The organism is Streptomyces sp. NPDC104581 (assembly GCF_055583685.1).
In genome coordinates, this window is record NZ_JBVJNN010000013.1 from 1 (window position 1) to 57,671 (window position 57,671).

The window sequence follows — 57,671 nt, forward strand, 5'->3', positions numbered from 1 at the left end:
GGGGGGGTCCTGACTGGGAGCCTACCGAGAAGGGGGGCCCGGAAACAACCAGTGGGTTGCCCGGGGGGGAACCGGAACAAGGGGGGGGGGGCGGGGCGGGGGTGCCCCCCCCCCCCCCCCCCGCTGCTTCATCGCCCGCACCGGGGTGACCGCACCCGGCACGGGCCGCTGTCACCGCAGCCTGGCCGCTCGCGCGGCCTCGAACCGGTCCACCCAGTGCCGCGTCCGGTCGAGATACGCCGTCTCGGCCTCGGCCCCGGTCTTCCCGTAGGCGCCGGAGAAGGTCTGGTAGCCGTGACCGGCCGGCGGGTTGCCCGACGCGGGTTCGATCGAGCTTCCCTCGTGCCATTCGTTGAAGGAGGTGACGGACACCCAGGTGGGTGATCCGCCGATGGCCGGGTCGAGCGCGTTGTTCCACTGCTTGTCGTACGCGGCGCCGTTGTCCCTGCCCAGGGTGGGCGTGGTGTTGCCGGGTACGGCGCGGTCGTCGATGTAGCCGGGTGCCACCGAAGGCGCCCAGACCAGATCGTTGGCCCGCGCGTAGTCCCCGGCGTTCTTCCAGCCGGGAGCGGTGGCGCCGGCGATGCCGTCGTAGGTGTAGATGCCGTTGAAGTGCTCGATCTTGGAGGTGTCGGTGGTCTGGGCCAGGACGATGTTGTTCCCGGTCACCTGGTCCAGCGCCGACCAGTCGGGCACGTCGAGGCTCTGGAAGACGTAGAAGGCGTTGCTGTTGTTCCGCTCCGCGTCCCTGAAGTACGCGGGGTGGTCGCCGTAGGTGTCGTTGATGTAGTTGATGTCGTCGACGGTCGACGCGCCGCTGCGGCCGCTGTAGGGCTCCAGGTGCCAGGCGACCTTGATGCCGTGACGCTGGGCCGCGTCCAGTACGCCGCCGGCCAGGCCGTCCTCGTAACTGCCCTGGCCCCACCAGCTGTAGACCAGGACGTTGGCGCCCGACTGCTTGATCCACTCCATGTGCTGTTCGACGGCGCCGGTGAAGTCACCGGAGTCGTACGCGCCGAGCTTCGGGTAGAGGTCGGCGCCGATGTCCTCGGGCGGGTTCTGGCCGCCCTGCTGCCAGTGCCGCCAGCTGCCGTTGATCTCGGGGCTGCCGTACCAGGGGTAGTAGAAGAGGTGCACGTTCGACGAGCCCTCGGCCCTGGGCTCCTCGGCGGCGCGGGAGAGGGTGAAGCTGTCGATGTCGAACAGCGCGCCCGCTCCCCCGGTGAAGCGCAGGAACAGCGCGCCCGTCCCGGTGGCGGTCAGCGTCGTGGAGACCTCGGTGAAGGTCTCCCAGCCGCCGGTCGGCTCGATGTCGACCGACCCGAGGAGCGTGCCGGTGGCCGATCCCGAGCGGATCTCGACGGTGCCGCCCGCGCCCGCCGACGAGACGTCGGCGGTGAACTTCGTGGCGCCGGCCGTCTCGACCTGGGAGTACCCGGCCCAGTCACCGTGCTCGATGTGGCCGAGGGTCCGGCCGCCGCTCGCCGGGCCGTGGCTCGCGCGCTCGACGCCGGAGCCCGAGGTGTACGCCTCGCCCTCCACGGTCGTGGGCTCCGGACCCGGGTCCTGTCCGCCGTCCGGTGAACAGTCGGCGTCGACCGCGCCGGCCGCGTACTGGATGCCGCCGAGCAGTACCTGCCGGAAGGCGGGATCGGCGTACGACTCCCGGGTGTGGCCGAGCCCGGTGTAGAAGGACCGGCCCGCGGCCTGCTCGTCGCACCAGGTGATCGGGTGGTCGTCGCCCATCTCCCCACCGCTGTAGGTGGATTCGTCCAGGCTCTGGAGCACGCGCACGTCATCGCGCGGATTGGTGCGGTAGTTGTACCACTCGTCGGTCCTGGTCCACGTCGGGTCCAGGTGCGAGGTGGCGGGGTGGCTGCGGTCCTCGTTCTCCAGCGTCGCCTGCTGGATCGCGGGGTGGCTCTTGAACCAGGCGCCGACCAGCCCCTCGTACTCGGGCCATTCGTACTCGGTGTCGGCCGCCGCGTGGACGCCGACATAGCCGCCGCCCCCGTCGACGTACGACTTCAGCGCCGCCTGCTGCGCGTCGTCGAGCACGTCGCCGGTGGTGCTGAGGAAGACGACCGCCTCGTAGTTCGCGAGGTTGGCCGTGGTGAAGGCGCCGCTGTCCTCGGTCGCCGTGACGGTGAACTCGTTGGCCTCGCCGAGGTCCCGGACCGTCTCGATGCCGACCGGGATCGAATCGTGCCGGAAGCCCGCCGTCTTGGAGAAGACGAGCACCTCGTAAGGATCGGCCGCGGGTTCGGCGGAGGCACCGGTGGGCGCCAGGAAGGCGGCGCCGAGCGCGACGGCCAGTGCGCAGGACACGTGCCGCGCACGCCGGGCGATGCGCTGTCTCATCGTCCCTCTCCCTTCACGGAGTCGGCCGCCCCGGCACCCCGGCCGGCCTTGGCCGCCGCACCCGTGGTGAAGGTGAAGGCGTCCAGGTCGAAGAGGTTGCCCTGCCCCGTCGGGCCCGTGAAGACGAGGAACAACTCCGTTGTCCCGCCGGGGGCGTCGGTGATGTCGGTCGTGACGTCCTCGAAGTTCTCCCAGCCGCCGGTCGGGGCGACCGCCACCGAGCCGAGCAGTGTCCCGGTCGCCGACCCGGCCCGTATTTCGAGCGTGCCGCCGACGCCGCCGGAGGCGACGCGCGCCGAGAAGCCGGTCGCGTTGTCCACCGCGTACGGCTTGAAGGAGACCCAGTCGCCGTTGTCGGTGAAGCCGACCGTGGCGCCGCCCTCGGCGTTGCCGTGGGCCGCCACCTCGATGCCGGACTGGGCGCCGAAGTGCTCGCCCTGCCGGTGCCGCGGCTGGAGGATGCTGTCGCTGTGCGTGGTCAGTCCGCCGGCGTCGGTGTACTCGGCGTCGAAGACCCCGTAGATGTTGGCGGCGGTGTCGTGCTCACCGTCGACGGGGACGTCGATGGTGCCGGTGCAGCCGTTCTTCGAGGTGATCTGGTGCCGGTGCTCGTCGTGGCCCAGCAGATACGTCACCTTGACCTTGGCGCAGTCGATGGTGCCGTCCTCGGGGTCGGTGACCGTCACGCTGAACGGGACGCTGTCACCCCAGGAGAAGAGTTCGCCGTCGGTGGGTGTCGTCAGTGTGACGGTGGGCGCGGTGTTGCCGGCCGTCACCACGAGGCTGGCGGAGCCGGTCAGGCCCTCCGGGTCGGTGACCGTGAGGGTGGGCCGGTAGGTGCCCGCCTCGGTGTAGGTGTGGCTCGGGTCGGCGTCGGTGGACTGCGTACCGTCGCCGAAGTCCCAGGCGTAGCTGAGCGCTCCGCCCTCGGGATCGGCGCTTCCCTCGGAGGAGAAGGAGACCGCGAGCGGTGTCGGTCCGGAGGTCTTGTCGGCGGCGGCCTTGGCGACCGGGCTGCGGTTGCTGCCGGCCAGGTACTCGACCCGGTACAGGGCCTGGTTGTTGGAGCCGGTGCCGTAGTCCAGCACGTACAGCGCCCCGTCGGGGCCGAACGCCTGGTCCATCACCTGGGTGCCCGTCCACGGGAAGTTCTCGATGACGCCGGGGGAACCGTCGGCCTTGACCTCGATGGCCTTGATCCACTTGCGGCCGTACTCACCGGCGAAGAAGCGGCCGTCGAGCGACTCGGGGAACTTCACGGCGGAGTCGAGACCGGCGTCGTAGTTGTAGACCGGTCCGCCCATGGGTGATTCGGAGCCGCTGCCGAACTCGGGCGGGGAGCCCTCGTCACCGGAGTAGCGGATCCAGGCGGCCTCGGCCGGCGGGAGTTCGCTGCGGCCGGTGTTGTGGAGGGAGTTGTTGGTGGCGCCGCCCGCGCAGTCGTACTTGCCGGCGGAGGGGCCGTCGGGGAACGCCCACTCGCCGTACGTCTCCGTGGCGGAGTTGGAGCCGGTGCAGTACGGCCAGCCGAAGTTGCCCGGTCCGGTGATGCGGTTGAACTCGACCTGGCCGCTGGGGCCCCGGTCGGCGCTCGTGGAGCCGGAGTCGGGGCCGTAGTCGCCGAGGTAGACGATGCCGGTGGCCTTGTCGACGGACATCCGGAACGGGTTGCGGAAGCCCATCGCGTAGATCTCGGGACGCGTCTGCGCCGTGCCCGGGGCGAAGAGGTTGCCGGACGGCACGGTGTAGCCGCCGTCGGCCGTGGGCTTGATCCGCAGCACCTTGCCGCGCAGGTCGTTGGTGTTGCCCGAGGAGCGCTGGGCGTCGAACTGCGGGTTGCGGTCGGCGCGTTCGTCGATCGGCGAGTAGCCGGCCGACTCGAAGGGGTTCGTGTCGTCGCCGGTGGTCAGATAGAGGTTGCCCTGCGCGTCGAAGTCGATGTCACCGCCGACGTGGCAGCACTGGCCGCGGTCGTTGGGGACTTCGAGCACGACCTTCTCGCTCGCGGTGTCGAGGGTGCCGTCGGCCTTGAGGGTGAAGCGGGAGAGGTTCAGATGCCCCTTCCACGGCTCGAAGTCGGCGGCGCTGCCGGTCACCGGGGCGTCGCCGCCCGGCGTGTCGAGCTTGGGCGAGTAGTAGAGGTACAGATACCGGTTGGTCGCGAAGTCCGGGTCCGCCGCGACTCCCTGGAGACCTTCCTCGTCGTGCGTGTAGACGTCGAGCTTGCCCGATGTCCTGGTGTTGCCGGCGGCGTCCGTGAGGCGGACCGTTCCGTCCCTCGCGGTGTGCACGACCGAGCGGTCGGGCAGGACGGCCAGCGACATGGCCTCGCCCAGTTCGGAACCACCGAGGGCGAGTTGTACCTGCTGGTAGTCCGATGCCGGGATGTCGGCGGCTTCGTGCTCCGGGTGGCCGGGGTGCGCGACGGCCGCGGGAGCGGCGGTGAGCCCGGCGGAGAGCACGAGGGCGAGCGCCGCGAAGATCCTGGACCACGCTGGTGGGCGTCGTCGTGACATGAAGTTCCCTTCCTGACCAGAGGTGGGGTGAGTCAGGCAAGGCGCGCGCCGTCGCGCTTTGCTGCCGTGCGGGGGGTGGGACTGGTGCGGGGGGTGGTGGCCGGGGGTGCGGGGATGACGCGGTTCGGTACGCGGGGTATGCCGTGCGTGCGGATGCCGTGCGTTCGACCGGGAGCCGTGTCCGCAGTCCGGGCGAGTTGCATGCTGGCAACGCCGAATTAATTTGTCAAGGTCGTGTCAAAATTGCCGTCGAGCGTCCCGGCGGAGTCCCGCGTACGCGCGTGGGACCCGACTCGCCCCGCGTAGACCGGCCTTGGCCTGCCCCGTTCCCCGACCGCTCCCGATATCCGACGCACCGGCAACTGCGCATGTTTCGGACAGTGTTGTGTGACTGAACAAATTCACCGAGGTTACGGAAACACCGCCGTGACGCACGACGGCGCCGCCCTCGGGCCGGCGAGGCCGGGTCCGCGGGAGTGGGGCGGGGAGGTTCAGCTCAGCAGCGCCCGCAGCGAGGCCGACGTCCGCGCGATGAAGGCGTCACGGGTGGGCTCGTCCAGCAGGCCCAGCGACAGGAAGGGGTTCAGGTCCTCCAGCTCCACCAGCAGCAGTTCGCCGTCCGGCGCCCGGCACGCGTCGACGCGCTGGATGCCGTGGTCGAGGGTGTTCCAGTCGATGAACCTCCGGGCGAAGTCCAGGTCCACGGCCTTCGCCTCGTACGGGACGAGCTCCCACCGCCGGTCCGGGTCGGGGGCGTGGAGCGCGTACTGGAAGTCGTGGTCGACGAAGTAGAAGGAGACCTCGTAACGGAACGGGATACGGGGCTGCACCAGGGCGTCCCGGAGCTCCCCGAGTTCGGGGAGCCGGTCGCGTGGCACGAGACGCATGCCGATGGAGTCCGCCCCGTCCTTCGGTTTGACGACGTATTCGTCCGCGTCCGGCAGCAGGCCCAGATCCTCGGTCCTGTCGACGGTGGGGATGACGGGCAGCCCCTCGGCGCTCAGCTCCACCAGGTACTGCTTGCCCGCCATGTCCCCGCGCCCGGTGAGCGGGTTGTAGACGCGCACACCGTCCGCCGCGGCCTGCTCGCGGAAGGCGTCGTAGACCTCGCGGTAGTGCAGCACGGGGCCGCTGTTGCGTACGACGACGGCGTCGAAGCCGCCCATGAGCCGGGCGGCGTCGGCCGGATGGCAGGTGGCGACGGTGAAGTCGCGCCGCAGCCGGGCGGAGAACAGGATGTCCTCGTCGCAGTAGCGGCGGCCCTTCGCCTCGTAGGCGAAATCGGTGACGTAGAGGATGCGCGGGTGCGGGGCGGCGGCGGACATCGTGCTCCTGGTGGCGACGGGGGTGCCCGCAGGCTACGCGGCGCGGACACCGGGCCGGCGGGCCGGTACGGCCTTCGGGGCGATCCGGTCGATCGGGGGCACGGGCCCCACCGGGCCGCCGGGCCGCACGGCCCCGTGGCGGTTCACAGCGCCACCACGGTCGCCTCGGTCGCCTTCACGCTCGTCCAGACCGGCACCCCGTCGGCCAGTCCGAGTTCGACGGCCGCCTGCGGGGTGATCTCGGCGACCAGGTCCGGGGCCCGCTCCGAGGTGATCAGTACCCGCAGCCGGCTGCCGCTGGCGGTGATCTCGCGTACGGTGCCCGGCCAGACGTTACGGGGGCTGCCGCCCGGCCGGTCGCGGTGCACGGAGACGGCCTCGGGCGCGATGATCGCCAGCGCGCGGGTGCCGGGACTCAGCGGCTCGGCGGCGACCAGCAGCCCACCGCCGCCGAGGGCGAGCCCGTCGGCGGTCGCGGTGCCGGGCCACGCGTTCCTGCCGAGCATCCGCGCCACCCACGGTGAGCGGGGATGGCGGGCGACATCGGCGGGCGGTGCGTCCTGCACGACGCGCCCCTCGTCCAGCACGAGGACGCGGTCGGCCAACGACACCGCCTCCACCGGGTCGTGAGTGACCATCAGACAGACGCCGCCGAAGCCTTCGAGATGGGTGCGCAGGGTGTGCCGGACCCGCGCGCGGGTCGTCTGGTCGAGCGCGGCCAGCGGCTCGTCGAGCAGCAGGAGCCGGGGGCGGGTGGCCAACGCCCTGGCCAGCGCGACCCGTTGGGCCTGCCCGCCGGAGACGTGGGCGGGCTTGCGGTGCGCGAGATGGCCCACGTCGAGGCGGTCGAGCCACAGTTGGGCGGTCCTGCGTGCCTCGGCGCGGGATACGCCATGGGCGCGCGGCCCGTACGCCGTGTTGCCCAGGGCGCTCAGATGCGGGAAGAGCGCGCCGTCCTGGGGCACCCAGGCGACGCCCCTGCGATGCGGCGGGAGCGCGGTGACGTCGAGCGCGCCGAGGCGCAGTTCGGCGTGGGCGCGGGTGGTCAGGCCGAGGAGGGCGCGCAGGAGGGTGGTCTTGCCGGCGCCGTTGGGGCCGACGACGGCGATGGTGGTGCCCGGGTCGGCGTCGAGCACGAGGCGGGTGAAGCCGGTGACGTCGGCGTGCAGCGCCCAGCGTTCGTCGGCGGCCGTCGGCTCCCGCTCCCGGCCGGCGCCCGCCGCTGCCCCCGCCGCTGCCCCCCGTCCAGGCCCCGGCCCCGGTCCCGGTCCCGGTCCCGGTTCGGTGTCGTCGTCCGGCAAAGTGGGCCGTTCCCGGCGCCTGTTCGGGTCGCCCGTGGTGTCGCGCGGGGTGCCGGTCCAGCGCCCGCGCAGCGCGATCAGCACGGCCATGGCGATGACGAGCAGCAGCAGCGAGACGGATGTCGCGGCTTCGGGCGAGTTCTGGAGCAGCAGATAGACCTGGAGCGGCAGCGTCTGGGTGGTGCCGGGCAGATTGCCCGCGAAGGTGATGGTCGCGCCGAACTCGCCGAGCGCCCGCGCCCAGGTCAGCGCGGCCCCGGCGAGCAGCCCGGGGGCGACCATCGGCAGCGTGACGGTGGCGAAGACCCGTACCGGCGAGGCGCCGAGCGAGGCCGCGGTCTCCTCGTAACGGGGGCGCAGTCCGCCGAGCGCGCCTTCGAGGCTGATCACGAGGAACGGCATCGCGACGAACGTCGCCGCCACGACCGCGCCCGAGGTGTGGAAGGGCAGTGTGATGCCGAACGTGTCCTCCAGCCAGGGGCCGAGCAGCCCGCGCCGCCCGAAGGCGAGGAGCAGCGCGACGCCGCCGACGGTGGGCGGCAGCACCATCGGCAGCAGGACCAGGGACCGTACGAACGCCTTGCCGGGGAAGTCGACCCTCGCCAGCAGCCAGGCCAGCGGCACCCCGAGGACGAGGGAGAGCGCGAGGGCCCAGAAGGAGACGAGGAGTGACAGCTCCAGCGCCTCGACGACTCCGGGGCTGGTCAGATGGTCGCCCACCTCCCCCCAGGAGGTCCGGGCGAGGATCCCGGCGAGCGGCAGGAACAGGAAGGCGACCGCGAGGAGCGCGGGGACGGCGAGCGCGACGGGGGTACGGGTACGGCCCGGGGCCCGGCGGGGGAAGCTGAGGCGGCTCATCGGGCTCCTGCGGTTCCTGGCGTCTGCCGCGCGAGGGGAAGACGGCGCGTGACACACGCGAGTTGACGGGTGGCGGAGGTGTCTGCCCGTCAACTCACGTGCTGATCGGCGGGGTTACGGCTGCTGGAAGCCCGCGTCCTGGAGGAGCTTCTGCGCCTCGGGGGTGCTGAGCCACGCGACGAACGCCGCCGCCGCTTCGGCGTGTTCGGACGTCTTGAGCGTGGCGGCCGGGTACTCGGCGACGGCGTTCTGCGCGTCAGGGATCTCGATCGCGTCCACCTTGTCCGTGGCGGTTGCCGCGTCCGTCCGGTACACGATCCCGGCGTCGGCCTCGCCGAGTTCGACCTTGCTGAGGACGGCCCGGACGTTCGGCTCCTGCGAGACCGGCTTGACGTCGATCTTCTGTGCGTCCAGGACCTGTTCGCTGTAGCGGCCGACCGGGACCTCGGGCGCCGCGAGGACGACCTTGAGCCTGGTGTCGGCGAGGTCCTTCAGGTTCCCGATCTTCTCCGGGTTGCCCTCGCCGGTGGCGATGACGAGTCGGTTCCTGGCGATGACGGTCGGTGTCCCGGTGTCGTCCCCCAGACCGTCCATGGTCTTGGTGTCGGCGGTGACCAACGCGTCGGCGGGAGCGCCCTGTTCGACCTGCGCGGCGAGTTCCTGGGAACCGGCGAAGGAGAACGTCACCTTGGTGCCCGGGTTCTCCTTCTCGTACGCGGCGCCCGCCGTCCTGAAGACATCGGTGAGCGACGAGGCGGCGAGAACGGTCAGTTCGGCCCCGGGGGCGCCGGTGGCGGACCCGGTCGGCTTGGCTCCGGCGTCGCTGTCACCGCTGTCACCGCCGCCGCACGCGGTCAGTGGCACGAGCAGGGCCGCGGTGAGCGCCGTGGCGGCGGCGCGGCGTACGGCGGCGGTGCTGAGGGTGAGGGACATGAGGGTCGGGACTCCCTGGAAGGCTCGGCGGAAGGCTGGCAGGAGGGCGGTACGGGTCAGACGCGGTCGATGTGCACGCTGGTCGACTTCACGCGGGCGGTGGCCCGCATGCCGACCTCCAGGCCCAGCTCCTCGACGGCCTCCCTGGTCAGGAGCGAGACCAGCCGGTGCGGGCCGGCCTGGATCTCGACCTGCGCCGCCACGTCGCCGAGCTTGACCGCGGTGACGATGCCCGGGAAGGCGTTGCGGGCGGAGGTGTACGAGACGTCCTCCTCACCGCTGCCGCTCTGGCCGACCTCGATCGAGAACGCGGCGAGGTCGCGGCCGTCGATGAGCCGTCGGCCGCCCTCGTCGCGATGGGTGGCGACACGGCCGGCGTCGGCCCAGCGGCGGGCGGTGTCGGTGCTGACGCCGAGCAGGCGCGCCGCCTGTCCGATTGTGTAGGACTGCATGCGCGGAAAGATAGGCCGCTCCCCTCGCATCTGCAAGGTTTCAGGTCTTCACCCATGGCAGATGCGGTACGCCTCGGAGGAACACACGAAGGCGGTGAGGGGGTGGCGGAAGTGACCGCGAGGGCGGCGGGCCGGCGGGCGGCTCACTCCCGCCGGTGGCGGCCGACGGCATGCGGGAGCGGTCGGTCAGAGGGCGTCCGGGTAGCTGCCGTCTCCCAGATCGGGGTCCGGGAGCACGCCCGAGGGGTCCCGGACGGCGACCCCGCGCCCGTCCAGCCGCAGTCGGCGCAGCCCTTCGAGCGACATGCGGCGGCCGAGATCGGAGAAGGAGTGCACCCTGGTGACGTCCAGAACCACGTCGGCCGGGCCGTCCGAGCCGGCCATCAGGTCCAAGAGCTCCGAGGCCGCGGTGAGTTGGACGTTGCCCCGGAGGGCGAAGGTGACCGTGTCCGGTGTCTCGCTCACGTCGACGGCGTCGAGCCTGCCCTGGTCGGAGGCGAACAGGTGCATCCCCATGTCGCGGGAGAGCCGCTCGAAGGCGCGGCGTCCTCGCTGGCTGTTTCCGTGGGAGTCCAGGCGCGGGGAGAAGGTTCCGATGCCGACCCGGTCGGGCAGGACGCCGACGATGCCGCCGGCGACGCCGCTCTTGGCGGGGATGCCGACACGGGTGAGCCAGTCGCCCGCCGCGTCGTACATCCCGGCCGCTGCCATCACGGCCATGACGTGCCGGGCGACGGCGGGGTCCATGATCCGTTCGCCGGTGACGGGCTGGATACCTCCGGTGGCGAGCGTCGCGGCCATCACGGAGAGGTCCCGGACGCTGACGAGGATCGAGCACTGGCGGGTGTATCCCTCGACGACGGCGGGCACGTCCCCGTCGATGATGCCGTAGGTGCGCAGCATGTAGGCGAGGGCGAGGTTACGGTGCGCGGAGGCGAGCTCCGATGAGCACACGCGCTCGTCGACCCGCAGATCCCGTCCGGCGAGGCGGGAGAAGAACGCCAGGGCACGGTCGACGCGCTCGTCCTGGCCGGCCTCCGCGCCGACCAGGAGCGAATGCGTGGTGATCGCTCCGGCGTTGATCATGGGGTTCTTGGGCCGGTGGGTGCCCCCTTCGAGGGAGAGCTCGTTGAACGCCTCGCCGGACGGCTCGACCCCGACGACGTCCAGGACGCGGTCGAGACCGCGGTCGATGACGGCCGCCGCGTAGGCGAACGGCTTGGAGATCGACTGGATGGAGAACTCCGTGTCGGCGTCGCCCGCGGCGTAGGTGCGGCCGAGCGTCGTGGTCAGCGCCATGCCGAAGGGTTCCGGGTCGGCCTCGGCGAGCTCGGGGATGTAGTCGGCGTTGGCACCGCTGGTGTCGTCACGCAGGCTGTCGAGCACTTCGTCCAGATAGTCGGGCACGGGGGTCTTCATGAGCGGGTTCCTCTGTCACTGGCGGGAGAGGCGTCACGGTCGGCGGGGTGCGTCGCGGCGGCGGGAGGAGCGGAGCCGCCACTCCTCCCCCACGTCGGCACGGGTTCACACCATCGGATGACCGCTGGCGGTTGATTCGGGGAGGGTGAGGTCCTGTACGACGTCCCAGTGTTCGACTATGCGGCCGTTCTCCAGCCGGAAGATGTCGACGATCACCACCGGCCCGGGCCCCCAGCCGTGGACGAGGCTGTGGGTGAAGACGAGGTCGCCCTGGGCCGCCGTACGCTGCGGCTCCCAGGAGAATCCCCGCAGTCCGGGCACCGCGGCGCGCAGCGTGCCGAGGCCGTCGGGCATCCGGGGGCTGTGCTGTGTGTACGGCTCGGCCCAGTAACGGTCCAGCGCGGTGAGGTCCTTCTCGACGAAGAGCTCCCGCATCGCGGTGACCACGATCTCGGTGTTGCGCTCGGCCTGATCGCCCTCGGCGACGGAGCCGGCGTTGTCGGTCATGGTCGTGCCTCCGTGATGGTTTCCAACAGGTTGTACAGGGCGCCGCCCGGTGCCGGGGGCATCCGGTGCGTTCCCGTCGCGTCCGTTCCCCTCGCCGCTTCGGCCGAGTCTCAGCCGAGGAAGGAGCGCAGAGCCGAATTGACCTCGTCCGCGTGCGTCCAGAGCAACCCGTGCGGGGCGCCCTCGATCTCCACGTACCGCGCGTCGGGCAGATCCCGCCGGAAGCGGCGGGCGGTGGCGTCGATGGGCAGGATCTTGTCGGCGGTGCCGTGCAGGATCAGAGCCGGCTTGCCGCTGTCGCGGACCGCCTCGACATCGGCGCGGAAGTCTTCGATCCAGGCGGGAACGACCGCGTGGGCCGCCACGGGGGCACTCGACGTCGCCACGTTCCAGCTCGCGGTGACGGCCTCCTGGCTGATCCGGCTGCCGAGGTTCTCCTCCAGATCGTAGAAGTCGGAGAAGAACTGCGTGTACCAGGCGTACCGATCGCCTTTCGCCGCCGCCTCGATTCCGTCGAAGACATTCCGCGGCACACCCTCGGGATTGTCGTCCCGGGCGACGAGGAAAGGCTCCGGTGAGGCCAGGAACGCCATCTTGGCGACCCTTCCATGGCCGAATCGCGATACGTAACGGGCGACTTCGCCGGTCCCCATCGAGAAGCCCACCAAGGCGACGTCGCGGAGGTCGAGCGCCTCCAGCAGGGTGTTCAGATCCGCGGCGAAGGTGTCGTAGTCGTATCCGGAGTTCACCTTCGACGAATTGCCGAATCCCCGGCGGTCGTAGGTGATGACGCGATGTCCGGCGGCCAGGAGATCGCGCGTCTGGCGCTCCCAGCTGTGACCGTTCAGCGGATATCCATGAATGAGGACGACGGGCCTGCCCTCGCCCTGGTCCTCGTAGTAGAGATCGACCGGTGTGCTGTTCTCATTTCCTACGGTGATGTATCCCATGCGCTCATCCCTCCTGGTCGTCGCGGGCGTCGGGGCCCGGCGAGCCGGATCCCCGCGCGGGCCGGTCCGGGGTTTCCGTCCGGCCGTCCACGAATTCGTACTGAAGGGCACCCGACGGACAGCGGCGCACCACTTCGGCCAGCCGCCCGGCCTCGGCGCCGTCGGGCCGGATCCACGGGCGCCGGCCCGGATCGAAGACCTCCGGCAGGCCGTTCACGCACTCGGCGGCGTGCAAGCACCGCCCGGCCTCGAAGGTCACGGTGATCGACCGGCCCGCGTACGCCTTCTTCACGGTTCCGCCGCTCACGCCTGACCCCGTCCCCGCCGGGCCCGGCCGTCAGTCACTGACGCTGCTGCGGGACTGGTACAGCAGGTCCTGGTACTCGGGGTGCCGGGCGATCCACCCCGCGAAGAACGGGCAGGTGGCCAGCACCCGCAACTTCGCGGCGCGCGCGTCGTCGAGGGCGGCGCGGGCCAGTGCCGCCCCGACTCCCCTGCCCTCGTACTCCGGTGAGACCTCGGTGTGTACGAACGCGACCAGTTCGGCGGTACGGATGTACTCCGCGACGCCCGCGACCTCGGCCTCTCCGTCGACCCGGGCCTCGTACCGCTTGGCTCCGGGAACGTCGACCACTTCCACGGCCATGTGTCCTCCCTCAAGTCCTCCGCGCGAATCTTGTTGAACAGTAACCCAATTCGGTTGACGCATCAACTTGTTGGTCGCGAGCGGGACCCTCCGGGATCGGGCGAACCGGCGACGGTCCGTACCGCCGACGCGGAAGGCGCGTCAGACCTCGCCGCCCACAGGCGTGGCCAGGAGCTGCGTCTCCCAGGCGAAGGCCACACCGCTGGCACCGCCGTGCCGGGCCTGCACCTCGGCGGCGCCCCGCACGGTCTCCTCACGGGCCCAGTCGCGCTGCCACTCACCCAGCACGGCCATCCACGTGATCGGCACGACGCCCGCCTGGACCATGCGCCGCACGGCCATGTCGTGGGCCTCCTTCGAGACACCGCCGGAGGCATCGGTGACGGCGTAGACCTCGAAGCCCTCGCCGGCCGCCTGTATCGCCGGCATCGCCAGACAGATCTCCGTCCAGAGACCGGCGAGGATCAGCTTCTTGCGCCCGGTCGCCTTGACGGCGTCCACGACACGCTCGTCCTGCCAGGTGTTGATGAAGGTCCTGTTGATCGGCTTCTGCTCCGGGAAGACATCCCGAAGCCCCTGGAGGAGAAGGCCGCCGCGCTCCTCCAGAACGGTCGTCAGAATGGTCGGGACGTCGAACACCCTGGCGGCCTTGGCGAGTCCGACAACATTGTTGACGATCATCGTCGGCTCATGGCTGTTCAGATTGGCGAACTGGAACGGCTGGTGGTCGATCAGCACGACCACGCTCTCCTCTGGCGTCAGCAGCGCGTTGAGCCCGGCCTTGTTCTCAGTACTCATGGGATTCCCTTGCTGGAGCTTGGCGTCCACGGGCCTCGGACGGCGCACCGAAATCCTGATGCCGGCCGACCGGCCGACGACCCCGAACCATTTGGTTGACGCATCATCCACATTAGGCATGGACCCTTGACGCGTCAACTAACTCCGCGGAGTGCGGACCTGACGGCGCCTCCGACGATTCCGGGAGGGACGGACCCGGGGAGAGGGCGGGCATCACGAGGCCCGCCATCCGGTCGATCGACGAGCCGGCGGCACCGCCTCACCGTGGCGGTTGATCAGTCAACTGGCCCTGCGCACTCCCGCTCGGGCGTGAAGAAGCGTGCGGCGAGGCGGCCGGTCAGTCGGGCTGCTTCTCCATGTGCGCGAGGACGCGGTTCGAGATCCGGGCGAGCGTGTCGAGTTCCTCTTGGGTGAGGGCGTCGATGAACAACCGGCGAACGTGCTCGACATGCACGGGCGCTGCTTCTTCGATCGCCCTGTAGCCGGCCGGGGTGGCGACGATGAACGCCCCCCGCCCGTCGTCGGGACATTCCTCCCTGGCCACCAGCCCACGCGTCGTCATCCGCCGGACCTGGTGGGACATACGGCTCTTCTCCCACTCCACCAGCTTGGCCAGGTCCAGGAAACGCATCCGCCCGCCGCCTCGTTCGGTGAGGCTCACCAGCACGATGTAGTCGGAGGCGGACATCCGGGAGTCGGCCTGGACCAGTCGGGAGAGCCGCCCGATGAGCGTCTCCTGCATGCGGATGAAACTGTCCCAGGCGGCCTTCTGCTCCGTGGTCAGCCAGCGAGGCGTTGCGTTCATCGATGGAGTCTAACGACAACGTTGACACCTCATCTATCCCGTTGACGTGGCCGATTCCCGTCGATCCCCCGTGGACACCGGTCGCACCACGACCCCACCGGCGCGGCGCGGAGCGTGGCTTTCGTTCCGGTATGAGGCGGATTATCCCGCACGGGAAACGGGCACCCAGGGTGCATGACTCCCTCGAAGCCCGATCCGGATTCCGACCCGACCCCCGGCAGGGAAGGCGGCGTGCCGCCGGGCGAGACACCCCCGGCCGAGGGGAGCATGTCCGAAGCGGGGCCGAGAAACGATCCCCCGACGGGGTGGGGCGTCGGTCCGCTGATCGCGATCGGCGCACTGGTCCTGGTGGTGGTCGTCGGCGTGGTGGGATACGCGGTGTTCGTGCACGTCTAGCACCCGCACTCCCGGCCGGGGGCTTGGCCTCGCCCGGCGCCCGCCGAATAGAATCGAACGCGTGTCCGATTCTGATTCACCGGAGGCGCGCCTCACCGCGCTGTACTTCCTGCGCCGCGTCCAGGAACGAGACCTCGCGCGCACCGACCGGTGGATCGCCGTCTGGGAGCGGCGCGCCGCCGAACGGGCCCGGCGCCGCCCGCCCCCCGCCACACCGGACTGGGCACTCGAACGCGGAGAGCGCGCGGTGCCCAAGCTGGTCCACACCGACCAGTGCTGGAACGCGTACTTCATGCAGGGCATCACCCGCGAACAGGCCGTCGAAGCCCTCACGCGCGGCGGCGTGCCCGGCTGCCCCCGCTGCGAGCCCGCCAAGGAACTCGGCGTCCTCGACTGACCGTGGGACAGAGGGCGGTTGGACCGCCGGACCACCCGGTTCGGGCGCTCGGCGGAGGCCCGGTTCCGACACTCCGGGCCGTCAGGGGGCCGGCAGAAAGGCTTCCAGTTGTCGTCTGGCCGCGGGTCAATGCCGCGCACGCCCGCCACCCCGCGTGGGAGGGGCACATCAAGGCTCTGCACGATACGGGGGTTCGGTTGATCTACGGAGACGAGGTGTGGCCGCTCGCCGAGCCGCGGGCTGGGATGCCGGGGCGCCGGTACCCGTGGCAAGCGGTACTCGACCAGGCGGAGACGATCACCGCCTGATACTTAGTCAATAGCTGTTACATCGCGCCGAGTCAGACCCGGACAGACTGTCCGGGTCCTTTGCTCTGCACCGAGCCATTCTGAGGGCGTCACCCACCAACGACCGATTGTGCTGGTGAGCAGCGTACGGCCATGAACGGGGAACGGTCACACGCCGACCGGCTCGCTGTGGTTGTCGGGGGAAACGCCACCGGTACCAGTTCGCCAAGGAGTGGATGTCCGTGTCAGGGCTGCGCACCGCCGAGGGACCCGCGACTGCCATGCGTCCGCGCCGCTGCATCGAGTGTGCGTGCCAACTGAGCAGATACAACAGGGAGGACTGCTGCAGCGCCTGTCTCCGAGGGCGGCAGGTGACCGCACCGGCCTCCCGCTGCGTGCCCGAGCAGGTCTGGGAGGTGCCAGAAGTCCGGTTAGCCCTGGCAGAGCGAGACTTCGGGAGACTCTGCACGTTGGTGCGAACCCTCGGAGGACTGCGACAGGATGACATGGCCACGCTGACTGGGTTGAGCCAGTCATTCCTGTCAATGCTTGAAAGAGGCGAACGACGCCTCACAAACATAGACAGAATTGTTCAGCTTCTCGCTGGTCTGAAGGTCCCTCTCGAACTCACCAGCCCGATATTGCGACCTGCTGGTCCCCCAGAGACCTTGGAAAGGTCTCCAGCGCGACTGCTGGGCCCTGTCACCTGACCAGCGGAATCCCGCGGGCACACGTCGACGGTACGAGTGATCGTGAGGTATGCGTCCCGGGCAGTGGCACCTCACCGAAGATCTCGACGGTTTTCTCAACCGAGCTGGAGACTTCCTGCGGTCGCGCCCCGCGCTGCACACGGTTCCGCTGACGGTGACCGAGTCTCTGCGTAAGCGTGGAGTGGACGTGTACGGTACCGAGGCTCCCATCTTCGGCTGGCTGGAGCGGGAAGGCGATGTCCACGCGGCCCTCTTCCGCACTCCACCCCGCCGCCTAGTCCTCACCCCGCTTACCGCCGAGGAGGCTGGCTCTCTAGCCGATCATCTGGCCAGCCTCGGTGACCCTCTCCCCGGGGTCAGTGCAGACCACGGCACCGCCACGGCCTTTGCCGAGGCTTGGCAGCGGCACACGGGTGCGACACCGGTGCTCCACGAGCGGCAGCGTCTCTACAGGCTCGGTGCTCTAACGTCGCCGGAGCCGCTCCCGGAGGGCCGGGGACGAGTCGCAGGCGAGCAAGATCGCGAGCAACTCATGTGCTGGTACCGCGAGTTCGTCGATGCGATCGGCGAAGTCCCCTCCACGGAGGCGAGCTCGTGGGCCGACACGCGCATCGCCCACGGGCGGGTCAGGCTCTGGCAGACACCCGACGGCACCCCCGTCTCCATGGCGGGCGCCACTCCCATGGTTGCTGGCCAGACCAGGGTGGCCCCTGTCTACACCCCGGCCCACCTGCGCGGCCGCGGCTATGCGGGAGCCGCGACGGTCGACGTGAGCCAGGCCGCGCTGGCCGCCGGTGCAGCGGAAGTCGTGCTGTTCGCGGACCTGGCCAACCCCACCAGTAACGGCCTGTACCAACGGATCGGGTACCGCCCTGTGACCGACTTCGCGCTGTACGACTTCTCATGTGGCGAACCAGAAGCGGGCTGAACGACTCGCGAGGTTCAACAGCGGGCTGCGCAGCCGACGCTTCTGCCATCTGAGCTGGAGCCCGGCGCGCATCGACTCACGAACCTCGACATCGCCTGCCTGCTCGATGGCCGGCAGGCCTCACTCGAACTCAATGCCTTGATCTTGCAGCCGCGCGCTGACCCGGCTCCTGCCCGAGAAGCCGGTGCCGACCGTAGCTCGTCAGGCAGGCCCACGCCCTTATACGGAGCGGCACATCACCCCGGTGATATCACGGCCGTGATGTGCCAACTCCGGGCAGAGCAAGCAGAGTTGCAGCAGCAAGCCAACCCACAACGGCCCCCTGCGGATGGCCGTGAGGGCGCCAGCGGATTCCTTCATGCACCAGATGCGCAGGCAAGGAGTTTCCCAATGGAAATGGGGTCGGTGGATTCTGTGAGCGAGGAAGGGTGCGCCCCCGGTTGGAGGCCCGTCCATGTCGACCGCTCGGGACGTTTACTGTGGCATGTACCAGGATCGGGGAGCTCAGGAACGCAGGCGGCAAAGTACGTCAAGCGATACGCCACCTCAGGCCCGTATGAGCGGGAGTTGCGGGCATTGCAGCAGATGCCGGACGGTCTCGCTCCGCGCATCTTGGAGCATCGCCGGAATCCACCGACACTGGTCCTGGAAGAACTCCCCGGTGTAAGGCTCGACGCCCCAGCGGCCGGCAACCCTTCCAAGTGGATGCAGAAGGTACTGGAGACGGTGGTTGCCTCCATTGGACTTCCTGGCCCATGGCCTGACGACCCACCACCACAAATCAGCGAATTCCAAGCCGAGTTGGCCTCAACCCTCGCCTCTCACGCGCCAACCAGCACCCAAGCACTCCACAGGGCGATACAGGAGCCGTTGCGAGTTCCCTGCCACGGGGACGCCACCCCTCCGAACGTACTCGTCGATCCTGAGCAACCCCGAGCGTGGTTGTTGGACTACGAGTTCTACGGCCCTGGAGACCCGCTGCACGATGTCGCCGCCCTTTGCCTGACGCCTTCCCTGGACCTGCCAGCAAACATGCGCCTGACGCTCCTACGGCAAGGGCGACTGATGGTGGAAAAAGCAACAGCGATGTCCCTGGCCGACCGGATGGCTGGAGCTATCGCCATTTGGGCAATTCAGTGCGCGGCGTGGCATCGCCGCCATCGCCCGGCAATGGACGGGTTCGAGCGAGCCGTATTCAGCAACGCGACCCTTGCAATCGAAGCATCCGAAAGGGGACTGACATGACCAAGACGGTGGGGGATCGTTGCCGATTCCGCCCTCCTGCTGAGGGTGCCACGGTTGTATGGGAGGTCACCAACTACTGCAACCTGTCATGCAAGCACTGCCTGTCAGACTCTTCCCCGCAGATTCCCCGCTCGAGCGATCTCAGCACCACCCGGTTCCTCGACGCGGTGCGGGAAATGACCTCTTCTGGGGTGACCGAGTTCTACCTGACCGGAGGCGAACCGTTCGCCCGCGACGATCTCGTAGACATCATCGCCGCCATTGACCCGAACATCGCCGAAGTGTACGTCAACACGAATGGCTACTTCATCAAGCAGAAAATTGCCGACGCCCTATCCGGGACGGCTCTGCGTCGAATAACGGTGAGCGTCGACGGGCACAATCGGGAGTCACAGGCGCTCGTGCGCCACAAGCCGACATCGTTCGACCGAGCCATAGTCGGCGTCGAACGTCTCCTGGCTGCTGGAGTTCCCGTTCGGGTATCCCATGTCGCCCACCCCGGAAATGTCGATCACGTCGCCGAGTTCTGCGCCCAGATGGCACTTCTGGGCGTCGAGGCGCTGGTGATCAACTCCGTGTTCCCCGCAGGGCGAGCGGCGCGGCACCCGGAGCTGGCGCTGACTGCCGAACGCAAGCAGGAACTGTTCGATGAACTCACCGAACTCCAGGCGAAGTACAAGCAGCTCGGCATGCAGATCGACCACAGCCTCGGAAAACCGCAGCCCAGCGATGTTGAGGGGTGCCCAGCGGGACAGTCGGTGTTCTTCGTGGCGCCGAACGGGGACCTGGCCACGTGCTCGTGGCTCTACAAGCTGGACCAGGATCGGTTCCGTCTGGGAAACCTGGAAGAGGCGTCCTTCACCGAGTTGCGAGCGGGCGTGGAAGCCATGATGCGCCCGGTTCGGGAATTGGCCACAGCCTGCCCGCTTCCGGTGCTCTCGCTGCCGGTGATCTCGTCGTGACCGCGCAGGGAGGGCTGGTCTCCAGCCAGGTGCAGGTACCGGACGAGCAGTGGCGGCGGCGGGCACGTATGACGCTGCTCGGCTGTGATTGGCTCGGTCCCGAAGTAGTCCTGACCCCTATCCGCAGTATCCACACAGCCCTAGCCCGTGGCGGAACGGAGTGTGACGGGTGGTGGCGTACCTCCCTGCTCGGGGACGCCGCCGTCGTACACGTCCCTCAAGGCACAGCCGCCAAGGACATCGTCTTCGCCCTTCCTCAAGCAACGCGGGTCACGTTCGTCGGCCTGGCAGGTGGCCTGCGGAACCAACCGATCGGCACCATCGTGGACCCGGAGTCTGCCTTCGTCGCAGACCCCTCCGCAGCAGCGCAGGGTTCGGCCGTTCCTGCAGACTCGTCCTTTCGCAGTCGTCGTAGCCATCCTGCCCAGCCAGTGCAGCCCGGCGGAGTCGTCGCAACGGTCGGATGCCTGGCCGACTCCACGCTCCTTCATCACCAACTCTCGAGCGCGGCTGACTGCGTCGACATGGAGAGCACCCATCTGTTCTCCGCATCAGCTCTTGCCAGCCACCAAATGCGTTGCCTGCTCGTCATCTCGGACCACAACCGCGACGGGGACGTGTTCACCAGCACGCCGGAGCGCATAGCCGGTGCGATCGATGACCTATGCCAGTCCATCCACGAGGACCTGACCGGAGGCCAGTGATGAACCAGACCACCCAGCGTGTCGCGGTTATCACAGGAGGGAGCCTCGGGATCGGCGAGGCCATCAGCACCCAGCTGCTCAACCTCGGCTGGAGGGTCCACATCCTTGCCCGGCGAGCCAGCAGCTACGTTCACTCCGATCACTATGGCTGCCATACGCATGATGTCGATGTTCGCGACCTCGACGCCATCAAAGAGGCCGCTGAGACTGTGGCGGGTTCCTCCGGACACGTAGATGCCTTGGTCCTGTGCGCGGGGGTCGGCTACCCGACACCGCTGACCTCCGCCAGCCGCGTCCAGTACGACGAACTCTTCGACACCAACGTGGCCGGGTCGATCTTCTCCACCCAGGCCTTCGCGCCCCTGCTTCGTGACGGCGAAGCAGTGATCACATTCGTCTCGTCCATCGCAGGTCGCAAGGGATTCTCCGACTGGTCCCTGTACTGCGCCTCCAAGCATGCGCTGGAGGGGTTCGCCGCGAGCATGCGGGACGAGCTCCGGCCACGCCGTATCCGTGTGACGAGTGTCCAGCCCGGCTCGGTCGATACGCCCTCGTATGACCACCTGCAGCCCGAAGAGAAGCGGGAGTTTATGGATCCCGTATCCATCGCTGAGCTGACTGTCACGGCGATTCAACTCCCTCCACAGGCCTGCGTGGAGACGCTGTTCGTCAACAACGCGGTAGGAGACCTGTGATGCGCGGCGAGATCATCGGCATGGATGAGGCTGAGCACATCCACGAGCAACTCGGCAAGCTGGTCGAAATCCACATGCCTGACGCGGTGGTGGCATTCACCAGCGGCAGCCTGCCCTACGGTGCCGCCGTTCGCGGAAACAGCGACATCGACGTCAACGTCATCCTTCCCACCGACACACGGCCGGACGACGCACTCTTCGACCGCCTGAGCGACTTCATCGACGGCTACCGCAAGCTGCATGGCCAGCATGGAATGCGCCTCGACCGCCGTTACCCCGGCGAGTACTTCACCATCGATCAGGCGCACGACGCCGCAGCCGGCCGCGGCGTGCCCGTGATCAATGGAACGCCCGAGCTTCCCCGGCAGACGGGCGACTCCTATTGGAACACCAGCGAGGACACGTGGTACCTGGCCTGGATGGGCGCCTTGGCCTTCAGTTGGCACGTAGCCGGCAACAGAGATGTCCTTTCAGGGCTGCGTAGGCAAGCGTGGACCACTGTCGTGGCCCTTTGCCTGCCCGACCTCAGCGGCTGGGACTTCCAAGCAGAGGACGTCATGGCCCGCGTCCTCGACCAGGACCACCCGAACGGCGGCTTCGGTGTCCATCCCGGCTACCGCAGGTTCGTAGAACTGGAAGTTCCTCACTGCCGACAGGCACTAGCAGACCTGGCTGCACGCGGAGTCCTAGGACGCCAAGGGGATAGCAGCTTCGTTGTCGAGCGCGACGAGCTTCTTCGCTGGGCCGCTGACCTCGCCGACCTGCACCGATCCCGCTTCCATGCCGCGTCCCTGCTCACCGTGACCTCCAGCCTCAGGCTCGCCGTATGAACACACCGACACTGTTTTCCGACCTTCACGCCGCCCACGACTGGCTGGCGAGCCGCGGCCTTCTCCCGCCGGAGCGCCGTAACGAGACCCTACCCACGCCGCACGTACGTCTCCACGACGGCAGCACCGTGGTCTCCTTCTGCTCGAACAACTACCTCGGCCTCAATCACCGGCCCGAAGTGAAGGCCGCGGCCGCCCAAGCACTTCACGAGCACACCCACGCCACCAGCGAATCCCGCCGACTCGGCGGCAACCTCGGCCTACTCGAAGAACTCGAACGCGAGCTCGCCGATTTCAAGAAGCAGCCATCGGCTCTCATCACCGCAACCGGGCTGCTGGCCAATATCGCAGCTGTTCACGGCATCCTCGATGCCGGTGAACTGGCACGCCGCTGGTACGGATCCCCGTCGCCCAGCAGCCGACCAGTGGTGATCTACGACGAGTTGTGTCACCGCAGCATCCAGATGGGAGTACGCCAATCGTATGGCGAGCGGGCTCGGTTCCGACACAACGACGTCGAACATCTGGCCGACATTCTCGCCATGTACAGGGGGCGCGCCACCCTCGTCGTCACGGAGGGCGTGTTCAGCATGGACGGAGACCTGGCAAATCTACCCCGCCTGGTCGAGGTATGCGATGCGCACGGCGCGGTCCTCATGGTGGACGACGCTCACGGCACAGGCGTGTATGGAGCCGACGGATCTGGTACTGCCAATCACTTCGGCCTCACCGGCCGGATACCCCTCCAAGTTGCCACCCTCAGCAAAGCCTTTGGGGGCATGGGAGGAGCGGTTCTAGGCGATGAGCGGACAATCGCCATGCTCCGCACTTTCAGCTCGGGCTACCGTTTCACTTCAAGTCTGCCGGCAGAGCAGGCGGCAGCGACCATCGCAGCTCTGCGTATCCTTCGAAGCGATCCGGGACTACGCGATTCCCTTTGGGCCAACGTGCGGCGACTTCGAACTGGACTGGCCCGCATGGGCATTCATCCGCCGGGCGACGGGCCCATCATCCCCATCCAGATGGGTACACCACAGGCAGCGGCACAGTTCGAGGAGCTGATGCTCGACACGGGGTACTGGTGCGTCGCCGTCACACCACCGGCCGTCTCACCGGAGACATGCCGTATCCGCCTCACCGTGTCGGCCATGCACGACACCGACCAGATTGACGGACTTCTCGAACGAATCAACGACGTGTCGTCGCAGGTCCCTGCACTCATGGGATTAGCGAATAGTTACGCGGGAAGTGCAACTTGACCCGCTCAGATCCAGCGTTGATCCTTCGTGGCGGCTCACTCGTCCAACGGGTGGCCCGTCTCGGCCTGTTAGAAGGTGCAGCACTCGCCGGCGAAGGTGGATCAGCTGGTCGGCCGGGGTGCGGGAGGGCTTCGATGCCTCTGGCCGCGCCGATGATGACATCAGTCCAGGGCCAGCTATGTGCAAGTCTCAAGTGTTTGCGCCGCCAAGCGGCGACGATCTACGCAGCCGCGAGCAGGCGCAGCGGCATCCAACATCGTTCCTGGGAGCTGGTCTTGACCATGCAGCGTGCCCTTGACCACGGTGAGGCCCGCGGGTCGTTTCCGCCTATCCTTATGCCATGAGTGACGAGATCTACGCAGGTGCCCCAGAGCAGATGCGCGTCCGTCTGGAGAAGGTGACGCGGCTCCGGGAGAACGGCATCGAACCGTACCCGGTGACCTACCCGCGCACGCACACCATCGGCGAGGTCCGGGAAAAATACCCCGAACTGGAAGCCGACACCGGGACCGGGGAGAAGGTCGGGATCACGGGACGGGTCATGCTGTCGCGGATCGGCGGCAAACTGTGCTTCGCCACTCTTCGGGACGGGACCGCCGACATCCAGGTCATGATCTCGCTCGCAGGCGTCGGTGAGGAGGCGCTCAAGGCATGGAAGCACGACGTAGATCTTGGTGACCACATCGGCGTGACAGGCGAGGTCATCTCGTCCAAGCGCGGCGAGCTGTCGATCATGGCGGAGAGCTGGGCGATCACGTCGAAGTGTCTGCGGCCGCTGCCGGAGAAGCACGCCGGGCTCACCGATCCCGAGGCGCGTGTGCGTTACCGCTATCTCGACCTCATCGTCAACGACGAGTCCCGCAAGATGGCCTACCTGCGCAGTGACACCGTGCGGGCGATCCGGGACTTCTGGCACTCCGAGGGCTACCTCGAGGTCGAGACACCCATGCTTCAGCCGATCCATGGCGGCGCGGCGGCCCGTCCCTTCAAGACCCACATCAACGCCTACAACATGGAGATGTATCTCCGGATTGCGATTGAGCTCTACCTGAAGCGGCTCGTCGTCGGCGGCATCGAAAAGGTCTTCGAAATCAACCGGAACTTCCGGAACGAGGGCGCGGACTCCACGCACAACCCCGAGTTCACGATGCTCGAGACCTACGGCACCTATCTCGACTACAACGACATGGCCGACCTCACCCAGCGGTCAGTACAGCAGGCCGTGGTGGCTGCGCTGGGCACGACTGTGGTTGTCCACGACAACGTCGAGTACGACCTGGGCATCGCCGACTGGCCGCGTCGGACCGTCTACGGGCTGGTCTCCGAGGCGCTTGGCGAAGAGATCACCCCCCACACCCCGATCGAGGACGTGCGCAAGCTCGCTGACGCCCGCAACGTCGATTGGGACGCCAAGTGGGGGCAGGGCAAGCTCGTCCAGGAGGTGTTCGAAGAGCTCGTCGAGCACACAATCATGCAGCCCACGTTCGTCATGGACTATCCGGTTGAGACCTCGCCGCTGACCCGCCAGCACCGCTCTGAGCCGCTTCTGGCGGAGAAGTGGGACCTGATCGGTTTCGGCGCCGAACTGGGCACCGCCTACTCGGAACTCGTTGACCCAATTGAGCAGCGCCGGCGCCTCACTGAGCAGTCCCTGCTAGCCGCGGGCGGTGATCCGGAGGCTATGCAGCTCGACGAGGACTTCCTCCGCGCCCTGGAATACGGCATGCCCCCCACGGGTGGCATGGGCATGGGCATCGACCGCCTGATCATGGCCTTCACGGGCAAGAACATCCGCGAAACCATCCTGTTCCCTCTGGTTAAGCCCAGCTGACACGTCCCCGATGCTGCAAATAGTGCGGCCCCTGCGTGAAGCTGACGCAGGGGCCGTCTGACGTTCAATGTCGGCTATCTCGCTAGTTCCCGCAGGATCGTTTCGTACAGATGTTCAACGAGAGCGGCCTGGCTGTCGCCGAGTGAGGCAAAGCCGTCGAGCTCAGGGGCACTGTTGATCTCCAAGACGACGCACTGTTCGTCGCTACGGGCACCGTGCGTCGCATCGCGGTGCGTCTGGGAGTGGACGAGGTCGGGGTGCTCCATCCCGAGGTCGACCAGGAGGTCCACCCCTGCCAGGCGCAGTCCCGCAGTCTGGGCCGCGCTGACCGCCAAGTCCAACACGTCCGCCGGGAGTGCCCGAGACAGGTCGACTACGTCCGCCCCGGTCGCGACATTGGCGGCGTCCGCGAGGGGAACGTGCTCGCCGCTGCGAGGTACACGATCCAGTCCGCCTGCCCGTCTCGCCAGTCGGGCTGCGGCTTCACCATGATCTGGGAGTCGTCTTGCTGGCCCAGCGGTCTCACATTCGGCATACAAGTCTTCGAGAAGCAGCAGGATCGAACGTCGGCCGTCACCAACGAGCACCGGCGGGATACGGCAGTACGCTGCGATCGGTGAACCGTCGAGCACCACGACTCTGACATCGTGTCCCCGGACGAAGGGCTGAACGAGAGCGATCTTGTCAATGCGCAGGGCCTGCTTCACGGCGTGACGCAGGGCGGGCATGTTGTCGACCTTCTCGACTCCTTGGCCGCCGTAGCGACTATTGGGCTTCACGATGAGTGGCCAAGAGTTCTGCGCAACGAAGCTGCCAAGGTACTCGTCGATGACCGCGTCAAGTGCGCGGATCGGGAAGCTCCGCGGAACCGGGATGCCGGCATTCGCGAGGAAGTGCGCGCAGGCGTACTTGTCCCGCGCGAGGTCGGCGCTACCGGAGCGGTTGATGTCGAGGTTGCCATGGCGAAAGTAGGCGATCCGACCATTGGGGAATTCGAGCCGGGCCGCTTCGCGTCCCCATGGTTCGAGTTCCAGCACAATGTCGAGCCGGGGCGCCACGCGAGAAATCACCTGGTATGCGAATGGAATCTCCGTGCCCGAGGGCCGATGGATTGCCCCGCTTGCCTTCTCCATGAGCCCATCCTTGTGACGACGAGGGAATGCCTATGAGCTGTCACCGATCGGATGCCAAGCGTGGCTCAGTAGGACGGATCAAGCACATCACCGCGGTGATATGTCCGCGCCTCGCCCATGTCGCTCGTCGAAGGGCCGAGCAGGGGTCTCATGCACGGTTGCCTGTCCCGAGGGCTCGTTCGTCCCGTAGGGTCTGCTCCCATGCAGCAGTTGGTGATCTTCGACCTCGACAACACACTCGTTGATCGCCAAGGACCCTTGGCGGACTGGGTTTCGGCCTTCTCCACGCAGCACGCCCTGGACGACGATACCCGACTCCATTTGCTGCAGTTCGTGCGAGAGCGTGCCTGCCCTGAGACCTTCGAAGCGATCCGCAACCAGTACGGTCTCGCCACTTCGGCTGCGACGCTGTGGAGCGACTACCTGGCTCACATGGCTCGCTCGGTCACCTGCCCCGCTCACGTGCTCGAAGGGCTGTCCACGCTTCGACGGGCTGGCTGGAAGATCGTCATTGCCACGAACGGTACGACCGAAATCCAGACCGCGAAAGCGACCGCATCGGGGATCGCCGATCGCGTTGATGCGGTGTACACCTCCGAGGCCGCCGGTGCACGGAAGCCAGAGGTATTGATCTTCGAGAAGGCGGCAGCCATCTGCGAAGCCGATCTTGCACTCGGCGGCTGGGTGGTGGGCGACGGTGTGGAAACCGACATCCGCGGCGGCAGAGCAGCCGGACTGCGCACCATCTGGATCAGCGGCAGCAGGCCCTGGCCCGGAAGAGACATAGCGCCGGACCACATCACCGCTGATGTACGCCAAGCGATCGAGCTACTGCTCGCCACCGAGAGCTAAGGACACCGTGATGGCTTCTGAAGGGATCACGGTTGGGCTGCTACACCCAGGCAGCATGGGCGCTGCCTTCGGCGCCCAGCTGCGCAGGCAGAACGTGCGGGTGCTGTGGTGCACGGACGGCCGCAGCACACGCTCCAGAGCCCGCGCCGAGAACGCCGGCCTCGAAGGCGTTCAGAACCTTCGGCAGCTGGTGGCGCGCGCCGACGTGCTGTTGTCTCTGTGCCCGCCTGCGGCCGCGGTGGACGTCGCACAGCAGGTGGCTGCGTGTGAGCTCGACGGCCAGTTGTACATCGAGGCGAACGCGATCACACCGAGCCGCGTCAAGGATGTCGCAGAGCTTCTCCCTGGCGCGGTAGTCATCGACGGTGCGGTAGTCGGCTCCCCGCCGACGGGCGGCAAGCAGCCCACGTTGTATCTGTCCGGAAACCCGGACGGCTGTACCCGGGCCATGGCCTTGTTCAGCGAGAGTGACGTGAAGACCAAAGTGCTAGGCGCCGAGCTAGGGGCCGCCTCCGCGCTGAAGCTGTCGTACTCGAGCTATCAGAAGGTCTCCCGCGTCCTGGCGGCGCTCGCCTACGGCGTCGCCGATGCCAGCGGCGTTGCTGGCGAACTTCTTGAGATCGCAGGCAAACGGGGCGGCAGCTACCTGACCGAGATCGACTACATCCCCAAGACAGCGTCCCGCGCTTGGCGCTGGGGCCCGGAACTCGACGATGCAGCAGCCCTGCTGCGGGAGACCGGGCTGCCGGATGACCTGATGCGTGCAGCCAGCCGAGTCCTCAGCCAGTGGTCAGGCGCCCGAGAGCGCGAGCTCACAATCGATGAGGCCCTCTCGCACCTCCGCGTCGACCACGACTCTGGGGAGCGCGACGAACCGTAGTGCCCTGCTGATCAAATAGCTCCTCGAATCAGAAGATCAATTTCTTGTGCCGCCTCTGCGGGGGACATGGCCTCGGTATCGAGCTGTAGATCCCAGGCGAAATTGGGACTCGCCTTGATGTCCTCGGCTGTAGCGTCCCAGGCTGTCAGGCGGGCCTGCGTGTCGCCATCGCCGCGCCCCTTGGATCGAATCTCGGTGCTTTCCCTCGAACACCACAGCAGCACACTGGTCCACGACGCGGCGAACTTCTCCACCACCGCCTCAAGGCCTGCAATCTGTCCTAGATGGAGGATGGGGATGCGCCCCTCCTGCGTGGCCTGGACGAGGCCGGGGCGGTCCACGAGGTAGATGTTGCCGTACCTGTCGTTGCGGTAGATCACCTCCCCGCGCGCCTCCAGCTCTGCGAGCTGATCAGCTGAACCCATCCGGTAGCCATGGGTGCGGCCACTGCCAATCTTCAGGCGCGTGAACGCACAATATGCGTCGTTGAGTTCGGACAGCGCCGCTGTGACGGTGTCCTTCCCCGATGCGGGAGGACCGTACAGCAGGATGCCCCGGCTCATGCGAATACCGTCCCAAAGATCTGCCGAACCTGATCAGTGAGGGATATGGCCGCGCCGAGACGGTTGTCAACCACCAAGTGCGGTACAGCTGGTCGTAGTTCCGGATCCACGGTCGAGGCGTACTCCTCCCAGTTCTGCAACTTCCAGGTGTCGCGGGCTGCTGAACGGAAGCTGATGTACTCGTGCATAGTCTCCAGGTCGCACCAGATCCAGATGACCGCCACGGTCACGCCCCGTGCCTCACAGCGGTTGATCAGCCGGCGCATCCACTGCGCGTCGCTCACTTCAGCGACGAACGGTGCGGTGAGCACCGTGCTGATCGAACAGTCGACGTTGGCGTAAGCGGTCTCCAGGAGGCACTGGTACTCCAAAGGCCGTACCTTCTCCCGATATACCTGGGAGTGGCGGTCATTTGGGTCGCTTCCCATCTCGACAAGTAGACGTTCAACGAGCGGACGCGTGATGGGGTCTTTGTCGAGGACGGGCCACCCGGTGAGCCGTGAAATGAACCTCGAGAACTCCGACTTCCCGCTTCCGGCGAAACCACCCACCATCAACAGGGTGGGCCGATTCGGGTCGCCTCCTGTGTGGCGACGTTTCCACGCGTCAATGATCCGCTGCTGAACCTCCTGACCGTTGCTGCCAGCGTCGTCGCCTGGAGCGATCTGAAGCACCGCGCGCTCGACGGCCAGTACGTGGTCGCCGAGTGGCTCCACCTGCGCCGGGGTGAGTTTCAGTTGCGTCTGCTCGCCGGGCAGGGCCTTCCGAAACCCCAACTCGGGCTCGGTGGACCGGTAGAGAAGGCAGTAGGCCCTGCGGTAATGGGGGCCGGGGTAGACCTCGCCCTGCTCGTGCCGCCACAGGGTCTGAAAGTTTGCTGCCGGCACAGTGAGTCCAGCGGCGCGCGCCACTTCACGTAGCCGCTCACCGGCGCCCTCAAGCGTCAGACCATGTGCTTCGCGCATGGCGCGAAGCTGGTCTGGACGCCACCCCGTGCGACTCTTCGCCATGCCTACCGCCTGCCCATTACTCACCATGATCGGGACTCTAAGTCTGCCCCGTGCGAACCCATGTGTAAGCGGATGTTGAAAAGTCACGTCGTCCGATGTTGAGCGGCTTCACCAAGCCCCAGTGATACTCCGCGGTACTGATCGCAGATGTGATTGGCCCCTCCGGCAGAGCACTGGCCGGAGCCCAAAGTTGAACACTCGACGAGGGGGACGATCAGGGTGTCGGGGCCGCGAACCACCGAGGTAACTGCAACCGCGCGCGCCAGTGGCCGGTGTACCACCTGCGGGTGCCGCCTGAGCCGGTACAACAACGACAGCATCTGCTCCGGCTGCAACCGCAGTAGGACAGCAGCCCATCCAGTTCGCCCTTCTGTCCCCGCTCAGGTCTGGTCTCACCAAGACGTCAAAGACGCCCTACTCCAGAGGGACTTCGGCAGACTCTGCCAACTCGTACGAGAGCGCGGCCATCTCCGCCAGGAGGACATGGCTCTCCTAACGGGGTTGAGCCAGTCGTTCCTGTCGATGCTGGAGTCCGGGCAGCGGCGCCTCACCAACATCGACCGGATCATCGTGCTCCTGGACGGCTTGGACGCACCCGCTGACCTCACAGGACCGATGCTCCTTCCTGCCCCGGTCATGCCGACCCCACCTCTGCAAGCCTTCTCCTGACCTCGGTACCCAGCATGAGGACTCCACGACTCAGGGGGAGCACACACCGCTGACGAGCAGAAATCAGCAGGAAACCCGTCGCGCGCTGTCGAGCGTTCCTTCACTCTGACTGCATGCCGAAGATCCTCACCCTGCGGCTTCAATACGATTCCACTGCCGCGCGCCCGCGCTGGTCCCAGCTTCCGCAACACGTACGCGATCTCATCGAACGCCATCTCGGCGGGGCCGTACATGCCGAGGAGAGCGCCGGGGGCGGCTTCACCAGCGGGTACGCAGCCGTGGTCGAGGGCACTCACGGCTCCCAGTTCGTCAAGGCTGTTGACGCCCGGACCAACCCGGTGGTGGCCGAATGCTACCGGCGCGAGGCACTGATCAACGAGGCGCTCCCGTCGGCCGTTCCAGCGCCCCGTATCCGCTGGTTGGACGAGCAGGAAGGGTGGCTCGTGATCGCCTTTGACGCGGTCGAAGGCGGACGTATGCCTGCCGCGCCGTGGACGACCGACGACCTCAACCTCACCCTTGCCACTTACGCTGTCACCGCCGAGGCTCTCGCGGAACCGTCCGAGCAACTTCAACAGGTCGGTCTGAAGCCGGTCGGTGACGGCGGCGACTTCGACGACTGGCGCACCGTAACCTCCGGTGCGCCCAGCGCGAAGGTCTCCCTTCCCGACTGGGTGCCTTTCGACAAGCTGGATGCGTTGGCTGAGCTGGCATCAGCATGGCGACCAGCGGTGGCCGGCAACGCTGTTCTGCACCACGACCCTGCGCCAAGACAACGTACTCATCGACGCGCACGGGACCGCATGGATCTGCGACTGGAACTGGCCCTGCCTGGGCGCCGGCTGGTTCGACCTCGTACTGCTCCTGGCCACCGCATACGCCGACGGCCACGATGCCACCGCCCTCTTCCATGCCCATCCCACGGCCCGAGGAGCGAACGGCGAACAGCTCGATGCTGTGCTCGCCGCCCTGTCAGGCTTCTTCCTGGTCTCCGGCGCGCAGCCACCGGCGGACTGGTCCCCCTACATTCGCCAGCACCAGACCTGGTGTGGCGAGGTCTTTCTGCGATGGCTGGCGGATCACCGGCGCTGCCGTCTCTGACGACGATGGCCGTCTCAGCGGGATCCTGGCCACAGGCTGCCAGGACTGTCTCAGGCCAGGCCCGACGAGCTACCCGGAGGTTCGGGGACCGCAGTCTCGTCGGACAACGAAGATGGCATCCACTTTCCTCGGCTGTGCACTCGCTCAGCCCAGTCGCGAACCTTAAGAAATCAACTGTCGAAACCACAGACGCCACGCCATGCCTGCGTCAACGTCTCGACAGAGCCGTACCGATGTACGGGTTCGTCGGCCGTCGCACGCTGAATCACAGCCAGCTGAGCACGAGAGCCGCGCCACGCCTGCTCCTCATCACCGGCGTCCAGGAGTAGACGCAGGGCGCGGCCAAGCACGAATACGGTCGTGCGAATGTCGATGGTCGAGCCCCTGATGAACTCTTCGGGCGCCATGTAGCGCCGTGACCCTGGGAGCCTTTCCTCTTCCAGGATGAAGGGCCCAAGCCGGTACTCATCCAGATCACATAAGACCATGCGGTGTGCCTCGAAGTCGTACAGGAAGCACCCGTCATAGAGATCGACCGCGACCAACCCCGCCTGCTCGACAGCCAGGTGTGCGTCCAGGACCTCGTCCAACGCCCGCAGAATGTCGGGGACAGGCAGCCTGCGAAACCGGGCCATCGGGCTGTCTGGGGCGGCGCGGCCCCCGTGTGCATAGGTCGTGGGGTGATATAGGACCTCACCCTCGGCCCAGGGGTAGACCAGCGCCAGGCCATCTCGGAGTTGGAAGTAGTGCCGCAGGGGCACGATCGCCGAGTGCTGCACTGCGCCGTGCACGTCCACGGCTCGGCGCAATGAGGATGCTGCCGGCGGAGTGGTTGCGCCCTTTAGGAACCACCGTTCATCGCCGACAGCCACCCCGTAAGACTGGCAGCCGGAGTCCTGGTCGCGGAAGGCTCGGAAGATGCTGCCCACGTCTTCCAGGTACGGCTCCAACAGATCAACGGCTTCAACGTCCAGCAGTGGATGCGAGGGCATGGGCCACATCATTCACTGCTCTGTCATGCAACCACCCGATGTGAAGCAGAACGATGCGGCAGTGGCTTCTACCCGATGCTCGCTCACCCGGCGACGTATGCGACGGCGTCGTGGCTATGGATGCTTTCTAGGTTGCGAACCCTCACCGAGTGACGAAGACCCCGCTCGCGGCAGACGTGGCTGACTTCGCGGGCAATGTCTTCGACGAACACAGGGTGGTCGTACGCCTGCATCGTCAGCACACGCTCATCCGGACGCTTTACCAAGGGCACGACGGGAGCGGACGCACACCGTTCCAAGAGTCGTACGGCCTGCTGCACCCCAAAGGGGTAGGGAGTGTCCCCGTGGCCTGTCACGGACAGCGTGACGCGGCTGCGCTGGTTGTGGGCGCCGTAGTCAGAGATCGCTTTCGAGCACGGACACAGACTGGTGACCTCGGTGGTAACCGACGTGATAACCGTCGTGTCTCCGTCGTCCCAGCGGCCGTCGAACCGGACATCGTGGACCTGGTACGACTCGGCGCCAGTCGCTGGCGCGACTACGGTCGTGCTCAGCGGGACGGCTACCGACACCGCGAGCGCCGGTGCATCCAGGAGGTCCGCACCGACTTTCAACACGTGCGGCAGCCTGCGCGGATCGAACCGGCGAAGGTGCTCGTGGACGAGAGCCACCATGCGGCTCATGTGGGTGCCCCGGCGGTCATGCTGGAGCCGCACGGTCACGTCGATCTCGGCGATGCCCTCCTGGCGGAGGTTGCCGTCCTCGAAGTACAGCGGGTAGCGCAGGCCGCTGATGCCAACATCGTCGATCTCGATACCGCGGGTGTCAGTCTCGTTCTGGATGTCGTGCATCGCTCACTCGCCCCGATAGGTGCAGCCGGACGTGCACGTCTCGCGAACGGTGAGCGCGGAAAGGTCGGGCAGGGTCGGCTTCAGCCGCTCCCAGATCCAGCGGGCGAGGACCTCGCTAGTCGGGTTCTCCAGGCCCTCAATGTCGTTGAGGTAATAGTGGTCGAGCTGCGCTTCGAGGGGCTTGAAGGCCTTCTTGAGGTCGCCGAAGTCCATGACCCAGCCCGACTCGGGGTCGACGGGAGCCTCGCCATGGACGATGACCTTGTAGGAGTGGCCGTGCAGGCGCGCGCACTTGTGGCCCTCGGGCACGTTGGGCAAGCGATGTGCAGCTTCGAAGGTGAACTCGCGGAAGATTTCCATTACTGAATTCCCAGATACTTGTGCGTCTGGAGAGAGAGGATCCAGCGCGGGTTCTTCATGCAGTAGTCGACAGTCGCCCTGGTGTTGGCTTCAACGTCCGGGCCGTCCATGGGCTGGAGCCGAAAGTACCGGAAATCCAGATGCTCGAACTGACCGGGGTCGCCGCCCAGTTGAGGGTAGACCAGCTTCAGTTCGTCTCCGCTAGTCACGACCAGTTCGGAGCCCATCTTGGGGCTGACGCAGAGCCAGTCGATGCCGTTCGGCGGTACGCGGGTGCCGTTCGTCTCTACGGCAACCTCGAAGCCGCGGGCGTGCAGCGCGTCGATCGCCGCTTCGTCGAGTTGTAGAAGCGGCTCGCCGCCGGTGCACACCACGAAGCGATGCTCCCTGGATGACGACGGCCACGCCTGCTCGATGGCTTGAGCGAGGTCGTCCGGGGTCCGGAACCGGCCGCCGCCTTCCCCGTCGGTTCCGACGAAATCTGTGTCACAGAACTGGCAGATCGCACGGTGACGATCCTTCTCCAGGCCCGTCCACAGATTGCACCGGGAGAAGCGGCAGAAGACGGCTGGACGGCCTGCGTGACTCCCTTCGCCTTGCAGGGTGTAGAAGATCTCCTTGACCAGGTAGGTCATTCTCACGCGCCCTGGTACTGCACGGGGTCGGTGACGCCGGCCTCGGCGAAGCCCTTGAGGCGGAGCAGGCAGGTCTCGCAATGTCCGCATGCCCGCCCCTGCTCGTCCGGGTCGTAGCAAGAGGAGGTAAGGGCGTAGTCCACGCCGAGGCGCAGGCCCTCACGGACGATGTCGGCCTTCGACATGGCGATGAGCGGCGAGTGGAGCTTGAGACTCTGCGTGCCCTCGACCCCGGCGCGGGTGGCCAAGTTGGCCATGCGCTCGTAGGCCTCCATGTACTCAGGCCGACAGTCCGGGTAACCGCTGTAGTCGACCGCAGTTACACCAGTGAAGATGTCACTGGCGTTGACAGTTTCGGCGTACGCCAGAGCGAACGACAGGAAGATCGTGTTCCGTGCAGGCACGTAGGTGATCGGCACGCCCCCTTCCTCGGTGTGGTCCAGGGAGTCGTGCTTGGGCACGTCAATGTCGGAGGTCAGTGCAGACCCACCGAAAACTCGCAGGTCAATGTCAGCAATGACGTGCCGGGCCACACCCTGGGCCGCGACCACGCGCTTCGCAGCCTCAAGCTCCACGCTGTGGCGCTGGCCGTACCGGAAGCTGAGGGCATACGGCGTGTAGCCCTGGTCCTTCGCGATGGCCAGAACCGTGGTCGAGTCCAGACCACCGCTCAGCAAAACGATCGCAGGACGTCCCATGCCTTACTCCCTAGTTAGACCGTCGTGTACGCGTGCAGCCTAGCGTGATAACTGGCAGGTAGAGTAACCGCCATCAGGTACTAGTTATGGCTGTCAGGAGTCGGGCTGCGTGAGGCAACTATCGCTGGTGGTTACGTGTACCGACCGCAAGGTCGATACGCCGGACGCAGCTCTGTACGCCAGGAACCTGCCGAAGGGCAGCGTGGAGGAACGCTCCAGTAACTGGCAGAAGCGCATCCAGACAGCGACCGCACGTGGCGGAGCCTCCCTGCCCTCGCTCACCGACCTCTACCGCGGTGATCACTGGACCCGAGCTCGCCGACTGACGGTGGCTGCCTCGGCAGCAGGTTTCAAGACGCAACTGTGGGTGGCATCGGCCGGACTGGGCCTACAGCCGGTGGAGCCGAAGACGCAGACTGCGCCTGCCTATGCGGCAACCTTCAGCACGCGGCACGCCGACTCAGTAGCCACATCTGCAGCGGAGAACGCCCAGTGGTGGGGCCACCTTCAAGCGGGATCCGGCCAAGCCCAACTCCAGGAACTCGGCCAGCGGGGGCCGGTGCTCATGGCGCTCTCCGAAGTCTATGCAAGCGCGATGGAGGAGGAACTCCTAGCTCTTGGATCCCTCGGGTGTGAGGCGCTTCTCATTGGCGGCTTGCGCGAGATCCCTGGAATCCACCGCGTTCGTTCCGACGCTGGGCTGCGCCATGCGCTGGGGGGCACGTTGACGAGCCTGAATGTGCGCATGGCCGAGTCGTGGCTCCAGCACTCCAAGGACGGCACCCTCATCTCGCCGGCCACGCAGAAGGCGTGGAACGAGTGGGCGGCAGCCACCACGAAACCAGAGCAGTACAACCGACAGCCCATGTCGGATGAAGACGTGATCGTCTTCATCAAGCGGGAGACAGCGAAGCTGCCAGGCGTCTCCCGCACACGGCTGCTGCGAGCCTTGCGCGATGACGGCAAAGCCTGCGAGCAAAGCAGATTTGCGAATCTATACAAGAGGACCATGGGGGAACGGTGACAGAAAACGTCATCCGCCGCAGGGCACTACGGATCGAGCAAAATTCGGGCATCCCGCTGTATGTGTTTGCGCTCGAAGCGGGAGAGATTGACCGCGTAGCCGACGTGGCCCGGATCTCTCGGGACGAGGCAGGCAGACTGTTCGGGTACCAGAGGGCGGAAAAGAAGCAGCATGTGCAGCAGATCCTCGAATACCTCGACAGCGAGAACGTTCTGTTCCCCAACGGCCTCATCCTTGCTCTGCCCACCTCGGTACGGTTCCGGGGAAGCCGAGGGCCGAACAGTACAGACGGCCTCTCCACGACCGGGACGTTGGAGATTCCCCTGCCGGATTCGTCAACCGCGCCCAGGCCTGCCTTCATTGTGGACGGTCAGCAGCGAAGCCTTGCCCTCGCACGTACTCGGCGGTCCAAGCTGCCTGTCACGGTGGCTGGCTTCGTGGCTGAGGACATTCAGGTGCAGCGCGATCAGTTCCTTCGCGTCAACACCGTGTCACCCCTGCCCGGCAGCCTGGTGACGGAACTCCTCCCCGAGGTGCATACCAAACTCCCGACGAAGCTGTCCGCGAAGAAGCTGCCTTCCGTCTTGGTGAGTGCTCTGAACCAGGACGCTGATTCTCCCTTCAAGGGACTGATCAAGCAGGCGTCAACCATCACGGATAAACGGTCCAACGCTGTGGTGAAGGACAATAGCCTGATCTCGGCTATTGAGGAGTCCCTGAAGCCGTCAGGCGCATTGTTCCCGTACAAGAATCTCTCGAACGGCACGGTCGACACTGACGCAATGCGCAGTATTCTTGTCACATACTGGAGTGCTGTGCGAGACACCTTCCCTGACGCTTGGGGCGTGTCTCCTACCAAGAGCCGCCTCATGCACGGCGTCGGCATCCGCTCGATGGGGCGACTGATGGACCGAGTGATGGACCGCGTGCTAGCCGACGCAGAACCAGGTTCGCCGGAAGCCTATGAGAGGGCTAAGGCCGAGCTGGCGTTCATCGCGCCACAATGCCGATGGACCAAGGGGCGCTGGCCGGAACTCAACACCCCGTGGAATGAACTCCAGAACTTGCCGCGCCATATCAGCACCCTATCGAACCTTTTGATTCGCATCTACCTCCAGTCAAGGACGAGCGCGTCGTGAAGTTCTACTTCCCTGATAGTCAAGACCAGATTTATCCCAGGTATGACTTTATCCACGATGAGTACCCCGATGAGCGCCATCGTCAGCGGGACGACTTGTATGCCCATCAGGCAGTGAAGCCGGCCCCCTACGACGGGATACTGGTCAGCAAGGCCATCGTAGATGGGTCGATTAAGGGAGCGGGGAAGTACAGCGCCCCTCAGAGGGCGCGGCTTTATCGAGACGGTGTGAGGACATTTTTCGGGCTGCCTGAGCCGATGGAGAGCCTAGGCGACTGCGGATCCTTCACTTACATCAATGAAGAGCGCCCACCTTACGAGACTCCTGAAGTTCTCCACTACTACACTGAGTGTCGATTCAATGCGGGAATCAGTATCGACCACGTGATCTTCGGGTACCGGCCCGATGCTCCCGACGAGGATGTCGATGAGGCATGGGTAACGCGTCGCGATCTGTCACTCGATTATGCGCAGAAGTTCTTCAAGGCCACTAAAAGTCACAATAGACTGATCGCTGACGGGAAACTGCATCTGGAGCCAGTCGGCGCAGCGCAGGGCTGGAGCCCGGCCAGCTACGCGGATAGTGTCGTGCAACTCCAGAAAATGGGCTACAAGCGCATCGCCTTGGGGGGCATGGTTCCGCTGAAGACGCCGGAAATCATTGCTTGCCTTAAGGAAATTTCCAAGATTCGCAAGCATGACGTCGGGTTCCATCTTCTCGGAATTACCCGCATCGACAGCATGGAACGCTTCGCTGATTATCACGTCACTAGTTTCGATAGTACATCGGCATTCCGGCAAGCCTTCATGGATGAGAAGAACAACTACCACACCGCCGATGGTTCGTACGTTGCGATTAGGGTTCCCCAAGTTGATGGAAACCCTACTCTAAAGCGACTGATCTTGGCGGGTGTGGTTTCGCAGTCGGCGGCAATCAAAGCTGAACGTGAATGCCTCAAACTGCTGCGCCGTTATAGAGACGATGAGGATTTCGACGTGCAGGAGGTCATCGATGCTTTGCGTGCCTATCACGCCCTCATCGGTGACGCAAAGAAACTAAAGAAGGTCGACGACTACAGAGAAACTCTTGTCGACCGCCCTTGGGATCGCTGCCCGTGTGAACTTTGCAAGAAGCACAAGATCGACATGGTCATCTTCCGCGGAACCGAGAGAAACAAGCGTCGCGGGTTCCATAACATGACTGTGCTCGAGGCTAAGATGCGCAAGCTGCCGCTCACGTAATCGCCCAGACCACGCACAGCACTCAAAGTAACTCAAACAGGAGATGATGTGGCCGACCGCTACGTTCTGAAGGTTCCCGCCCTCAAGGTGCTCCAAGGTGACAAGGAGATCTACTGCTTCGCTGTCGATGGCAAGAAGTTGGAAGACTTTGCAGCCGTCTCGCGCATCCGCCGCGACAGCCAGAGGAAGCTGCAGGGGTACCAGCGGCCTGAGGTCCTGAGCCACATCCGCTCGATCCGCCGCTACCTTGAGTCCGAGGGCGCGATGCTCCCCAACGCCTTGGTTCTCGGCTTCGATGATCGCGTCACGTTCGAACCTGCGGTTCGCGGCGGCAGCGTGAGCTACTCAATCCCCGGCGAGTTGATCATCCCGGTCGACGAGTCACTGGCTGACGACGAGAAGCCGGCCTGGCTCGTAGACGGTCAGCAGCGCAGCGCAGCGATCAGGGACGCCGACCTGGCAGAGTTCCCCGTCGCGGCTGTGGGCTTCATTGCGTCTCAGGAAGAGCAGCGGTCGCAGTTCATCTTGGTCAACTCGACCAAGCCATTGCCCAAGGGGCTCGTGTACGAACTCCTACCAGAGACCACCGCCAAGTTGCCGCGCTCGTACGCGCGCCGCCAGCTCGCCGCGAAGATCATGGTCATGTTGAACATGGGAGACGGCCCCTTCTGCGGAAGGATCAGCAGCCCCACGTCGCCTACCGGCAATATCAAGGACAACAGCATTCTGAGCATGCTGGAGCACAGCATCTACGAGGGCGCACTCTTCCAGTACCGGAATGCCGAGGACGGCTCCGCCGACGAGGAGGCGATGCTGGCGCACCTTCTGGGCTTCTGGACAGCAGTCGAGAACGTCTTCGAGGGTGCGTGGAGCAAGCCTCCCAAGGATTCCAGGCTGACTCATGGCGTGGGCATCCAGGCCATGGGCTACGTAATGGATCAGCTCACCACAGGCGTCCACTACGACAAGGTCAACTGGGACAAGATTCGCATCAGCCTGCGCCGACTCGAGAAGCACGTCGCCTGGACTCCCGGCGGCACGTGGAAGTTCTCGAATGGCGAGGAACGCAACTGGAACGGCCTCCAGAACACGGCCAAAGACGTACGGCTGCTCAGCACTCACCTGCAGACCCTGGTCAGCAAGTAGCCAAAGCCTTGCCCTTGGTGGTCTCCCCAGAAAGATCAGGGAGACCACCAGTGCGTTAGTGGTCGACTGCGGCTGCTCGGAGACCGGCCACTGCTGCTCGCAGCATGGACGCCGATCCGCTGCCGTCCGCGTAGTGGATGTGCTCGGTACGGGCGTGCTGCGTAATGAAGCCCGTCGCCGCGTGCTTCGCGCAGCGCGTCGCGATAACGACCAAGTCAGCGGAGCGTGCCTTCTGCCGAAGCTGAGCACTGCCGACGTGATCGCTAGCCTTTGCGGCGTCCACTGCGGGGGCAAGCTGCTTGATCTCCTCGGCGCAGCGCGAGAGCACAGCGTCGTCCAGGGAGTACAGCAGCACTTTCATGGGCGGCAGGTCTGAGAGCGACAGCTCACGCTCATCGTCGTCGGAGCCGACCCGGTCCTGCCAAGAGAAATCGACACCAAGCTCCCTTGAGAGACGCTTGGCGAACGCCAAATCAGCTTCGTTGAGGCGCCCTTGGTGCCGCCAGAGCGGCTCCAGCAGGTTGTATGCGAGCTTGCTGCGAGCGTCCACGTCTGGGCAGGCGACCAAGAACAGCCGGTCGACGAAGTCCAGCGCAATTGAAGCCCGTTCAGGTGAGACCCATCGACTGCTGTAGGCGCCGATCTCGTCGAGAAGTTCGGCGTAGGTGTGCGCCGAAGGGCCACTTCGGAGTGCAATCTCTGTGAGGGCCTGGAGCGCGGCGAGGTCGCCGGGGCCGAACCGGTCGAAGGCGACCGCGTTCCGAATGAACGCATGGGCGGTCAGACCAGCCGGAGCAACATATCCGTCGGCGTCAATGAACGCTCCAACCGCCCGCCAAGCCTCCTCAGCAGCCTGATCCTCCAGCCCGTCCAGGAATCCGGCGAGGGCCGCATCATGGGCTGCGGGTGGAGCCCACGCAGTCCAACTGCGCTGTTCAACTGCTGACTTGCCTGCACGGCTGCCCGCGGCTACGGCAGCGAGGAAGGCCGGCCAGGAGTCGATCGGCGGAATCGTTTTCGACCCATCGTCTTCAGGAACTTGCGGCACGGGCTCTGCCACGACGGGAGGTGATTCCTCGCCAACGCCTTCAGCAAGAACGCGTTGAGCGTCCTCCCAGACCAGCGGGGGCAGTTCGCCGATGCGATCTGCGCTCCGAACGGCTTTCACGAGACGACGCAGAGCAGGCAGGTCCTCAAGGATGGTGGCCGCCATTAGAAGAACAGCGACGGCCTGAGCGCCGAGCCTGCCCGCATCGGTATCCAGCAGGGCAGGGACGAAGCGGCCTCGCTCTTGGAGCTTCGCCCGTGCCGATGAGAGGTCGCCCTCTGCGAGAGATTCCTCCAACGCCGCGTACACAGCGGTCAAGATTGCTTCCTTGACCGGGAGGGGAGGGTCCTGCCGGATGGCGTCAGGCAGTTCAGGGCGTTGGAGAATCTCCTCACTGCGGCCGAGCCGGTCAAGCCGCTTGATCCTCAGGTTTGCGAGGTTGGCTGCGGTGACACCACCAGCCGCCGCTAGATGCTCAAGGATCACGTTCGAGGCGGCCTCAGCGCCCGCGGAGAGCGACGCGTCGAACTCGGCGAGGAGCCGGCCGATCGGTTTGGCCACGCGCCACATCCTGGGAGGACGCCGAGCCTCGGTCCTCTGCATCAACTCCAGGGCCCCGGCCAGGTTCAGGCGGTGCTCAAGCGTGCGCCCCGTCTCCAGACGGAAAGTGGTCCGATCGCCAGCGAAATCGCGGATGGCCTGCTCGATGGGATCATCAGGGTCCAGCCAGGCGGGCTGAATCCCAACCTGCTCGTCATACGCGATGTACGTCGGGCCAGCGAATGCGCGGATCAACTCGGCTGTTTTGGCACGCTCGCCAGGTTCCCGGGCAATGACGTACACGACGAATCGATCGCGGTCCGTATAGACGCGCGGAAGGACTACGGGCGCGTCGTCGCCGCGTCGAATGGCTTCGACGAACGGCAGCGTGCGGTCCTTGTAGCGGAAGTCCGGATCGAGGTTCGGCCAGACACCGTTCCCTGGGCCGAAGAATCGGTGCAAGAACCCTTCGAGGGCCTCTCGCTGCTGATTCTGGGTCTGCGTCACGAGCCACTCCTCCACCGCTGAGCCAGGTCCAGCCTCGCCTGACCGGCATCTGGCCCGCCCACCTTGTAGGTGACCAACTCATCGTTCTTCGCCATACCGCGCACCGTGTAGTTCATCGACCCGGTGAGAATCCATTCCTGCCCGCACAGCGTCTTCTCGTGGACGTCGGGGTCGCGCTGGACATGCACTCGGTCCAGTTCTGCGGCCTCGATCCGACGCAGGAACGCATCGTTGTGAGGGTCCGGGCGCGTGACCACGTGGATGTGGGCCCCGGCTCCAGCGATGCGTAGAAGGGCGTCTGAAAGCCGCCAACTGCTGGGCGGAACGTCGCCAAAGAAGGCGTCGTAGGTGCCTTGGCTGTTGTCGATGACCTGCACATCCGTGATCCACGGCGAGACCAACCACAAGTCGTGGCTCGGGCTGAGCATCTCTGCCATCAGCGCCGCGGACAGCATCGAGTCGATGCGCAGCCCTGTACGTGCACCTGTGCGCACGGTCCTGGTCAGATCCTTCACTGGGTTGCCTCCCGCAACTCCACCCGCACACGGAGCTCATCTCGATGCCTGGCGTAGCCACGGACCTCCCCGTAGACCCGCAGGACATCCCGGTCTACCGGCAGCGCCGGCACACGGACCAGGGCTTCCGCCAGGGCCTGCGACTCGCCTGCTGGACAGACGAGCTCTGCGGCACCGCTATCGGTCATGGCCTTCTGATAGGCAAAGACCCAGTCGCCCGCAGTGACGTCCACCTCGGGCAGACGGTCGTTGTGAGCCTCGCGCACGAGGAGGCGATCCAGCACTGGCGTGTCGGCATAGGGCTGGTAGTGCTGGAGGTCCTGCGTACGAGCCTGCCGTCCGCGAGGCCAAAGCATGCTGAAGGCCTGGTCGGCTGTCAGCCGCTTGTTCCCGCCGACGTTCAGTTGCTTGTCGCCGACCGCGAAGGCAATGACGTTTGCGTCGACCTCAACACCGAGCCTCTGCTCCAGTTCGGCCCACGCGTCCACCATGGCGAGAGCCTGCGCGTCAGTATCGGGTCCGGACCCTGGCCGAAGAAGGCGGGCCGACAACGCTGAGACCGCAGTGACACGCGGACGGCCGTCCAACTGTTCCCACGCGGATAGAAGAGTGTTCAGGGCCTCCTGGGCCGCTTCGGCATCCTCGGCTCCTCGCAGTGCGCGCATGGCTTCTGCGGCATCTCCCCCCGGCTCGTCGGACAGGTGACGGAGCAACCGGGTGAGCGTGGCGTCTACATACTCGTAGTCGCTTGGGGCCAACGCACTGGTGACAAGCGCCCAGAAGCGGCGAGGGTCCTCCCCGTAGAAGCGCACCAGGCTTTCTACAACACCCAGTCCCCCTACAGAGGTTTCACTGAGCCACACGACAGAAGGGTCGCTGCTGGTGGCACCAGGCGCCACATCGACGATCAAGTCCCCGTCCTGTGAGTCGGGGCAGGCTCGCTGCGCGGCGGCGAGGATCGCCGCGGCCACCGTGTCGCGATAGGCGCGCTGAGCCAGGTCCTCGGTCCGGGCAGCAATATCCGGGTCGACGTGGTGTTCGGCCGCACGGTCAACGGCGGCGAGAACTCGTGCGTCGCGCAGCAAGTCGGTGAGCCCTTGAACCAGTCGCGCATTCTCGACAGCGTGGTCGGGGTCGCTGTTGTCGCGGTAGAGGACGCTCAGGATGCGAGGCAGTTCCCCAGTCCACGCTCCGTTAGCGAGTGCTGCTCGGATCTCCCCGGGAGTACGAGACCCTTTGAGGCCTTCGAGCGCGAAGGCGGTGAGGTAGACCTGGCTGAGCCACGCACGCTGGAACTTGTTCGCGACGTCCTCGAGAGCAGGATCCTCGGCGAAGGTGTACGAGAACGCGAGTGACCGCCACGGCGGAGACGACAGGTACTCCCTGACCACAGCTTCCGAGGTGTTCAGGGGCCTGAGCAGGATCTGTGCAGCGTCGACACCCAGCCGGAAGCCGAGCGCAGCTGGCTTGCCGTGTAGTTCGTAGTAGACCTTGCGTGTCTCGACTTCTCCGCGTTCGAGCGCCACCTGGCAATCGGCGCCGATGGTCATGCGCCGCATCTCGATGGGATTGCCGGCAGCGTGTGTGGCGAAGCGGACGGCCTGCACGCGCTCGTACCAGAGAGACGGGTTAGGAATGTCCGCTGGGGCCGGAGGGGCCTCCTCGGACACAACGATTTGCGTACCCCAAATGGGGAGGCCCTGCGATCGGTCGGAGATTTCCTGGCCTGGCTGCTCCAGTTTCAACTGTGTGGGCCGGAAGACCTGAAGTCCCTCCGGTCCATGCCCATCGGGATGCCAGGTTCCCTCGGGATCAGCGTGCTGCACGATCTGGGGGAGTGGCAGAGTGCTGCTGCCGGCGGGTGGAACTGGGAGCCATGTGCGGTGCTCATCACGGCGGTGCCCGAATCGTCGGCTGACGCGCCCTGGTACGGCCTCGCGTAGCGCCCTGGCGATCGGCAGTTGCTCCAACGTGTCGTTCGTATTGAACGGCAGGAGCAGTTCGACCTCCGGCAGATTCAGCGGATCGAAGAGTGAGCGCGTGATGAACTCGGGGAGCAGAGTACCTTCCTTCGCGCCCGGATCGATGCGCTGGAATGACCAGTCGCTGCGAAGGCGCCGCAGCGCCGTGGGAACGACAGACAGCAGGAGTGATCGGGGCTGTTCCCACAGCAGCGCCTGTACATCGTCTGCGCTGACCTGCAGAGCTCTCCCCAGGTGCTGGGCAAGCTCGTCCTGGAGATCAGGCTTGTCGAGGATCGCCTGCAGCAGGGATGCCAGCATGTCGTGGCCGGGCCGGTCCTCGTTGCGCACGACATGGCCCGGAGGGGCCTTGAGGATCTTTCGGGGGTTGGCCCACAGTTTCTTGGAACGGAGCTTGCGGCTTGCCCAGTCCAACAGGGCCTGGGTGGCTTGGATCTTGAGTACGAAGCGGTTGCCGATCGGCAGGCTTCGTGCAGGCACCTGAGGCGCGAACAGGGTCTCGTACGCCTGGTATGCGAGTCGGTCCCGTCCGTAGTCCGAGAGGGTAACCACGGTCATTGGCCTTGTGCGGCGCTCTCGGCCAGCGCGCCCTCGGCGCTGGATGAACGCTGCTGCGTCACGTGGCGCTTTGTGCTGGAGCACCAGGCCCACTCGTGGGTCGTTGAAGCCGACTTCGAGGGAGGCCGTCGCTACGGTCAGGTTCGCGTCGTGGTCGACCCCGACGTCCTGAGAGGACGTACGGCCAACATGCAGGTGGTGCAGTTGCAGGGTGGGGTCGAGGTCATGCCCGATCTTCTCGGCAATGTCCCACGACTGACCGTCCAGGTAGCGGGCAGCATGCTCGTCACGTTCAGAGGAGCGCAGGCCGGCAAGCACGGGCTTGCGGCCGTTACGGCGGCCGGCGCGATTCTGCCCGCCTTCCGCATCGCGGAGATCGTTGTAGAAGCGGTTGGTGACGTCCAGATCGTCCGTGAACAGGAAGCCCGTAGAGCCGTACAGATATTGCCCCTTGTCCAGGTCGAGCAAGCGGCCATGGAGCATGGCCGTTTGGATCGACGTAGACAGCAAGCTTGTTCCCGACACGGGGTCGCCGCGGAGTGCCACGGCGTACTCGCGCCCCTCGAACGTCATGTCCTCGTCGGCCGGTTCAATCGGGTCGACATCGACCGGACGAAGACCGACGAGTTGAGCGAAGAACTTGTCCGCGTCACGAAGAGTCGCGGAGAGACCGACGAACGTCATGGGACGGCGGGCTGCCTCACGCCAGCGGCGCAACAGGAGTGCCACCTGCGCGCCGTGAAGCCCGCTGTAGGTGTGGACCTCATCGAGGAGCACGAGGGAGGGAGCAGAGTCGCTGCCGCGCCAGCCGAGCAACCACTCCAGATAGCTGTCCCCGCTACAGAGGTTCAGCATCTCCGTTGTGGTGAACAGCAAATCGGGAGGGTTCTTCTTGAGGGATTCCCGGGTGAGAGCGAGACGCCCGTCATTCAGGACGTAGCCGCACTTAGTGCAGTTCAGTTGCTCACGGCCACGCTGGCGGTCCTCGTCTGTCCACTGGAGCTCCCCAGTGCCGCAGTCAGGGATGGGGCATGGCAGAAACGGGCACACGACGCCCCGGGGAGTGCGCTTCCAGGCAGTGGTGTGACGTGAGTTCGGTTCCAGCCTCTGATCCCGAGCATTCCATGGGGTATCACCGTAGAGCGCACCGACACGGATAGGACGCCGCCTGCTCTCGTGCAACGCCTGCGCGATGTCGTCAACAGACCGGATCGACTCTCGCAGTTGGTCGCGCAGGAGCTCCTTGCGCGGATAGAGCGCCAGTGTGTGAACGCGCTTTGCCACCCCAGGGCGCGCGTGTTCCGCCATTGCTGCGAAGGCCGGCAGGTAGAACGAGAGCGTCTTACCGCTACCTGTACCAGCTCCGACGATGATCCCCTTGGACCGCTCAGAGTTGAGCGAGGCGAATATGGAACGGGTGGCATCCAACTGGAAGCGTGCCAGTTCACGGCCCTGCAATTGGGCTGTCGCTACGTGTTCTTGTACCTCACCCCATCGCGGAAGCTGTGCGAGGACGCGGAGTGCTTCGGATGCCGGGATGTTTCGGCGCGGGTAGCGTCGCGGCGCGACGTGCAGCCGATAGTCAGCGACGAGGCGCCGCTGATGCTGCCACCAACCAGGACGTTCCTCCTGCGCCCACCCACCTCGGGCAAAGAGCTGCCGAAGACCAGTCGTGAGCCTGAGTGACTCCGCCAGCCGGGTGCGATACCGCGGCGGCGACGTCACCGGCACCGGCACCTCGAACAGCAAGGCACGGAGTAGGAACTCCTCCAGCACAGAATCAGCGGACATGCCGGCCGGGGCATCCTCGTGACTGTGCAAGAGACTGTCGATGGTCTCTATCACCTCGGCTTGGGAAAGCGCAGTCTCCGTGACGCCCCAGGACAGCAGCGGCAGTTCGCGGTTTTCCAGGTGATTCAGGAGTTCGTTCGCAAAGCGAACGTTGAGTTGCTCTATCACGCTCCGGTCCTCTGCAGGGTGATGTGGATGTCCATCTCGAACTGTCGCAGCAGCGCAATGTCGGCATCTGTGATGTCGCGGAGCGTGGGGCTGGGGCGCTTCTCCAGCAACTTCAGAAGTTCCAACAGTTCGCTGGGGGGATCACTCTTGTCCTGGAGGGACTCCGCGAGGAGGCCGTACGTGCTGGTGAAGAGAGTGACGTCCGACTTGGACAGGTTCTTGGTTGCCACCGCCTGTCGGAGTTCCTTCTCCCGGCTGCGCGCGGCCTCGCGTTCGTCGCGCGAGAGCATGGGGATCCGGGCCAGGGGAAGGTTGGCGACCTGTGCTGTAGCCCAGGTGACCCATGCCGTGCTGTTGTCACCCTTGAGTTTTCCCGAGAGATCCAGGACCTTCTTCCTGGCCGTGTTGAAAACCGTGTCACTGGGGAGCCCGTTCAGGGCCTTCCGCTCGAACGCGGTGCGCGCGGTGTCGATGCCGGACAGATCCGGCTTGTGCGCCGCCCCCAACGCCGCAAGCGTATGGCTCAACTCCACTTGGGTTCTGAGCTCGGCCAGTGCCGCGCGAAGTTCCTTCGAACGGCTCAGAACCCGAGCGGCCTCCTTCTCCCCGACAGCACCTGCAGCGATCTGGCGGGCACGGTTTTGCAGCTGCATGGCCTTGTCGTACACAGACAAATTGGTCACCAGTCCTCCCCGTCGTCTTCGGCTGACGGGACAGCGGTGAGCGCCTGCCACTCCACACAGATTTGCCCCACGTCTTCCGCAGCACTGTCACCTGCGGAGCCACTAGAGCGTGACTCGGCACTGGCCAGAGCAGCGTCAAGCCAGTCGTTGCTGGCAACAAGTAGTTGTTGAATCAGTTTGAGCGAGTCGCCGCGGTCCTTGACCGCCGCAACCACACGGGCATGCTGGTGAGTTGAAGCGTCGCGGCTGTCGTCGCTTGCCTTGGCCAGGTCATCTTCGAGTGCAGAGATGGCCTTCCAGTCCGCGTTCTGGGCGCCCAGAAGGAGAGTGTTGAATTGTCGTGTCTGTTCAGCGGTCAGTGGTAGTCCCACTTCTCGTGCGGCACCGAGAACGTCGCGGATTGCAGCCATGGTCTGGACTCCAGTGGTGCCACGTGGCTGACGGCTTCGGATCGAGTTGAGTAGCTCTGCGTGGTGGGTGAGTTGGTCCTCGAGGATGGTTGTCCAGGACGCGAACCCAGTCACGGCTGGCTTCACCCATTTCGGGATGTCCAGGGTCTCGGCATCCCAGTTCCACACGGACGCGGCCCTGTCGATTAGAGGAAGAATGCGTGCGGCGTCAACCATGTTCACCGCACCGATGCCTTGGGCGATGCCGACGGCATATCGGAGTTGCTTCACGAGTTCGGGGCGCGCTTTGAGGTGCCCCTGGAGCATGTCCATCCACTTCGGTGCACGGATTCCCCCATCCTCGCGACGCCACTCTTGCCCCTCATCGAGCGCCGCGGAAATGAGCTGAGAGTGAGCCATTCCGGGCCAGGCCTTGCCAGCCATCGCCGCACCAAGCAGCGATGCGCGGAAACCCGCAACGAGGTGATCGTCGGTAACCTCCACGTGCCGCTGCAGCCGCGCAGTGAGATCTCGGCCGTGCTTCTCTGCCAGGAACGCCAGCCGCCGGATGTCCTCGGCTCGCGCCGGGAGCTCCCGATCAGCCTTCAGCAAGCTGTCGAAGAACCAACTGTCCTTCGGGCGACGGGAGAAAGTGATGGGGGCATCCTCGACGCCGGCCAAGTTCTCCTTTGCGCCCTCGATGGAAACGACGGTCGCCTTCGTTGGCCAGGCCGCCTTCCGTAGTTCGGTACTGCCCACTTCCCGCATCAGAGGTGAGTTCCATTGGTACCGCTGCACTACTGCGGTGGAGACGACTACACGGATCCGGTTTGCGGTGGCGGTATCCAAGCCACCTTCGAGGGTCACCCAGTCATCCACTGTCTCCAGCATTCGCTGAAGCTCCCTGGGTAGCTCGTCGCGTCTGCCACTAGTGCCCGTATCAGGCCTCGACGCCCCGCCAACGGCCTGCCCTGAGCCAGCGGCAGAAACAGACGGAGGGCTTTGCCCTTCCTCACTGCTCAGCGGCTCCAGAGAGAAGGCATCCAGGATGGTGGGGTGGAGGTTGTTGGCGTGCTCAGGGGCGTCTCCCCAGAACTCGAGCACGAGGTTTCGCCGCTCCGCAGAGGCAGGGTCGTGCTCGGCTACGAAGCCGAGCACGTCACGGCTAACTGGCTTGTCGAGCTTCGTCGGCCGGAACCGCTGCCGGAACATGGGGTCGGGGAACTCGCCCTGCTGAATGGCAGTGGCGTGCTCAACCAAGACCGGTCGCACGACACTGCCCAGCACGACACGGGGGTTGAAGGACCAAGGCTTGGCCTGGTCTGCTGTCGAGTGTACGGCCCTTACGAGAGATGACTCGTTGAACGGATACAAGCCATGCCCTTCAGCGGTTACGCCGAATGCCTCGTGGCACTCCGTCCGGAACGAGCAGGTCAGGCATTTGTTGGGGGTCTCGCCATTGTTTGGACGCTCAAGTTCTTCGCGGCCCAAACGCCCAGCGTTCAGGTAGCGGCCGACGAACGACGCAATCTCTGTGCGTCCCGTCTCCTCCGGGCTGAAGGGAACATCCAGGTGGTAGACGTAGCCTGTCCCAGCCTGGATACGGGTCAGGGCTGTCTCATCCAAGGATTGGAAGTAGCCGGTCGTCACGGCCATGAGGGTGCGGATTGGAGCGAGAGTCGTCTTGCCCTCACGGTGCGCCGCCTCTACAACGGCATCTAGGAGGTCCCGCTGGACTCCCTGAATGAGAGCGAAGTCCTCGATGAGCAGGACAATTTCCTTGCCCTGCCGGTGATACTCCTCTCGAACCTGCGTCATCGCATCGAGTAGCCGACCTGCCCCAAGGTTCGCGGCGCTCTTGATAGCGGATTCGAGGTGCCTGTTGAGAAGATCGACAGCAATGCTTTGAAGGTCGCCGCGTGTGCTCATGGTGCCGAGCAAGCGTTGCGCCATGCCCGAAGCGAATTGGATGTCTCGAATGTCGAGCGGAAGGTCGCTGACGCTGAAGCCCTCGGGGCGGTCCGCTTGACCATCCCGCCGATTGTGAATCAACTGGTGGGCCAGTTCGGGCACGAACTTGCCCGGAGCGAGCAGTTCCGCACGGACGTGGGGGTCGAGGAGTATCGCTGCCAACTTTCCTGGGCCGACTAGCATTCGGGCCAAGGGGCGTGACTCTGAGCCGGGAGAGGTGGCTTCAAGTGCCTCGCTCAGTTCATTGAGGATGCGCCTTGCCAGGGACTCCTCGTCGATGTCCTCAGTGAATCTGTTGATGTCATCTTTGAGTTGAGCCAACTCGTTGCTGTCTGCCTTTGCGATGAGCGTGCTGACAACAGCCTTGAGACTGGTCTTGGACTTCTCGAGGTAGATGACCTCTCGCTGGTCCACCCCCTCCTCCACCAGGGCCAACTCTTCGCGCACCCACCGGACAAGGTGTGATTTACCAGAGCCAGACTCACCGACGATCGGCATGAGCAACGCACCGCTGTCGGCCTGGAGCGCCATGAACTCGTTGAGTACCGACCTCTCACCGATCGGGTCGCCCTCGATCGCGAGTTCTTTCCCGTCCATGATCCGGGCGCGCTTGATCCGTAGCGGCGCGTGAGTGGCCAGGAAGACTGCCCTCGAAGGGCTGACTGCCTCAGTGTTGATGGTGGAGGCTGCCACTGCTGGTTCCCAGCAGAGATTTCCGCGGAAGTCAGCCATCGGTGGGCTCCAGGATGGTGATGTCGCTAATGGGGCGTGGACTGCCGGGTCGTTCAGGATCGTGCAGCATAAGGATCTTTCGGGCGTCGTCGTCATGCTCCAGGCGAAGCCACTTCTCGTCGTGGCCACGCAGCAGAGCAAACGAGAGTGCGGTGCCGGCCGCACTGCCACCAGGACTGGGGATCCCTACCGCGAGCGAGTGAGCGCCGCCAGGCAGCACAGGTAGGTGCTCTCGCAGAACCTGCAATGCCTCAACGGCATTGACGCGTTGGCCGGCCTGCCACACTTCGAGCACGGATTGCTTGACAGCATGAGTGCAGTCTGGGACTAGCGGGCCGCGGCCGTCAGTGCGGAAGACAGGTGCAGCAGCGAGGCCAAGGGCAGTCGCCCAATACCCGAACCGGAGCCACCGAGTGTCGTTGGCGAACAGTGGAAGGACCTCGTCCTTCAGTAGTCTGCGGTCCTTACCATCCTTCTGATCCAGGAGTCGCTGTGCGGCGACCCAATCAATCGGTTGTTCCATTGGGTCGTGCATGAGGAACCAGGCCAGCGCACGGGTGAGGTCCCGGGGCCCCGTCGGGTCGTTGTCGGCGCCCAGGTCCTTGTTGTAGTCCGCTTTGAGAACTGCGCGACGCAGGATGCAGGTGTAAGTCTCCAGATCATCGCTGCTGGTGAGATCTTTGGTCGCGCCGACCAGTGAGAGTTCTTGCTGGTCGGTATCGACCTGCGCCAACTCCAAGACCTGGAGAGAACTGATTGCGCAGTCAAAGGGAGGCCTGGTCGAAGTGTCCTCTGAACGCAAGGACGGAGGACTGATTAGCGCCCGCGCCTCGTCCAAGGCAATACTCTTCCCCAAATAGGTAAGAAGGCGCACGACCGCCCACGTCTGGGAGGGGATGGCTGCGTCTACGTTCAGGAGAGTCATCAGAGTTCCTCCAAGGCCCGGCGGATCGACAAGTTCGCCGGGTGGACATCGATGAGTGGTGTACCTCGGCGTTCTGGGTGATGCATAGCCCGGGGGTGGATCAGGTAGGTCGGTGCATCCCAGGTGAAGCGTCTAGCGATCTGAGGCCCTGGAGAGTCTGTGTTCGGGTCCGCCATCCAGATAACAGGGCCAGCCCAGTCCGACAGGAGGACTCCGTCATCGTCGGTGATCACGGTGCGGGTGCGTGCTGTTGCCCTTAGTTGGCTTCGGAGACGGCCGTCCAGCCCCGGCCCTCCGACCACGCAGATCCTGCGGCGGACAAGGCTTTCCACCAGCCGCGCCGCCAAGGCCTGGTCGTCGGAGTTTTCCCACCACAGGCTCAGGCAATGACGGTCCCCAAAGTACGGGGTCAAGGGCAGACGCCCGTGACTCACGGGCGCCGGGAGTAGGGGGTTCGGTTCTCCGGCAAGTCGGTAGAAGCCTGCCGGAAGCAGCTTGGCTGTGGCCCTGCAGTGAGGACAGCCGCGGCAGGTGATACCGGTGCGGCGATAGCCACCGCCGTCTGGGATGCGGTAGTACGCGCCCAGTACGTCACCGATGCACTGATCACTCCGCAGAGTGGCTTTCAGTTCACGGAGTGCGGAAGCTCGACTGTGCAGCAGTTTTTTACGCTCGCCTTCAAAGCGGTCATGAAAGTTCTCAGGGTTCCTAGCGTCGGAGTCGAGGAGTTCCACATCTGCGTAGCCATCAGCCGTGGCATAGAACTGATCTAGTCGTGCTTTCCAAAAGACGTCTGACTCGCCCTCAGCCTTTTCGGGCGCCTGCGGTGGATGGACCGCCACGATTCCCGATCGCATCATGAGGTTCAGGATCCGAATGTTCCACTGCCGGTTCCGTTGGAATCCCTCGTTCATGTCAGGGGGGTAGGAATCCAAACTAACTCGGTGACGGTCCTGGACAGGAGTCCGGCTGTGGAACATTGCCTCCCACCGCTGCCACGCGCGCAGGGCACCGATGACCACCTCGTCGCTCATCTTGTTGGCGATGGTTTCGTCATTGCGTGTGGTGGCCAGGTACGCGATGGATGGGCTTCCGTCACGCCCAGATCGGCCGATCTCTTGGTAGTAGCGGTCCACGGTTTCCGGCAGGCAGGCGTGCACAATCGACTTGACGTCGTCGAGATCCACGCCCAGGCCGAAGGCAGAGGTGCCAACCACGACGTCGTACCGCGACTCCACCTCGCTTTCAGCGGTCCTACCGGTCCATCCTTCCAATGCATCCCGACGTTCTGGGTCGGTGGAGTCACCAGTAACGCTGGCCACGCGTCGAAGACCGTGGTCGCGAAGCCGAACCGCCCACTCCTGCGCATCTACGACCTTGGTGGTGTAGAGAATCATCGGTTTCGGCAAGTACGAGACGGCATTGAGGACGGCGGCCTCACGGTCGGCCTCGCTCCGGAAGCTATCGATGTAGTAGCTCGGCTCGTGACGGAGTTGGGATGCCCAGACGATCCTCGCCCGTTGCGGCGAAGCGAACAGTGCGTCGAGCGTCTCGACCTGTTGTCCAGTGAGTGTCGCGCTCATCGCAACAGTCACTGGTTGCCGACCCTCTGGGGCCTTGCTGAGCCAAATACGGCGGTAGCTCGACATCGTCTGGAACGCAGTGCGGAAGCTGTTGCCCCACTGCTCGACCAGGTGTGCTTCGTCGATCACGAAGTAGTTGAGCAAGCCGGCCTCAGCCGCGTCCTCCAAAGGCTGCTTCAAGCTCTTCACTAGAGCCTCAGGCGATGTGAATACCAGCCGCTGACGGCCGGCCGCGATGTCGTCCCGCATCTGTTGCCGGTCTTCGTCCGACAGCCCGCTGGTGTAGGCGTACCGGCGCGTGGGGCTGTGATGTCCGTACCGCTCAAGGATCTTGAAGGCGCGCCGTTCCAGGTCTGCTGCGAGAACGCTCGTAGGTACCACAACCACCGATACGCCGCTGCTCATGCTCGCCAGGAGCACGGGAGCCATCGCAACGGCGGTCTTTCCATGTCCCGTGGGGAGACAGATGATCGTGGTGCTCCCCGGTTCGGCAAGCGCGATAGCTCTGGCTGCCTGCCGCTGGCCGCTCGACACATAGTGACTGTGATCGTCACCGAGGGCGGTCGTGAAGAACGGGTCAGCAGGATACGACTCCAGCTTGCGACGGTGCGGTGAGTCCTCGCCGAGATGGATCTGGCGAAGATCCTCTTGAGCCGCCAGGCGGGAGACGTCGTCTGGCACGGGTGGATGCCACGGCAGCGCGGTCACCCACAAGTTGGCGCAACCATCGCGAATCGCGGTTTGGCAGCGCATTTCTTCCCACTGCTCGCGACTAGGCAGCCGCGGAAGTAGCGGGACCGTGAATCCAGTTGTGTTCTCACGTGCTTGAGCTTCGAGCAAAATCTGTCGAGTCAACGAGGCAATGTCCCTCCACCCGCTGGACGTATTGGCCAGAGCATCGCGGAGCCTGCGCAACGTCCCCTTTGCTTCCGTGAGTTCGGGGAGTTGCTGGAGGTCTCGGTGCTTGGACAGGTGGTCGAAGAGCGTCTTGGCGCCGGTCCAGTTGTCAGTTGCCACGACGGACCCTCCTGAGCCCCGTCTTCACCAAGCAGGTCGCAGAAACGAGCCGGACCGTCGGTTCGCTCAGTGCCTGCACGAGCGCATCAGTGATGGCGACATCAAGCAGATAGCTCTCTTCGCCTCCCAGGAGGCGGCCAGCTGCTTGTCGGGCTTCCGCCTGCGCTTTCGCGACGGCGAGGCGCTCCTGCCCCAGTTGCTGGGCCAGGTCGGACCGTTCGGCCAAGTTGGTCACCCGCCTGAGTTCAGCTCGGGCGACCTTCTCAGCGGCACGTGCGGAGGCTTCGTACCCGGGCTGGCCGTCGAACAGGTCCAGCAACTCCTGGATGTTGCCAGAGTTGTAGTTGTGGTCGGTAGTCCTGTATGGAGCATCCAGCCACTTCTGGGTGTTCTTGTCGGTCAGGGCCTCGGCTGCTCCTGCCGGCACCCACACCTTCAGCGTGAAGGGCGGGAGGAGCTGTTCAGCTTGGCGCCTCAATGCTGCTTCAGCATCGCGGAGCCTCCGGACGAGAGGCAGTGCCAGTTCGAGTGCCGAGGAGATGTCGGCTTCGACGAGGAAGTCGAAGCCGAAGTGGGGCTCCGGCTCGCCACGGTGGCTGGGGTCTGCACGCCAGAAGGCCGTGGCCTGGCCGCGGTCGTCGCACCACACAACGTTGGCGAGCATGTCGACGAGCGGACTCCCGATACGGAACAGGCGTGTTCCGGGGGCTTTGAGCGCCTCGGACCTACTGAACGTGCCCTTGGCCGCGTCCTCGGTGAGGTTCCGTCGGTCGTAGAGGTGGGGGGAGATGAGGGTGCGCGATTTGAGGTCGAAGACCTCGCACATGCAGTCCTTGATTTTCCGGGTGGTGTGGCGGAGTTTGATCCCGTCAGAACTCTCTTCGCCGGTGTATCCCAGCATGGCTTTGCGGGTGGTGTCCCAGCCGGCTTCGAACGTTGCCAGCCGCTCGGCGAAGTCGATGTCGTGAGGGGACGTGCTGAAGATCGCCTCAAGGGTGTCCATGGTGTTGATCTCGTGGAGGGCCTTGACGAGCGTCTCCTGCACAGTCTCGGAATAGCCGGGCAGGCCTTCTGGCCCGTGCTCGAGTGCCTCTGCCCAGACGTCAGGGAGACCCTCCGCGATGGCGTCCTGGAGTGTGGCCACCGAACCGCCGAAGATGCGGTATCCATCGGTGAGTAGCGAAAGCCACGCCTCGGTGTGCGCTTCAGCATCCGTGAGCACGAACTGGAGTGCTGCCTGGCGTTGCCGGTGGGACTCGACGTAGCGGTCGGTGCGGCCGAGACGCTGCTCGAGTTGGTTGGGCGACCACGGCAACCGCACATGGATTACGGTCTGGGCGGTCTGGAGATTCAGCCCGTCCTCGGCAGAGTCATCCGCAATGAGAACGGCAGCGTTCTTGCTGGGTTGCCGCCATGCAGTAGTGGCCGACTCTGATGCGTCGGGGCCCGCGCTGCGGGTGTGCTCAAAGAAGCCGACCTTGTTGAACCGTGCGCGCAGACGCGCGGTGAGCGTCGAAGCGAGTGAGCCTGGTCCGCAGAAGACGATGATGTGTCCTCCCTTGCGCAGGGCAGGGAGAAGATCGTTGATGAGGTCGTCGTCTTCAGACGTGCGGGCCTCGTCTGTGAGCTCTGATTCGAGGCTGTCCAGATTCTCTGCTTCGTGGGGTGCCACTGGCACGTTAGAGAGGTGGTACCGCTCGCGGGCACTCAGGCCGGCACGCTGAGCGGCGACTTCGTCACCGCGGACCCGCCAGCGAAGGGCGTCGAGATGGTCGGCGGACGGGCCACCGAGACGGGACGCGAGCACGGCCAGGGCCAGGGCGTAGTCGGCGCGTTTACCCTCAAGCTCTTCATCAAGGAGATGTCCCCACAGTCGGGTCTGCCATTCCAAGAGGCTGTCCGCGGCCGGGGAGTGGGACTTGGCCGTCAGCTTTGTCGGCTCCGCGCGACCGCGCACCTCGTAGGGGACGGCTGCTGAGTCCTTGTCTTTGCGGGTTACGTTCAACCGGCGGTTCCTGATCACACGCCGGTGCAGTCGGTACGTCTCGCTAATGTGTGCCCGAAGAGTAGCGACGCGCGCTGTGAGATCCCGGAACCCCGCCTCCGACTCGTCGAGGAGGTTCTCCTCCTCGCCGAAGAGGGCGAGCACTTGGGCCGCCAACTGCTTGAAGCGGGCGTCTTCTGGGGGCAGCAGCGTCTCGATGATGCCGATCGTGGACGGCAGCAGCGGATAGAAGTCTGCGTTCAAGCCGAGGACGTGGTTGGCCAACTCGGCCCGGTCGTTGTACCGCTGCTCGAACGCTTCCCGCTCGCTCCACTTGTATACGTCGGAATCAAGTAGATGCAGGAGCCCCAGATGTGTGGTGTGACGGGAGGTAACCGGCGTCGCGGACAGGAGCAAGAGCTTCGACGCAGAGTGCGCGAGATCGCGCAGTGCGCAGTAGGTGGGGTCAGTGTCATCACGGTCTTGGACCAACTGGTGGGCTTCGTCGACCACAAGAAGATCACGTCCGAGGTGCTGCTCCCACACCTCGGGAGAGTCGTGGGAGATGACCTTTACGCGGCTCGGGAAGTCATCGGTAAAGAACTTCGTGCGCAGTTCGGCCGCCCACTGCCGGCGCAGAGACTCGGGAACGAGGAACGTCACACATGCCTGCGGGTTATCGATCAAGGTCTGCAGGGCCACGTATGAAGCCTCGATGGTCTTGCCTAGCCCGACCTCATCAGCGAGTAGGTACCGCTGGACGGGGTCCGAGAGCACGGTCAGCGCGGCGCGGACCTGATGTGGGTAGATTTCGGCGGCAGCGGCCAGGAACGCCGGTGTACTCGCGCTCGCCGCGCGTTGAGCGACCAGGCTATGCAGCATAGGAATGCGCGCGTTGTAGAGGTGCCCGGACTCGTTGCCCCCGGACACGAGAACCTCAAGAGGGTCACGTACGGGCTTATTCCAGCGCACACGGAGTTCGGATTCTCGGACCGGCATGTCGTAGCCGGCGTTAGGGAACCGGACGAAGTAGCCCTCAGAGGTCGCGTCCAGGACGCGACCGGGCATCCACTCGTCGGTGCTGGGGTTGTGGCGAAACACGCGTGTTTGAGGTTTCAACCGCACGCGCGCGCATGCGACAGCGGGGATGGTCTGGGATTCGATCTTGGGCTCGGCCGTGGACTCGAAGAAGTCCACGCGCAGCGAGCCGTCGCTGATCGCGCCGACTCGTCCGATTCCAGGGGCCCCCTGGAACTCGACGAGGTGCCCAACCGCGAAGCCCGAAGACATTCTTCTGCTCGCCCCCCACCTGCTCGTTTAACAACTGACACGAGCTTAGGCGCCCCCACTGACAACACGGTCGACGGACCATTACTGAAACTCGCACACATATTCGAGATTGGATTGCGGGTGTGTCGTTGATGGCACCTACCTGGCGTTAACATAGCGGGCCAATCGGCACAAAAAGGGTAATCGGATGCGCCGCGCGACGCGTGACGCGCCAGAAAATACGACTGAAACGGAACCTTGCCCTGCGAGGCAAGCTCGGCTTCGCGGCCGGGGGAGGCTCGCCGTCACGATCGTGCCGCCGCGAGGAGTGGGTCGCGTGACCTGCGCTGGTTCGAAATGGCTTCGGCGTGTAGGGGTGTACGGCGTTGAGTCGTTCACGCATATGCCTCTGACAGTGCACTTGATCTCGGCCAAAGTCCTGAGCCTGGGGCCGGGTACGTAGTGTCAGTGCCCTGGGCTGTACTGTCTGGGCGCTCGCCTCGCTGTCCGTCCGCGGCGTGGTATCGGCGCAAAGGCGACATCACTGACACAGAGAGAAGAACGTGAAGCTCCCCGCCCCTGCCGGTATCGCGACCCTCG

General features: G+C 65.5%; 49 protein-coding genes (1 of these 49 running past the window's edge). 20 read left to right on the forward strand and 29 right to left on the reverse strand.

The window, feature by feature from the left end; all coding sequences use genetic code 11:
* Window positions 1–171: 171 nt before the first annotated feature.
* The 13 genes from ACZ61E_RS13195 to ACZ61E_RS13255 form a co-directional block, all read right to left on the reverse strand.
* Window positions 172–2,361 (reverse strand): glycoside hydrolase family 99 protein, encoded by a 2,190-nt coding sequence (locus ACZ61E_RS13195; protein WP_469699747.1) that lies wholly within the window; start codon window positions 2,359–2,361, stop codon window positions 172–174.
* A complete protein-coding gene (locus ACZ61E_RS13200) occupies window positions 2,358–4,877 on the reverse strand; it encodes a PQQ-dependent sugar dehydrogenase (RefSeq protein WP_469699748.1) in 2,520 nt (839 codons plus the stop codon). Before ACZ61E_RS13200 ends, ACZ61E_RS13195 begins: the two co-directional genes overlap by 4 nt.
* 491 nt (window positions 4,878–5,368) lie before the next feature.
* Window positions 5,369–6,202: an ATP-grasp domain-containing protein gene (locus ACZ61E_RS13205; RefSeq protein ID WP_469699749.1), complete on the reverse strand. Its 834-nt coding sequence runs from the start codon at window positions 6,200–6,202 to the stop codon at window positions 5,369–5,371.
* Window positions 6,203–6,345: 143 nt separating this feature from the next.
* Complete coding sequence (locus ACZ61E_RS13210) at window positions 6,346–8,361, reverse strand: ABC transporter permease (RefSeq protein WP_469699750.1); 2,016 nt, start codon at window positions 8,359–8,361, stop codon at window positions 6,346–6,348.
* Between the two features lie 114 nt (window positions 8,362–8,475).
* The gene (gene modA / locus ACZ61E_RS13215; RefSeq protein ID WP_469699751.1) at window positions 8,476–9,294 is read right to left on the reverse strand and encodes a molybdate ABC transporter substrate-binding protein; all 819 of its coding nucleotides are present in this window, start codon (window positions 9,292–9,294) and stop codon (window positions 8,476–8,478) included.
* 56 nt (window positions 9,295–9,350) lie between these two features.
* Window positions 9,351–9,746: a TOBE domain-containing protein gene (locus tag ACZ61E_RS13220; RefSeq protein ID WP_469699752.1), complete on the reverse strand. Its 396-nt coding sequence runs from the start codon at window positions 9,744–9,746 to the stop codon at window positions 9,351–9,353.
* 186 nt (window positions 9,747–9,932) lie between these two features.
* Window positions 9,933–11,165 (reverse strand): glutaminase, encoded by a 1,233-nt coding sequence (locus tag ACZ61E_RS13225; RefSeq protein ID WP_469699753.1) that lies wholly within the window; start codon window positions 11,163–11,165, stop codon window positions 9,933–9,935.
* A 105-nt stretch (window positions 11,166–11,270) separates the two neighbouring features.
* Window positions 11,271–11,672, reverse strand: coding sequence for a nuclear transport factor 2 family protein (locus tag ACZ61E_RS13230; protein ID WP_469699754.1), 402 nt, complete (start codon window positions 11,670–11,672; stop codon window positions 11,271–11,273).
* A 110-nt stretch (window positions 11,673–11,782) separates the two neighbouring features.
* Entirely contained in the window at window positions 11,783–12,622 is an 840-nt protein-coding gene (locus tag ACZ61E_RS13235) for an alpha/beta fold hydrolase (protein WP_469699755.1), read from the reverse strand.
* Window positions 12,623–12,626: 4 nt separating this feature from the next.
* Window positions 12,627–12,929, reverse strand: coding sequence for a (4Fe-4S)-binding protein (locus ACZ61E_RS13240; protein WP_469699756.1), 303 nt, complete (start codon window positions 12,927–12,929; stop codon window positions 12,627–12,629).
* A gap of 30 nt (window positions 12,930–12,959) precedes the next feature.
* Window positions 12,960–13,268 (reverse strand): GNAT family N-acetyltransferase, encoded by a 309-nt coding sequence (locus tag ACZ61E_RS13245; protein WP_469699757.1) that lies wholly within the window; start codon window positions 13,266–13,268, stop codon window positions 12,960–12,962.
* A gap of 141 nt (window positions 13,269–13,409) precedes the next feature.
* Window positions 13,410–14,066, reverse strand: coding sequence for a hydrolase (locus ACZ61E_RS13250; RefSeq protein ID WP_469699758.1), 657 nt, complete (start codon window positions 14,064–14,066; stop codon window positions 13,410–13,412).
* 337 nt (window positions 14,067–14,403) lie between these two features.
* The gene (locus tag ACZ61E_RS13255; RefSeq protein ID WP_469699759.1) at window positions 14,404–14,871 is read right to left on the reverse strand and encodes a MarR family winged helix-turn-helix transcriptional regulator; all 468 of its coding nucleotides are present in this window, start codon (window positions 14,869–14,871) and stop codon (window positions 14,404–14,406) included.
* Between the two features lie 174 nt (window positions 14,872–15,045).
* Between ACZ61E_RS13255 and ACZ61E_RS13260 the strand changes: the two genes are divergently transcribed.
* The 11 genes from ACZ61E_RS13260 to lysX all read left to right on the forward strand — a co-directional run bounded on the left by ACZ61E_RS13260 (window position 15,046) and on the right by lysX (window position 25,115).
* The gene (locus tag ACZ61E_RS13260; protein ID WP_469699760.1) at window positions 15,046–15,267 is read left to right on the forward strand and encodes a DUF6480 family protein; all 222 of its coding nucleotides are present in this window, start codon (window positions 15,046–15,048) and stop codon (window positions 15,265–15,267) included.
* Window positions 15,268–15,328: 61 nt separating this feature from the next.
* Entirely contained in the window at window positions 15,329–15,664 is a 336-nt protein-coding gene (locus ACZ61E_RS13265) for a DUF6233 domain-containing protein (RefSeq protein WP_469699761.1), read from the forward strand.
* A gap of 568 nt (window positions 15,665–16,232) precedes the next feature.
* Window positions 16,233–16,661 (forward strand): helix-turn-helix domain-containing protein, encoded by a 429-nt coding sequence (locus tag ACZ61E_RS13270; RefSeq protein ID WP_469699863.1) that lies wholly within the window; start codon window positions 16,233–16,235, stop codon window positions 16,659–16,661.
* Between the two features lie 49 nt (window positions 16,662–16,710).
* Entirely contained in the window at window positions 16,711–17,589 is an 879-nt protein-coding gene (locus ACZ61E_RS13275; RefSeq protein ID WP_469699762.1) for a GNAT family N-acetyltransferase, read from the forward strand.
* 396 nt (window positions 17,590–17,985) lie between these two features.
* The gene (locus tag ACZ61E_RS13280; protein WP_469699864.1) at window positions 17,986–18,834 is read left to right on the forward strand and encodes a phosphotransferase; all 849 of its coding nucleotides are present in this window, start codon (window positions 17,986–17,988) and stop codon (window positions 18,832–18,834) included.
* The gene (locus ACZ61E_RS13285; RefSeq protein ID WP_469699763.1) at window positions 18,831–19,796 is read left to right on the forward strand and encodes a radical SAM/SPASM domain-containing protein; all 966 of its coding nucleotides are present in this window, start codon (window positions 18,831–18,833) and stop codon (window positions 19,794–19,796) included. Before ACZ61E_RS13280 ends, ACZ61E_RS13285 begins: the two co-directional genes overlap by 4 nt.
* The gene (locus ACZ61E_RS13290) at window positions 19,793–20,500 is read left to right on the forward strand and encodes a hypothetical protein (RefSeq protein ID WP_469699764.1); all 708 of its coding nucleotides are present in this window, start codon (window positions 19,793–19,795) and stop codon (window positions 20,498–20,500) included. The genes ACZ61E_RS13285 and ACZ61E_RS13290 overlap by 4 nt, the downstream gene beginning before the upstream one ends.
* A complete protein-coding gene (locus ACZ61E_RS13295; protein ID WP_469699765.1) occupies window positions 20,500–21,195 on the forward strand; it encodes an SDR family oxidoreductase in 696 nt (231 codons plus the stop codon). The genes ACZ61E_RS13290 and ACZ61E_RS13295 overlap by 1 nt, the downstream gene beginning before the upstream one ends.
* Window positions 21,195–22,025 (forward strand): hypothetical protein, encoded by an 831-nt coding sequence (locus ACZ61E_RS13300; protein WP_469699766.1) that lies wholly within the window; start codon window positions 21,195–21,197, stop codon window positions 22,023–22,025. Before ACZ61E_RS13295 ends, ACZ61E_RS13300 begins: the two co-directional genes overlap by 1 nt.
* Window positions 22,022–23,284: an aminotransferase class I/II-fold pyridoxal phosphate-dependent enzyme gene (locus ACZ61E_RS13305; protein ID WP_469699767.1), complete on the forward strand. Its 1,263-nt coding sequence runs from the start codon at window positions 22,022–22,024 to the stop codon at window positions 23,282–23,284. The genes ACZ61E_RS13300 and ACZ61E_RS13305 overlap by 4 nt, the downstream gene beginning before the upstream one ends.
* 340 nt (window positions 23,285–23,624) lie before the next feature.
* Complete coding sequence (lysX, locus tag ACZ61E_RS13310) at window positions 23,625–25,115, forward strand: bifunctional lysylphosphatidylglycerol synthetase/lysine--tRNA ligase LysX (RefSeq protein WP_469699768.1); 1,491 nt, start codon at window positions 23,625–23,627, stop codon at window positions 25,113–25,115.
* A 74-nt stretch (window positions 25,116–25,189) separates the two neighbouring features.
* Here the strand turns inward: lysX and ACZ61E_RS13315 are convergent, their stop codons facing one another.
* The gene (locus ACZ61E_RS13315; protein WP_469699769.1) at window positions 25,190–26,248 is read right to left on the reverse strand and encodes an ATP-grasp domain-containing protein; all 1,059 of its coding nucleotides are present in this window, start codon (window positions 26,246–26,248) and stop codon (window positions 25,190–25,192) included.
* A gap of 201 nt (window positions 26,249–26,449) precedes the next feature.
* On the opposite strand from ACZ61E_RS13315, the gene ACZ61E_RS13320 reads away from it, so the two are divergent.
* Window positions 26,450–27,100 (forward strand): HAD family hydrolase, encoded by a 651-nt coding sequence (locus tag ACZ61E_RS13320; protein ID WP_469699770.1) that lies wholly within the window; start codon window positions 26,450–26,452, stop codon window positions 27,098–27,100.
* A 10-nt stretch (window positions 27,101–27,110) separates the two neighbouring features.
* Window positions 27,111–27,980, forward strand: a complete 870-nt coding sequence (locus ACZ61E_RS13325) for an NAD(P)-dependent oxidoreductase (protein ID WP_469699771.1) — start codon at window positions 27,111–27,113, stop codon at window positions 27,978–27,980.
* Between the two features lie 11 nt (window positions 27,981–27,991).
* On the opposite strand, the gene ACZ61E_RS13330 is transcribed toward ACZ61E_RS13325, so the two are convergent.
* Both ACZ61E_RS13330 and ACZ61E_RS13335 read right to left on the reverse strand, forming a co-directional pair.
* Complete coding sequence (locus ACZ61E_RS13330; protein ID WP_356339182.1) at window positions 27,992–28,543, reverse strand: guanylate kinase; 552 nt, start codon at window positions 28,541–28,543, stop codon at window positions 27,992–27,994.
* Window positions 28,540–29,553, reverse strand: a complete 1,014-nt coding sequence (locus ACZ61E_RS13335) for an AAA family ATPase (RefSeq protein WP_469699865.1) — start codon at window positions 29,551–29,553, stop codon at window positions 28,540–28,542. Before ACZ61E_RS13335 ends, ACZ61E_RS13330 begins: the two co-directional genes overlap by 4 nt.
* A gap of 219 nt (window positions 29,554–29,772) precedes the next feature.
* Between ACZ61E_RS13335 and ACZ61E_RS13340 the strand changes: the two genes are divergently transcribed.
* Together ACZ61E_RS13340 and ACZ61E_RS13345 are read left to right on the forward strand one after the other, a co-directional pair.
* Window positions 29,773–30,222, forward strand: a complete 450-nt coding sequence (locus ACZ61E_RS13340; RefSeq protein ID WP_469699772.1) for a helix-turn-helix domain-containing protein — start codon at window positions 29,773–29,775, stop codon at window positions 30,220–30,222.
* 693 nt (window positions 30,223–30,915) lie between these two features.
* On the forward strand, window positions 30,916–31,323 hold the full coding sequence (locus ACZ61E_RS13345) for a hypothetical protein (protein ID WP_469699773.1): 408 nt from the start codon (window positions 30,916–30,918) through the stop codon (window positions 31,321–31,323).
* 170 nt (window positions 31,324–31,493) lie between these two features.
* On the opposite strand, the gene ACZ61E_RS13350 is transcribed toward ACZ61E_RS13345, so the two are convergent.
* The 5 genes from ACZ61E_RS13350 to queC form a co-directional block, all read right to left on the reverse strand.
* Window positions 31,494–32,315, reverse strand: a complete 822-nt coding sequence (locus ACZ61E_RS13350) for a serine/threonine-protein kinase (RefSeq protein WP_469699774.1) — start codon at window positions 32,313–32,315, stop codon at window positions 31,494–31,496.
* Between the two features lie 83 nt (window positions 32,316–32,398).
* Window positions 32,399–33,166: a GTP cyclohydrolase I FolE2 gene (locus ACZ61E_RS13355; RefSeq protein ID WP_452886914.1), complete on the reverse strand. Its 768-nt coding sequence runs from the start codon at window positions 33,164–33,166 to the stop codon at window positions 32,399–32,401.
* Between the two features lie 3 nt (window positions 33,167–33,169).
* A complete protein-coding gene (gene queD / locus ACZ61E_RS13360; RefSeq protein WP_469699775.1) occupies window positions 33,170–33,526 on the reverse strand; it encodes a 6-carboxytetrahydropterin synthase QueD in 357 nt (118 codons plus the stop codon).
* Window positions 33,526–34,161 carry a 7-carboxy-7-deazaguanine synthase gene (gene queE / locus ACZ61E_RS13365; RefSeq protein WP_469699776.1) on the reverse strand — a complete coding sequence of 212 codons (636 nt, stop codon included), beginning with the start codon at window positions 34,159–34,161 and terminating at the stop codon, window positions 33,526–33,528. Before queE ends, queD begins: the two co-directional genes overlap by 1 nt.
* A gap of 2 nt (window positions 34,162–34,163) precedes the next feature.
* Entirely contained in the window at window positions 34,164–34,859 is a 696-nt protein-coding gene (gene queC / locus ACZ61E_RS13370) for a 7-cyano-7-deazaguanine synthase QueC (RefSeq protein WP_031477139.1), read from the reverse strand.
* 109 nt (window positions 34,860–34,968) lie between these two features.
* On the opposite strand from queC, the gene ACZ61E_RS13375 reads away from it, so the two are divergent.
* Genes ACZ61E_RS13375 through dbpB (ACZ61E_RS13390) form a run of 4 tightly spaced genes read left to right on the forward strand, consistent with a single transcriptional unit; the run spans window position 34,969 to window position 39,409 of the window.
* Entirely contained in the window at window positions 34,969–35,883 is a 915-nt protein-coding gene (locus tag ACZ61E_RS13375) for a hypothetical protein (protein WP_469699777.1), read from the forward strand.
* Window positions 35,880–37,022 carry a DGQHR domain-containing protein DpdB gene (dbpB, locus tag ACZ61E_RS13380; RefSeq protein ID WP_469699778.1) on the forward strand — a complete coding sequence of 381 codons (1,143 nt, stop codon included), beginning with the start codon at window positions 35,880–35,882 and terminating at the stop codon, window positions 37,020–37,022. The genes ACZ61E_RS13375 and dbpB (ACZ61E_RS13380) overlap by 4 nt, the downstream gene beginning before the upstream one ends.
* On the forward strand, window positions 37,019–38,263 hold the full coding sequence (gene dpdA, locus ACZ61E_RS13385) for a tRNA-guanine transglycosylase DpdA (protein WP_469699779.1): 1,245 nt from the start codon (window positions 37,019–37,021) through the stop codon (window positions 38,261–38,263). Before dbpB (ACZ61E_RS13380) ends, dpdA begins: the two co-directional genes overlap by 4 nt.
* A gap of 48 nt (window positions 38,264–38,311) precedes the next feature.
* Window positions 38,312–39,409 (forward strand): DGQHR domain-containing protein DpdB, encoded by a 1,098-nt coding sequence (gene dbpB, locus ACZ61E_RS13390; RefSeq protein ID WP_399102774.1) that lies wholly within the window; start codon window positions 38,312–38,314, stop codon window positions 39,407–39,409.
* A gap of 55 nt (window positions 39,410–39,464) precedes the next feature.
* Here the strand turns inward: dbpB (ACZ61E_RS13390) and dpdD are convergent, their stop codons facing one another.
* Genes dpdD through dpdE form a run of 8 tightly spaced genes read right to left on the reverse strand, consistent with a single transcriptional unit; the run spans window position 39,465 to window position 57,092 of the window.
* Window positions 39,465–41,504: a protein DpdD gene (dpdD, locus tag ACZ61E_RS13395; RefSeq protein ID WP_469699780.1), complete on the reverse strand. Its 2,040-nt coding sequence runs from the start codon at window positions 41,502–41,504 to the stop codon at window positions 39,465–39,467.
* Window positions 41,501–42,019: a phospholipase D-like domain-containing protein DpdK gene (gene dpdK, locus ACZ61E_RS13400; RefSeq protein WP_469699781.1), complete on the reverse strand. Its 519-nt coding sequence runs from the start codon at window positions 42,017–42,019 to the stop codon at window positions 41,501–41,503. Before dpdK ends, dpdD begins: the two co-directional genes overlap by 4 nt.
* Window positions 42,016–46,518, reverse strand: a complete 4,503-nt coding sequence (dpdJ, locus tag ACZ61E_RS13405) for a protein DpdJ (RefSeq protein ID WP_469699782.1) — start codon at window positions 46,516–46,518, stop codon at window positions 42,016–42,018. The genes dpdK and dpdJ overlap by 4 nt, the downstream gene beginning before the upstream one ends.
* Window positions 46,515–47,201 carry a hypothetical protein gene (locus ACZ61E_RS13410; RefSeq protein WP_469699783.1) on the reverse strand — a complete coding sequence of 229 codons (687 nt, stop codon included), beginning with the start codon at window positions 47,199–47,201 and terminating at the stop codon, window positions 46,515–46,517. The genes dpdJ and ACZ61E_RS13410 overlap by 4 nt, the downstream gene beginning before the upstream one ends.
* Window positions 47,198–50,293: a protein DpdH gene (gene dpdH / locus ACZ61E_RS13415; protein ID WP_469699784.1), complete on the reverse strand. Its 3,096-nt coding sequence runs from the start codon at window positions 50,291–50,293 to the stop codon at window positions 47,198–47,200. The genes ACZ61E_RS13410 and dpdH overlap by 4 nt, the downstream gene beginning before the upstream one ends.
* Window positions 50,286–51,218: a protein DpdG gene (gene dpdG, locus ACZ61E_RS13420; protein WP_452886922.1), complete on the reverse strand. Its 933-nt coding sequence runs from the start codon at window positions 51,216–51,218 to the stop codon at window positions 50,286–50,288. The genes dpdH and dpdG overlap by 8 nt, the downstream gene beginning before the upstream one ends.
* A complete protein-coding gene (gene dpdF, locus ACZ61E_RS13425) occupies window positions 51,218–53,818 on the reverse strand; it encodes a protein DpdF (protein ID WP_469699785.1) in 2,601 nt (866 codons plus the stop codon). The genes dpdG and dpdF overlap by 1 nt, the downstream gene beginning before the upstream one ends.
* Complete coding sequence (gene dpdE, locus ACZ61E_RS13430) at window positions 53,808–57,092, reverse strand: protein DpdE (protein WP_469699786.1); 3,285 nt, start codon at window positions 57,090–57,092, stop codon at window positions 53,808–53,810. Before dpdE ends, dpdF begins: the two co-directional genes overlap by 11 nt.
* 542 nt (window positions 57,093–57,634) lie before the next feature.
* Between dpdE and ACZ61E_RS13435 the strand changes: the two genes are divergently transcribed.
* Window positions 57,635–57,671 carry the beginning of a VUT family protein gene (locus ACZ61E_RS13435; protein ID WP_469699787.1) on the forward strand. The gene runs 485 nt beyond the window's last position, so only the first 37 of its 522 coding nucleotides appear in the window; it begins with the start codon at window positions 57,635–57,637; its stop codon lies beyond the right edge, outside the window.

Excerpts from the sequence above, each read along its gene's own strand:
- ACZ61E_RS13195 (WP_469699747.1), bottom strand. The coding sequence starts at position 2,361 with ATGAGACAGCGCATCGCCCGGCGTGCGCGGCACGTGTCCTGCGCACTG.
- ACZ61E_RS13200 (WP_469699748.1), bottom strand. The coding sequence starts at position 4,877 with ATGTCACGACGACGCCCACCAGCGTGGTCCAGGATCTTCGCGGCGCTC.
- ACZ61E_RS13205 (WP_469699749.1), bottom strand. The coding sequence starts at position 6,202 with ATGTCCGCCGCCGCCCCGCACCCGCGCATCCTCTACGTCACCGATTTC.
- ACZ61E_RS13210 (WP_469699750.1), bottom strand. The coding sequence starts at position 8,361 with ATGAGCCGCCTCAGCTTCCCCCGCCGGGCCCCGGGCCGTACCCGTACC.
- modA (WP_469699751.1), bottom strand. The coding sequence starts at position 9,294 with ATGTCCCTCACCCTCAGCACCGCCGCCGTACGCCGCGCCGCCGCCACG.
- ACZ61E_RS13220 (WP_469699752.1), bottom strand. The coding sequence starts at position 9,746 with ATGCAGTCCTACACAATCGGACAGGCGGCGCGCCTGCTCGGCGTCAGC.
- ACZ61E_RS13225 (WP_469699753.1), bottom strand. The coding sequence starts at position 11,165 with ATGAAGACCCCCGTGCCCGACTATCTGGACGAAGTGCTCGACAGCCTG.
- ACZ61E_RS13230 (WP_469699754.1), bottom strand. The coding sequence starts at position 11,672 with ATGACCGACAACGCCGGCTCCGTCGCCGAGGGCGATCAGGCCGAGCGC.
- ACZ61E_RS13235 (WP_469699755.1), bottom strand. The coding sequence starts at position 12,622 with ATGGGATACATCACCGTAGGAAATGAGAACAGCACACCGGTCGATCTC.
- ACZ61E_RS13245 (WP_469699757.1), bottom strand. The coding sequence starts at position 13,268 with ATGGCCGTGGAAGTGGTCGACGTTCCCGGAGCCAAGCGGTACGAGGCC.
- ACZ61E_RS13250 (WP_469699758.1), bottom strand. The coding sequence starts at position 14,066 with ATGAGTACTGAGAACAAGGCCGGGCTCAACGCGCTGCTGACGCCAGAG.
- ACZ61E_RS13255 (WP_469699759.1), bottom strand. The coding sequence starts at position 14,871 with ATGAACGCAACGCCTCGCTGGCTGACCACGGAGCAGAAGGCCGCCTGG.
- ACZ61E_RS13260 (WP_469699760.1), top strand. The coding sequence starts at position 15,046 with ATGACTCCCTCGAAGCCCGATCCGGATTCCGACCCGACCCCCGGCAGG.
- ACZ61E_RS13270 (WP_469699863.1), top strand. The coding sequence starts at position 16,233 with ATGCGTCCGCGCCGCTGCATCGAGTGTGCGTGCCAACTGAGCAGATAC.
- ACZ61E_RS13275 (WP_469699762.1), top strand. The coding sequence starts at position 16,711 with ATGCGTCCCGGGCAGTGGCACCTCACCGAAGATCTCGACGGTTTTCTC.
- ACZ61E_RS13280 (WP_469699864.1), top strand. The coding sequence starts at position 17,986 with ATGGGGTCGGTGGATTCTGTGAGCGAGGAAGGGTGCGCCCCCGGTTGG.
- ACZ61E_RS13285 (WP_469699763.1), top strand. The coding sequence starts at position 18,831 with ATGACCAAGACGGTGGGGGATCGTTGCCGATTCCGCCCTCCTGCTGAG.
- ACZ61E_RS13295 (WP_469699765.1), top strand. The coding sequence starts at position 20,500 with ATGAACCAGACCACCCAGCGTGTCGCGGTTATCACAGGAGGGAGCCTC.
- ACZ61E_RS13300 (WP_469699766.1), top strand. The coding sequence starts at position 21,195 with ATGCGCGGCGAGATCATCGGCATGGATGAGGCTGAGCACATCCACGAG.
- ACZ61E_RS13305 (WP_469699767.1), top strand. The coding sequence starts at position 22,022 with ATGAACACACCGACACTGTTTTCCGACCTTCACGCCGCCCACGACTGG.
- lysX (WP_469699768.1), top strand. The coding sequence starts at position 23,625 with ATGAGTGACGAGATCTACGCAGGTGCCCCAGAGCAGATGCGCGTCCGT.
- ACZ61E_RS13315 (WP_469699769.1), bottom strand. The coding sequence starts at position 26,248 with ATGGAGAAGGCAAGCGGGGCAATCCATCGGCCCTCGGGCACGGAGATT.
- ACZ61E_RS13320 (WP_469699770.1), top strand. The coding sequence starts at position 26,450 with ATGCAGCAGTTGGTGATCTTCGACCTCGACAACACACTCGTTGATCGC.
- ACZ61E_RS13325 (WP_469699771.1), top strand. The coding sequence starts at position 27,111 with ATGGCTTCTGAAGGGATCACGGTTGGGCTGCTACACCCAGGCAGCATG.
- ACZ61E_RS13330 (WP_356339182.1), bottom strand. The coding sequence starts at position 28,543 with ATGAGCCGGGGCATCCTGCTGTACGGTCCTCCCGCATCGGGGAAGGAC.
- ACZ61E_RS13335 (WP_469699865.1), bottom strand. The coding sequence starts at position 29,553 with ATGGCGAAGAGTCGCACGGGGTGGCGTCCAGACCAGCTTCGCGCCATG.
- ACZ61E_RS13345 (WP_469699773.1), top strand. The coding sequence starts at position 30,916 with ATGCGTTGGCTGAGCTGGCATCAGCATGGCGACCAGCGGTGGCCGGCA.
- ACZ61E_RS13350 (WP_469699774.1), bottom strand. The coding sequence starts at position 32,315 with ATGCCCTCGCATCCACTGCTGGACGTTGAAGCCGTTGATCTGTTGGAG.
- ACZ61E_RS13355 (WP_452886914.1), bottom strand. The coding sequence starts at position 33,166 with ATGCACGACATCCAGAACGAGACTGACACCCGCGGTATCGAGATCGAC.
- queD (WP_469699775.1), bottom strand. The coding sequence starts at position 33,526 with ATGGAAATCTTCCGCGAGTTCACCTTCGAAGCTGCACATCGCTTGCCC.
- queE (WP_469699776.1), bottom strand. The coding sequence starts at position 34,161 with ATGACCTACCTGGTCAAGGAGATCTTCTACACCCTGCAAGGCGAAGGG.
- queC (WP_031477139.1), bottom strand. The coding sequence starts at position 34,859 with ATGGGACGTCCTGCGATCGTTTTGCTGAGCGGTGGTCTGGACTCGACC.
- dpdH (WP_469699784.1), bottom strand. The coding sequence starts at position 50,293 with ATGGCTGACTTCCGCGGAAATCTCTGCTGGGAACCAGCAGTGGCAGCC.
- dpdG (WP_452886922.1), bottom strand. The coding sequence starts at position 51,218 with ATGACTCTCCTGAACGTAGACGCAGCCATCCCCTCCCAGACGTGGGCG.
- dpdE (WP_469699786.1), bottom strand. The coding sequence starts at position 57,092 with ATGTCTTCGGGCTTCGCGGTTGGGCACCTCGTCGAGTTCCAGGGGGCC.